The sequence below is a fragment of the Mycobacterium sp. genome, assembly GCF_032159565.1.
Taxonomy (GTDB): domain Bacteria; phylum Actinomycetota; class Actinomycetes; order Mycobacteriales; family Mycobacteriaceae; genus Mycobacterium.
In genome coordinates this window covers 1-55,395 of the sequence record NZ_JAVHWR010000080.1, presented here as the reverse complement: position 1 = coordinate 55,395, position 55,395 = coordinate 1, and the positions used below count along the sequence as shown (strand labels likewise).

The following is a 55,395-nucleotide window of genomic DNA, read 5'->3' as shown; positions in this document are numbered from 1 at the left end:
GCTGGCGCAGCCGCTGGCCGCGCTGAGCTCACGTGCCGACGAGGTCGACCGCTGCAGAACCGCCGCCCGTCGTGACGTCAGGCGCCTGGTCACCGCCGAATCGGAGCGGGTCGGCCACCTGGCGGCCCGGCTGACGACACTCGGGCCCGCCGCGACCCTGGCCCGCGGCTATGCGGTGGTACAGGCAGTGACGGCCGCGGGCGAGTCGGCTGTCCTGCATACCGTGGGCGATGCGCCTGCGGGAACGCAGCTGCGGGTGCGGGTGTCCGACGGGGCGGTAATGGCCGTCAGCGAGGGAAGTCAATGAAGCCTATTAGTGAATTGGGTTACGAAGAAGCCCGTGACGAGCTGGTCGAAGTCGTCCGCAGGCTGGAGCAGGGCGGAGTCGATCTTGATGCCTCCCTCAAGCTCTGGGAAAGAGGCGAAGAGCTGGCCAAACGATGCGATGAACACCTCGCGGGCGCCCGCAGGCGCATCGAGGACGCGTTGGCCGCCGGCGATGACGACAAAAGTTGATAAATCAAACAAATTCGCCAAAGGTGCTCGAAACTGGAACACGTTTCAGTTAGGCTCGCCCGCATGGGTGATGCAACGCTTACGACTGATCTTGGCCGTGTCCTGGTCACCGGCGGCTCCGGCTTCGTAGGGGCGAACCTGGTGGCAGAGCTGCTCGAGCGCGGCCATCAGGTGCGCTCGTTCGACCGCGCGCCCTCTCCGCTGCCGGCTCACCCTCGGCTTCAGGTCGTCCAGGGCGACATCTGCGTCAAGGACACCGTTGCAGCGGCCGTCGACGGCATCGACACCGTGTTCCATACCGCAGCGATCATCGACCTGAGGGGCGGCTCGTCGGTCACCGACGAGTACCGCCAGCGCAGCTTCGCGGTCAACGTCGGCGGCACCGAGACCCTGGTGATGGCAGGTCAGGAGGCCGGGGTGAAGCGGTTCGTCTACACCGCCTCCAACAGCGTGGTGATGGGCGGTAAGCGGATCTCCGGCGGAGACGAAACGCTGCCCTACACCGAACGATTCAACGACCTCTACACCGAGACCAAGGTGGTCGCCGAGCGACTTGTATTGTCGCAGAACGGTGTTCGTGGAATGTCGACCTGCTCGATCCGGCCCAGCGGTATCTGGGGCCGTGGCGACCAGACCATGTTCCGCAGGTTGTTCGAGAGCGTGCTCGCCGGCCACGTCAAGGTGCTGGTCGGCGGCAAGCACGCCAAGCTGGACAACTCCTACGTGCACAACCTGATACACGGTTTCATCCTGGCCGCAGAGCACCTGGTGCCCGGCGGGACGGCTCCTGGGCAGGCGTACTTCATCAACGACGGTGAGCCGATCAACATGTTCGAGTTCTCCCGCCCCGTCGTCGAGGCGTGCGGACAACGCTGGCCTAGGCTCCGCATCTCGGGCGCGTTCGTGCGCTGGGTCATGATGATCTGGCAGTGGCTGCACTTCCGCGTGGGGCTGCCCAAGCCACCGTTCGAGCCGCTCGCTGTCGAGCGCCTGTACCTCGACAACTACTTCTCGATCGCCAAGGCGAAGCGCGATCTCGGCTATCGGCCGCTGTACACCACTGACGAGGCGATGCGCGACTGCCTGCCCTATTACCTCGGACTCTTCGAGCAGATGAAGGCCGAGGCGCGGGAAGCGCCGGTCAAGGTGGTACCGGCGGGCCCTCCGACGGGCTGACGATCCGGAAAGCGTCAACCCACCAAGTGGACCGGATGGCGCGTCACCGCTTCGATCCTTGCGCCGGCGCGGTGGAGCAGATCCGTGCCCAGCGAGATCAGCGCCCTGGCGGCCGCGATCTCCTCGCCGATCATCGGCTGACTGACGTCCCTGGGGTTGCGGAACGCATCACCGATCGCGGTCAAGACCTCACCGTCACCGAGATGAGCGCGGATCGTCGCATGCGTATGCGTCTCGTCCTCGTTGAACTCGATGTCGAGGCGCCAAACGTCGTCCAGAGACTTGTCGTACATATACGCCACCTTCCCGCCTATAGAGTGCTCCGCTGCTCGGCTGCGCACCGGGAAATGGCGCGTTTGCTGCAATCCGGCCCTAGAACGTGGTCGACGGGGCGGTCTCCGCGGCGAACCGGTCGACCAGGTGTCGCAGCACGGCCACACTGACTGACCCGGTCGCGTCGGTGACGGCACGCAGAACGCAACGGACAGCAGCGACGGGGATTGCGGGCGGCACGACGAAGAGCACCGCAGACCGGGCATGCGTGCCCATCAGGTAGATCGTGTCACTGGCAACCATCGTGTACGGATCGACTCTGGTCAGTACGGTGCCGCGAATGATTCGCGACGGCGCATTCGGCCACACGCTCGGGTCGTAGACCACCCGACGAACCGGACCGATTGACATCCCCAGAACGGCGACGAGGTCAGGCAGCTCGGTGCGTAGATCGGAAGTCTGCGGCCACCAAGCGCCATCGATCGCGCCCGGCAATGTCGAACGGCTGCACAACGCCAACCGGAGCGCACTCGCATTCTCGGAAGCGATCTGCACCATCGGGCGCTGCTCCAGTCAGGTAGTCGAGCAATCGCAGACGGCAGCCGAGATGTCGGACACGCGACGAACCTACGACTCACTGACCATAACCCACGCCCGAATTTCGACGTCTCCGAAAATTTTCCTGGGAGCCTGCTGAAGCGGCCCAATGCTGACCGGAACCCGAATAAGGTCAAGTCGCACATCGGATTCGGTCGGGGCGTAGGCAAAGGGGCGTCGCATGCCTGAAGGCAGGCCGAACATCCTGGTCATCTGGGGCGACGACATCGGGATCAGCAATCTGAGTTGTTATAGCGACGGCTTGATGAGCTACCCCACCCCGAACATCGACCGCATTGCCAACGAAGGTATGCGATTCACCGACTCCTATGGTGAGCAAAGCTGCACAGCCGGCCGCGCGGCGTTCATCAGTGGGCAAAGCGTCTACCGCACCGGCATGAGCAAGGTCGGCGTGCCCGGCGCTGACATCGGATGGTCGGCCGACGATCCCACCATCGCCGAGCTGCTCAAGCCGCTTGGCTATGCGACCGGGCAGTTCGGCAAGAACCACTTCGGCGACAAGAACAAACATCTGCCGACGGTGCACGGGTTCGACGAGTTCTTCGGCAACCTTTACCACCTCAACGCCGAGGAAGAGCCCGAGCAATTCGACTACCCGCACGCCGACCAGTTCCCGAAGCTCCACGACTTCGCGTTACCGCGCGGCGTGCTGAAGTGCCGGGCCACCGACGAGGACTCGACCGAGCCGGACGACCCGAAGTACGGCCCGGTCGGCAAGCAGGTCATCGAGGACACCGGGCCCGCTGGACACCAAGCGGATGGACACCATCGACGACGACATCGCCGACGCGACCGTGGACTACATCAAGCGTCAGCACGCCGAGGGCAACCCGTTCTTCGTTTGGTGCAACTTCACCCATTTGCACGCGTTCACTCACACCAAGCCCGAAAGCCTCGGGCACGCGGGGCTGTGGCAGTCCGGCTACCACGACACGATGATCGACCACGACAAGAATGCCGGCACCGTTCTTGGCGACCAGGCCGTCGAAAAGCTCCATAAGTTCCTAGCGAAGGATTAGCCATGCCCGAAACGAAGCCGAACATTCTCGTCATCTGGGGCGACGACATCGGTATCTCGAATCTGAGCTGTTACAGCCGCGGAATGATGGGCTACTTCACGCCCAACATCGACCGGATCGCCGAGGAAGGACTGCTTTTCACCGACTCCTACGGCGAGCAGAGCTGCACCGCCGGTCGTTCATCGTTCATCACCGGCCAGAGCGTGTACCGAACCGGCATGAGCAAGGTCGGGATGCCCGGCATGGACATCGGGTTGCAGAAAGAAGACCCGACGATCGCCGAGTTGCTCAAACCTCTCGGCTATGCGACCGGCCAGTTCGGCAAGAACCACCTCGGTGACCTGAACAAGTACCTGCCGACGGCGCACGGCTTCGACGAGTTCTTCGGCAACCTGTACCACCTCAACGCTGAGGAAGAGCCGGAGAACCCCGACTACCCCACCGAGGAAGAGGCGCCGATACTGCGCAAGGCGTTGTTGCCGCGTGGTGTCATCCATTCCTGGGCCACCGATAAGGATTCCGGCGAGGTGGACGAGCGGTACGGCCCGGTCGGCAAACAACGCATCGAGGACACCGGACCGCTGACCAAGAAGCGGATGGAGACCATCGACGACGAAACCACCGGCGCGTGCATCGATTTCATCCGCCGCCAGCATCAGGACGGCACACCGTTCTTCGTCTGGATGAACATGACGCACATGCACTTCCGGACACACACCAAGCCGGAGAGCCTCGGCCAGGCCGGCCGCTGGCAATCGCCCTACCACGACACGATGATCGATCACGACCGCAATGTCGGCCAGTTGCTCGATCTGGTAGACGAACTGGGAATCGCCGAGGACACCGTCGTCGTCTATTCGACGGATAACGGGCCGCATGCCAACAGTTGGCCGGACGGGGCGACCACACCGTTCCGCAGTGAGAAGGCCACCAACTGGGAAGGCGCCTTCCGGATTCCGGAGATGATTCGGTGGACCGGGAAGATCAAGCCACGCGGTGTTTCCAACGAGATTGTCCAGCATCATGATTGGTTGCCGACGTTCCTGGCCGCCGCCGGCGAACCCGACATCGTCGAAAAGCTCAAGAAGGGACACAAGGCCGGCGATATGAGCTACAAGGTCCATATCGACGGATTCAACCTGTTGCCGTACCTGACGGGTGAGGTGGAGAAGAGCCCACGGCGAGGGATGATCTACTTCTCCGACGACTGTGATGTGCTGGGCATCCGCGCCGAGAACTGGAAGGTGGTGTTCCAAGAGCAGCGCTGCCGAGGCACCCTGCAGATCTGGTTCGAACCATTCACCCCGTTGCGTGCCCCGAAGTTGTTCAACCTGCGAACCGACCCGTTCGAGCGTGCGGATATCACGTCGAACACATACTGGGACTGGCTGATCGACCGCATCTACCTGGTGCTCTATGGGTCGGCCATCGCGACGCAATTCCTCGAAACGTTCAAGGAATTCCCGCCACGGCAGGAGCCCGCGACCTTCACCATCAACCATGCGGTCGAAGAACTCAACAAGTTCCTGGCATCCCGGGGCGGCTGAGCGTGGGCGAACTCACTTCGTGGAACGACGGAGCCACGAAGTCGGCGATCGTCGACTTCGTGCACCGTATCACCGCCGAGGGCGCCCCGGATTTCGTCGCCCCCGACGCCCGTGTCGCAGTCTTCGACAACGACGGCACGCTGTGGTGCGAGAAGCCGATGTACATCCAACTCGACTTCATCGTCCGCAGGCTCAGTGAGAAGGCCGGCGCCGATCCGTCGCTGGCCGGGCAGCAGCCGTATCTGGCCGCCGGCACCGGCGACCTGAACTGGTTCGGCGGCGCCATCACCAAGCACTACCAGGGTGACGACGCTGACCTGAAAGTACTTGCAGGCGCGGTGATGTCCCTGCATGAGTCGATGACTGTCGAGGATCACGCCGCCCTGGTCGCCACGTTCTACTCGCAGGCCAAGCACCCGACGCTGGGGCGTCCGTACCAGGACTGTACGTATGCGCCGATGGTGGAACTGCTGCGCTATCTCGAGCAGAATGGCTTCACCTGCTACATCGTGTCCGGCGGCGGCCGCGATTTCATGCGTCCGATCACCAGCGCCATCTACGGGGTCCCGCCCGAACGGGTCGTCGGCAGCTCGCAGGGGCTGAAGTTCGACGGCGCAGAAGGCCACGGTGACCTGTTGATCCAACCCGCGCTCGACGTCTTCGACGACGGGCCGGAGAAGCCGGTGCGCATTTGGAACCGCGTCGGCCGCCGTCCGATTCTTGCCGCGGGCAACTCCAACGGCGACGACGAGATGTTGATGTATTCGGGTAGGCCCGGAGCAGCGTCACTGCGTCTGGTGGTGCTGCACGACGACGGGGAGCGGGAGTTCGATTACACCGCAGGCGCAGAGCGCGCGCTCGAGCACGCCAAGCAGTTCGGCTGGACAGTGATCAGCATGAAGAACGACTGGGCGACCGTCTTCAGTGACTGACAAGGATCCGCCCAAACCAACGTATGGGCGAGAAAGTGCGAGTAAAAGTCGCCAAATCGTCGATCTCGGTGAGGATATGGCGCGGATTCCGGCGCAGACTGCAGTGGTCGGATCCGACCACCACGATGCCGAGGAAGGGCCTGCGCGAACGGTCAGCGTCGACGAGTTCTGGATTCAGGCGCGCCAGGTAACCAACGCCGAATATGCCGAATTCATCGATGCCACAGGCTATGTCACCGTTGCCGAACGACCGCTCGATCCCGCCGACTACCCCGACGCACCAGCCGAGAACCTGCAGGCTGGGTCGATGGTCTTCCACCGCACCTCGGGTCCCGTCGACCTGCGGCATATCAGCCATTGGTGGACGTGGACACCCGGCGCGTCATGGCGGCACCCCGTCGGACCGCATTCATCGATCGACAAGCGCATGGACCATCCGGTGGTGCACGTCGCCTACGAGGACGCCGAAGCCTATGCCCAGTGGGCGGGTCTCGCGCTGCCGACCGAGGCGGAGTGGGAGATCGCCGCGCGCGGCGGCCTCGACGCGGCGGTGTACACCTGGGGCGATGAGCCCGAGCAGGCCGGCCAGCGGCTGGCCAACTACTGGCACGGGGACTTCCCGTGGCGCCCCGCTCCGGGATACGGCCGCACCGCCCCTGTCGCCAGCTTTCCCGCCAACGGGTACGGCCTGTTCGACATGGCCGGCAACGTCTGGGAGTGGACCACCGACTGGTACACCGACTCCCGCGAAGGCGACCCGTGCTGCGAGGCGGGCAGCTACGACGCGCGACAGCCGCAGTTCCGCGTGCCGCGCCGGGTGATCAAGGGCGGCTCGTTCCTGTGCGCCGACACCTACTGCCTGCGGTATCGGCCCGCCGCTCGCAGGCCCCAAATGGTCGACACCGGCATGAGCCACATCGGCTTTCGTTGTGTAATGCGCGGATAAACCGGCTCGCTGCTGTGAGTATGTGAGGGTGAAGGACGGCGGAGTCCACTACGCGCGCAACGGCTCGGTCCGGCTGGCCTATCGCGTGCTCGGCGAGGGCGACACGACCGTGGTGTGGAACCCCGGGTGGTTCAGCCACGTCGACGAGTGGGTCGACCCCGCAATGCCGTTTGTGGCGTTCATCGAGGCACTGACCCGCGGCGTCCGGCTGGTCCTGTGGGACAAGCGCGGGACCGGGCTGTCGGATCCGGTCACCGATGTACCGGCCCTCGACGAGCGGATGGATGATCTGCATGCGGTGATTGATGCCGTCGGAGTCGAAACCGCCGCCTTTTTCGGTATGTCCGAAGGGGGCCCTCTGAGCATTCTGTTCGCTGCGACGTATCCGGAGCGCGTCCAGTCGCTGGCGCTCTACGGCACGATGATGCGGTTCAGCCCCGAGTTGCCGGATCACCCGTGGGGTTGGACCGCCGAGCAGAGCCAAGCGATGGCCGAGGAGATCGAATCCAGTTGGGGCGAAGGCGCTCTCGTGGACATGTTCTTCGGGCCGATCGCGGACATACCGGGCTTCAGAGAGTTCTACGGACGGGCGCAGCGGTCGGGTGCCAGCCCGACGATGACCCTCATGCTGCTACAAGCGCTGATCGCGTGCGATGTGGGCGGTGTGGTGGGCTCAGTTCACACCCCGACCCTTGTCATGGCCAGACCTGGCGACGTGGTCGCTCCCATTGATGGAGCGAGGGCATTGGCGGCGGCCATGCCGAACGCCCGGTTTCAACAACTGTCGCCGGGTCCGCATTCGTTGTTGGACGACCAACTCGCGGCGGTCATTGTGAACTTCGCGCGCGGTAGGCCCGCCGAGGACCCTGGAGAGCGCATTCTGTCGACGGTGTTGTTCACGGACATAGTCAGCTCCACCGAACAGCTCGTCGCACAGGGCGACACGCAGTGGCGTCATCAACTCGACGCGCACGACAAGCTCGTGGACTGGCTGCTGGAGAAGTACGGCGGCCGCCGCGTCAAGCACACGGGCGACGGCATGTTCGCGCTCTTCGACGGTCCTACCAAGGCGGCCCGCTGCGGCCTCGACATGGTTCCTGCTTTGGCCGCCAGAGGAATTCGTATCAGGGTCGGCGTGCACACCGGCGAATGCGAGCGGCGCGGCGAGGAGTGGAGCGGGGTGGCCGTCCATGTCGGCGCCCGGATCGGAGCGATGGCTGGTACTGATCAGGTGCTCGCCAGCCGAACCGTCCGCGACCTCTCGGCCGGATCCGGGCTGCGCTTCGACAGCTTGGGCGCGCAGCAGCTCAAGGGTCTCGGCGAGGATGTCGAGGTGTTCCGGGTGACCGCGCCCTCCCGCGTTTAGCCCTCAGCCTTCGGCCGCCTTCTTGATCGCGGCGAGCGTCTCGGGAATGCCGCTTCTGGCCGCGTCGCGGCGCTTTTCGATCTCCCGGTCGGCGTCCTCGCCATAGCGCTCGCGGAAACCGGCGATGCCGGCAGGCAGGAACTCCCACTTCTCGGTCAGCCGTGTGCCGTCACCGTCCGGCTCGAACGTGTACGCCCAATGCACCCAGCCGTGGTTGACCTGCCAGGCGAACCTGCGACCGGGTTCGGCGGCCACCACCTGGCTACGGGTCTCCCACGTCCGCTCCGCGGACTCGTTGCGGCCGGTGAACCAGGAGCCCACCGTGGGCCCGCCGCCCTCGTCCCACCAGCACGCCCGGCACACCGGACTCCACTCGCCCATCCTGGTCACGTCGGACACCAACGCGTACAACTCGTCGGGTGTCGCCGCGACGGAAATCGACTCGGACATCTTCAGATCGGTCACGGATCGAGTGTGTCAAAGCGCTAAGTTGGAACGCGTTCCACCGCCGTCGAAAGGCAAACTGGATGAGCGACAGTAGTGAGCGGATCGCCGTCGTCGTCGGCGCGGCGTCCGGCATCGGCTGGGCTACCGCACGCGCCCTGGCCGCCGACGGCTGCCGCGTGACCCTCGCCGACCGCAACGGCGACGGCGCTCGAACCCGGGCGAGTGAACTCGGCGAGCCGCACACCGCAGCGGAAGTCGACGTCACCGACGAGGCCTCTGTGCAACGACTCTTCGAGCAGATCGGCCCGCTCGACGTCGTGGTGAACTGCGCGGGCTTCGGCAGCCTCGGGCTGATCACCGAGCTGGCCGTCGACGAGTTCCGCTCGGTCGTCGACGTCTGCCTCAACGGCGGGTTCATCGTGGCCAAGTACGCCGGCCAGAAGTTGCGCGAGGGCGGCTCGCTGGTGACGATCAGCTCACTCAACGGACGCCAAGCCGCCGTCGGGATGAGCGCGTACTGCTCGGCCAAGGCGGGCGTGTCGATGCTGACCCAGGTCGCCGCACTGGAGATGGGACCGCGGGGCATCCGTGTCAACGCGATCTCCCCCGGCTTCGTCGACACCCCGCTGACCGAAGGCTCCTACCTGGTACCGGGTCTCGTCGAGGACTACATCGACAACACCGCCCTTGGCCGCGCAGGCAAGCCGGAGGAGATCGCCGACGCGGTCGTCTTCCTGTGCTCGCCGAAGTCCGCGTGGCTCACCGGCGAGGTGCTCGACCTCAACGGCGGAGCGCACCTCAAGCGCTACCCCGACGTGCTGGGCCACGTCATGAAACTCGCAGAGACGCAGTGATGAGGCGCTCGGCCGAAGAACCGGCAAGCATTGCTCTCACCGGTAAGCAAGCGATCGTCACCGGCGCCGGGTCCGGCATCGGCGCGGCGTTGTGCCGGGCGCTTGTCGCCGCGGGCGCCGACGTGGTGTGCACGGACGTCGATGGCGACGCCGCCGAGCGCACCGCTTCGTCGCTTGGTGCTCGCGCGCGTCCCGATCGCCTCGACGTCACGGACGCGGCGGCGGTGCAGGCAACGGTGAACGACGTGGTGAACCGCACCGGCCGGCTGGATCTGATGTTCAACAACGCAGGCATCGTGTGGGGCGGCGACTCCGAACTGCTCACCCTCGACCAGTGGAACGCGATCATCGACGTGAACATCCGCGGCGTCGTGCACGGCGTCGCCGCGGCGTACCCGCAGATGGTCCGGCAGGGCCGGGGCCACGTCGTGAACACGGCTTCGATGGCAGGGCTGACCGCGGCGGGTCAAATCACCAGCTATGTGATGACGAAACACGCCATCGTCGGGCTGTCGCTCGCGCTGCGATCAGAGGCGGCCGCGCACGGGATCGGCGTGCTGGCCGTGTGTCCATCGGCCATCGAAACACCCCTTCTCGACAAGGGCGCCATCGGCGGGTTCGACGGCCGTAACTACTTCCTCCAAGGCCAGGGAGCGAAGTCCGCCTACCCCGCCGACCGCCTCGCACGGGACGTGCTGAAGGCCGTCGAACGCAACAAGGCGCTGCTGGTGAAACCGCGCAGCGCCCACGCCCAGTGGTTGTTCGCGCGGCTGGCGCCGGGGCTGATGCAGCGCGCGTCGATTCGCTTCATCGCCGGCCAGCGAGCCCACCAGACGGCAGCCAAGTCGGGCTCTCACTGAGCAAACCGGACGGCCGGACCGCGCCCATGGTTACGGTATGCGGGTGCCCGCGATGGAGACCGAGTTCACGCTGACACAGCGGCGTGCGTTGGCGGTCGCGACGGTCATCGCAATCCTGTTCGGTGCCTACTTCCTGCGCACGTACTTCATCCTCATCGTGGTCGCCGCAGTGGTCGCCTATCTCTTCAGCCCGCTGTACGACCGGCTCAACAAGCGGTTGGGGACGGGACTGTCGGCGACGGTCACCCTGCTGGCTGCCTTTGCGAGCGTGATCGTGCCGGTCGGCCTGATCGGGCTGATCGCCGTCGTCCAGATCAGCGAGATGGTCAAGAGCGTCGCCGAGTGGGTCGAGCGCACCGACATGTCCACGCTCGGCGACAAGACGTTGAAACTCGTCAACGAACTGCTCTCGCGGGTGCCGTTCGCCGACATCACGGTGACTCCGGAGATGATCCGCAAGGCGATCACGGCCGTCGGCCAAAACGGTGGGCAGTGGCTGCTGCACACGCTTCAGGGCGCCGCCGGAGGCCTCATCGGGGGGATCACCGCGGCGATCCTGTTCCTCTACGTCTTCATCTCGCTGCTGACCAACAAAGATGCCGTGCAGCGGTTGATCCGCCAGCTCAACCCGCTCGGCGAGGAGGTCACCGACCTCTACCTCGCCAAGATGGGCGCGATGGTGAACGGCACCGTCAGAGGACAATTCATCATCGCCGTCTGCCAGGGTGTCGCGGGCGCTATCTCGATCTACATCGGCGGCTTCCACGACGGGTTCTTCATCTTCGCCATAATTCTGAGCGCGCTGTCGGTCATCCCGCTCGGCAGCGGTGTCATCACGATTCCCTTCGGCATCGGAATGATGCTGTTCGGCAATGTGTTCGGCGGTATCTTCGTGATCCTGTTCCACCTCATCGTGGTGACCAACATCGACAACTTCCTCCGGCCGATCCTGGTACCGCGGGAGGCCCGCCTCGACTCTGCGCTGATGCTGCTGTCGGTGTTCGCCGGCATCGGAATGTTCGGCGCGTTCGGCATCGTCATCGGACCTGTCCTGATGATCGTGATCGTCACAACGATCAGCGTCTATCTGGCGGTGTACAAGGGCGTTCCACTCGAACAGCACGATGACGACGACACCGAGAAGTCCAAGCGGAAGAAGCGCTCATTGCGGCGCTTGACGCGCAGGGCCAGACGAGCAGAACCCGAGGCCCCCGATCCCGACGATGCGAAATCCCAGCCGGACGCGAAAGACGCCGCTAAACCAGACGCTCCGTGAGGAATTCGACGACGCGTTTGCGCGCCTCGTAGGCGGGATGGCCGTGCTGCTCGCGCACCTCGAGCGTGAGCACCGAGTGAGCCATCTTGCCGAAGTCGTGCCCGTTGCCCTTCTTCGAGCTGATCTCGATGACTTCGAACGCGTCGCCAAGCCGGGCCTTCAGAGTCTTGAACCGCTCGCTGGGCGACAGCCGGTCCTCACTGAAACGCAGACCCAGCGCACACAGCCCCTCATCGGCGGCACGCCGCTCGACGACTTTCAGTTCCTCCTCGGAGAGCCCGGGATCGCGACGATGCTTCGCCGTCAACCCGATCGGCAACGACGGCTGGCTCAGCACCGGCGCGATCACGCTGTCGTCCACGGCAGCCGCCAGCGCGAACCCGCCGCTCCAGCACTCGCCGATCACCCCGACGCCTTTACCCGGCGTCTTCTCGTTGAGATCGCGGGCCAGCGCCCGCAGATAGTGCGCCACCGGCCGGTCCGCGTTCGTCGCGAACGCCGCGAATTCCTTTGCCACGCAACCGCGCAGCATCACCGGCACGGCACCGGGCCGAAGTGCCGCAGCACCCGGCGTGCCGTACAGCGATGGAGATGCGACAGTAAAACCGTTGTCCACCAAGTGATTGCCCAACGCCAGCACGTTCGGAGTCAGGCCTGGCATTTCCGGGATCAGCACCACGCCGGGCCCGTCGCCCTTGCGGTACACGTCGTGCGTGTAGCCGGCGGCGGTGAACGGCGCGGCCGTCCATCCGGTCAGATCGGCTTCCGGAGCCGCCAGGCCGGCGACGTTGGGGTCCTGCGCGGTCATGGCGGCTCCTATTTCGCGGGCAGTGGCGGCTGCTTTTGGACCGCCGCCGCCAGCGTACGGTACTCATCGGTACCACCGGCACCCTTGATCGCGATCTGCGCCACTCCGGTCGGGCCGTTCAACCGCGCCGTCCACAGCGGTTCGGCGGTGCCGCCGCCTTCGTATGACACCCATCGCACGCCGTCGACGTTCTGCGTTCCGGTCGGCACCATGTCGGGGTCGATAGAGCCGACCAGCTTCTCCTCGTCGGCGTTGCTCTGGGTCAAGGACATGTACATCCCGGTCGGCGTCAGATAGCCGACGGTCGAAGACACCGCGCGGGCAGGCTGCCCGGACGGATCGGTGCGGCCCGCATCGATGCCTGTGCGACTACCGGAGTTGGAATGCCAGCCCTCGGGCAGCACAGGCACCCGGATGGGCATGCGGAGCGCGTCGGCGTCGGCCTGCAATGCCGCCGGTGCGTCGTAGTCGGGCGCCGGTCTCGGACCTGGGCCGCCCGGCGCGAAAGAGCACATCCCCAGCACGGCCGCGAGCACGATGCATGCCGCGACCAGCGGCGCGAGAGACCAGAACATGTCGCGGCCGTCCTGCAGCAACCGAGGCTTCGCGGGTCTGGGAGCGGGTTCCGGCTCTGGGGTCACAAGAGCCAGTATCCCAGCTCCCACAGGCGGACCGATGAATGGAAGAATCGCTGCCATGAGCACCCGAAGGCGAGCGCGAGCGGGGATCGCAGCGAAGCGAGGATCGAAACGAGCGGGAGCCGAGGCATGAGTCCAGCCCGGGGAGAAGCCCCCGACCGCAACCTCGCCCTCGAGCTCGTTCGGGTCACCGAGGCGGGCGCGATGGCAGCAGGCCGCTGGGTCGGCCGCGGCGATAAAGAGGGTGGTGACGGCGCCGCCGTCGACGCGATGCGCGAGCTGGTCAACACGGTGTCGATGCGCGGCGTCGTGGTGATCGGCGAGGGCGAGAAGGACAATGCGCCGATGCTCTACAACGGCGAGGAGGTCGGCAACGGCGACGGGCCGGATTGCGATTTCGCTGTCGACCCGATCGACGGCACCACGCTGATGAGCAAGGGCCTGCCCAATGCCATCTCCGTGCTGGCCGTCGCGGAACGCGGCGCGATGTTCGATCCGTCGGCGGTCTTCTACATGAACAAGATCGCGGTCGGACCCGAGGCCGTTGACGCCATCGACATCACCGCGCCCATCGGAGAGAACATCCGCCAGGTCGCCAAAGCCAAGCATCTGTCGGTGTCGGACATGACCGTGTGCATCCTCGACCGGCCGCGGCACGAGCAGTTGATGGCTGAAGTCCGAGAGGCCGGCGCCAGGATTCGGCTCATCACCGACGGCGACGTTGCGGGTGCGATCTCCGCCTGCCGGCCGAACTCGGGCACGGACCTGCTCGCCGGTATCGGCGGCACACCGGAAGGCATCATCACCGCGGCCGCGATTCGGTGCATGGGCGGCGCCATCCAGGGTCAGCTGGCCCCGAAGGACGACGAAGAGCGAGAGAAGGCCATCGACGCCGGATATGACCTCGCGCAGATTCTTTCCACCGAGGACCTGGTCTCCGGCGAGAACGTCTTCTTCTGCGCGACCGGCGTCACCGACGGCGACCTGCTCAAGGGTGTCCAGTATTACGGCGGCGGCTGCACCACCCAGTCGATCGTCATGCGCAGCAAGTCGGGCACGGTGCGGATGATCGAGGCGTACCACCGGCTGTCGAAGCTCAACGAGTACTCCGCTATCGATTTCACCGGCGACAGCAACGCTTTCCAGCCACTGCCGTAAATCACCACACCAAGAAGGGCACACATGAGCGCCGACAGCGCCGTCGACACTGAGTACCGCATCGAACACGACACCATGGGCGAGGTCCGGGTGCCGATCAACGCGCTGTGGCGCGCGCAGACGCAACGAGCGGTGGAGAACTTCCCGATTTCGGGACGGGGCCTGGAGCGCACGCAGATCCGCGCGCTCGGTCTACTCAAAGGCGCCTGCGCACAGGTCAACAAGGATCTCGGGCTGCTCGCACCGGACAGGGCGGATGCGATCATCGCCGCCGCCGCGGAGATCGCCGACGGTCGCCACGACGACCAGTTCCCGATCGACGTGTTCCAAACCGGCTCTGGCACAAGCTCGAACATGAACACCAACGAGGTGATCGCAGGCATCGCTGCGCAGGACGGCGTTTCGGTGCACCCCAACGACGACGTGAACATGTCGCAGTCGTCCAACGACACGTTCCCGACGGCGACGCACATCGCGGCGACGGAAGCCGCTGTGCGGCATCTGATTCCGGCGCTCGAGGTGCTGCATGAGTCGCTGGCGGGTAAGGCCCGGCAGTGGCGCGACGTGGTGAAGTCGGGTCGCACGCATTTGATGGATGCGGTGCCGGTGACGTTGGGCCAGGAGTTCAGCGGCTACGCGCGCCAGGTCGAGGCGGGCATCGAACGCGTCAAGGCCACGCTGCCGCGCCTGGGCGAGTTGGCCATCGGCGGTACCGCCGTCGGCACCGGCCTCAACGCGCCCGACGACTTCGACGAGCGAGTGGTCGCCGTACTGAAGGAGCAAACCGGTCTGGCCGAGTTGCGCGTCGCGACAAACCATTTCGAGGCTCAGGCGGCGCGTGACGGACTGGTCGAAGCGTCCGGCGCACTGCGCACCATCGCTGTATCGCTGACCAAGATCGCCAACGACATCCGGTGGATGGGGTCGGGCCCGCTGACCGGTCTCGGCGAGATCCAGCTGCCGGACCTGCAGCCGGGCAGCTCGATCATGCCCGGCAAGGTCAATCCCGTGCTCCCCGAGGCCGTCACCCAAGTGGCCGCGCAGGTGATCGGCAACGACGCCGCGATCGTATGGGGCGGCGGCAGCGGCGCATTCGAGCTCAACGTGTACATCCCGATGATGGCCCGCAATGTGCTGGAGTCGTTCAAGATCCTGACGAACGTCTCGAGGCTGTTCGCCGACCGCTGCGTCGACGGCCTGGTGGCCAACGAGGAGCGGCTGCGCGAGCTCGCCGAGTCCTCGCCGTCGATCGTGACCCCGCTGAACTCCGCGATCGGATACGAGGAAGCGGCGGCGGTGGCCAAGCAGGCGCTCAAGGAAAAGAAGACGATCCGCCAGACGGTCATCGATCGCGGGCTCATCGGCGACAAGCTGTCCGAGGACGAGCTGGACAAACGGCTCGACGTGCTGGCGATGGCGAAGGTGAAACCCGGCGACGCTTAGGTGCCGTTGTTCGGTCCGCCGGAGTTGGCGCCGGGGATGTCGGTGATCGGGAAGTTCGGCATCGGCGCCGGCGACGGCGTGTTGGGCAGCGACGGGATCTCTTCGACCGCGATGTCGTGCAGGTCGTTGGCGGGCGGGCCGTTGTCGCGGGCCCCGTAGCTACTGCCGGGTTCACGCGTACCGAGCATCTGACTGACCGTCACCAGGTGGTAGCCGTTGGCCTTCAGCACGGGAATGAACTGGTACACCAAATCGACTGTGCTGGAGTAGGTGTCGTGGAACAACACCACCGATCCCGGCTTGATCTGAGTCATCAGCATGTAGCGGGTCGCCGCGATGTTGGCGTCGTTGATCCAGTCGAAGGGGATGACGTCCCAGTTGATGTCGGCCAAGCCCTGCTTCCTGGCCTCCGCGAGCACCTGGTCGTTGACCAGTCCGCCTGCGGTGCGCACCAGTTTCGGTCGCTGGCCGGTCGCCGCCTCGATGGCGTCGCCGGCCCTGCTGAACTGAGCTGGGACGTCCTGCGCCGGGATCGCGGTCATGTTGGGGTGTTCCCAGGTATGGTTGCCGATCTCCATGCCGGCCTCGGCGATGCGCTTGGCACCATCGGGATTCGCGGCGACCTTGTTGCCGATCAGGAAGAACGTCGCCTTCGCGTTGTCGTCCTCGAGGATCTGCAGCAGTCGGTCGGTGTAGGGCCCCGGCCCGTCGTCGAACGTCAATGCCACGCATTTCACCGCAGCGCAGTCGACGTCATCGGGGGTTTCACGCTTGGCGTGGCCGGTGAGCAACGCGAACACGACCACGGCGACGGCGGCGACCACGCCGACGACCATCAGGCCGTACTGCCAGGCCCGGTTATCGCGTCGCTTCTGCACGGCCGCAGCTTACCGGCGGTGGCTGAGTGATTTCGGCGCGGTCCCGTGCGCTGAGCATCGATGAGCGCGCCGAAATCGCCCGATCAGGGCAGTGCGTCGGGGCTGATTTCCTCGAGCATGTCGGTCACCAGCGCGGCGATCGGCGAGCGCTCGCTGCGCAGCAGCGTGATGTGGGCAAAAAGCGGGTGGCCCTTGAGTTTCTCGATCACCGCCGCGACACCGTCATGCCTGCCCACACGCAGGTTGTCGCGCTGCGCGACGTCGTGGGTGAGCACCACCCGCGAGCCCGCACCGAGCCGGGACAACACCGTCAACAGCACGTTGCGCTCCAGCGATTGCGCCTCGTCGACGATCACGAACGAGTCATGCAGTGAGCGTCCGCGAATGTGCGTCAGCGGCAGCACCTCGAGCATGCCGCGGGCGAGCACCTCTTCGAGCACCGCGGGGCTCGCCAGTCCCTCGAGGGTATCGAACACGGCCTGCGCCCACGGGCCCATCTTCTCGCTCTCGCTACCGGGCAGGTAACCGAGATCCTGGCCACCGACCGCATACAACGGGCGGAAGACGACGACCTTGCGCTGGGTGCGCCGTTCGAGCACCGCTTCCAGACCCGCACACAGTGCCAGCGCAGACTTGCCGGTGCCCGCCTTGCCGCCGAGGGAGACGATGCCGACGGACTCGTCGAGCAGCAGATCCAGCGCGACCCGCTGTTCGGCGGAGCGGCCGCGCAATCCGAACGTTTCACGATCGCCGCGCACCAGCTGCACCCGCTTGTCGGGGTTGACCCGGCCGAGCGCGTGCGAGTTCGCACCGAGCAACCGGATTCCGGTGTGGCACGGCAGATCTCGTGCATCCTCCAGATCGATCTCACCGTCTGCGAAGAGTTGGTCGATCACCTCTGACGACACGTCGATCTCGTCCATTCCCGTCCAGCCCGACGTGACGACGTCCTGAGCGTGGTATTCGTCGGCGGACAGGCCGACCGCACCGGCTTTGACGCGCAGCGGAATGTCCTTGCTCACCAGCGTGACCAGCTTGCCCTCGGCGGCCAGATTCGCCGCGCAGGTCAGGATCCGCGAGTCGTTGCTGTCGGTCCGGAAGCCCGCGGGCAGGACGGACGGGTCACTGTGGTTCAGCTCGACGTGCAGCGTCCCGCCCTGCGTACCGACGGGAATCGGTTGATCGAGCCGACCGTGCTCTAGCCTGAGGTCGTCGAACAGGCGCAGCGCCTGCCGGGCGAACCAACCTAGCTCATGATGATGGCGTTTAGCCTCCAGCTCGCTGATGACTACCAGCGGGACGACCACTTCGTGCTCGGCGAATCGCGTACAGGCCCAGGGGTCGGACAGCAGCACCGATGTGTCGAGAACGTAGGTCCGGATGGAGGAATCGGTCACGTAGCGCTCCTTGAGCAATCGGCCGACTCCTCAACGGCACAGGGCCGCATCGTCGTCGACCGGAGCCCGCGCGGCCCCGCACGAACCTCTCGGCGGACACTGCGGAACCAGGGCCGGGGCCGGCCCTTTCGAGTCGAGTCGATCGGTACCGCCCGGACAGCAGAGCATGTCGCTAGCCATCGCAAACGACGCTACTCCCGAGACGGCAAGCGTGACGCGCAGGCGCGCCGGATTAACCGGCCAGCAACTTAGGCGTTGACCAACCGACGCAATTGCGGTTCGTCGACCAGACCCCACGCGGTGATCCGGTCGGAGATCACCTGGCGCAGCGTGGCTTCGTCGAAAATGCCCGCGTCCGCGACGACCTTCACCTTGTCCTGGTAGGCGTCGATGTCGGCGCCGATAACCTCGAGGTCGGCGGCGAGGCGCGCGATCGCCTCGATGGTCTCCTCGCGCCTGGATCCCAGGAGATGCGCGACAAGGTTTCCGAAGAACTCCTCGTGGCGCTCCTCGTCCTTGGCGATCCGGCCCATCAGGCTCTCGAGCACGGGCTCGGCGATCTGCGCTTCGAGGTTGCGGCAGTAGACCGCATAGGCGCGCTCGTAGAACGCCATGAACACCAGGCGCTCGACCTGGCTGTAGGTGTCCGCACGGTAGCCCTTCATCACGTGCTCGACGCGGACGTCCTCGTTGGCGGCCGGATCGATCTCGCGGGTCACCACGAGGTAGTTGCGCAACGCGATCGCGTGCAGATGCTCCTCGGCGGTCCACCGGCCGAGCCAGCGACCCCACTTGTCCTCCAGCAGGAAGCTGAAGACGAACTCGCGGTGGTAGCCGGCGAGGTTGTCCTTCTGGATGAGCAGGATTTCGAGCGCATCGGTGACGTGCTTGGGCAGCGTGACCTGCGACGGCTCCCAGTCGCGTCCGCCCAGGAACGCGAAGTTCTCGCCCTGCTCGAAGGGCACGTAGTCGTGCGCGAACCAGATGTCCTCGCTGTCGAGATGCCGGTTCAGATTTTGTTCGACGACCGGCTCCAACTCGAGGATCAGCGCATTAGCTACAGGTTTCTGTGCCATAAAAGTAACCGTAACCCACATTCACACCTTCCCCGAAATCGGGTGAGCGTGTGTCGGACTACAGCGTCAGGCCCGGGTACAGCGGGTTGGCGGCCAGCAGCTCTGCGGCCGCCGCGTGCACGCGTTCGGCGGTGCCGTCGGCCAGTTTGTACTTGGCCTTGGAGACCCCAGTCGGGCCCGTCGAACTCGGCTCGGTGTTGGTCAGCACGTCGACGATCAGCTCGGCCACCCGGTCGAACTCGGCGGCCCCGAAACCACGCGTGGTCAGCGCCGGTGTGCCGAGCCGGATACCGCTGGTGTACCAGGCGCCGTTCGGGTCGTGCGGTATCGAGTTGCGGTTGGTGACGACACCGGAGTCCAGCAGCGCAGACTCGGCCTGTCGTCCCGTCACCCCGAAGGACTGCACGTCGAGCAGCACGAGGTGGTTGTCGGTGCCACCGGTGACCAGCGTCGCACCGCGCTTGAGGAGGCTTTCGGCGAGCGCCTTGGCGTTGTCGGCGACCCGTTGTGCGTAGCTCTGGAACGACGGCTGACGAGCCTCGGCGAGCGCGACGGCCTTGGCGGCCATGATGTGCGACAGCGGTCCGCCGAGGACCATCGGGCAACCCTTGTCGACGGCGTCGGCGTACTCCGGCGTGGCGAGTACGAGGCCGCCGCGCGGGCCTCGCAGCGACTTGTGTGTGGTGGTCGTCGTCACGTGGGCGTGCGGCACCGGATCCTCGTCGCCGGTGAACACCTTGCCTGCGACCAAGCCCGCAAAGTGCGCCATGTCCACCATCAGCGTCGCGCCGACCTCGTCGGCGATCTCGCGCAGCTTGGCGAAGTCGACCCGCCGCGGGTATGCCGAGTAACCGCCGACCAGGATCAGGGGCTTGAACTCGCGGGCGGCCTTGGCCAGGGAGTCGTAGTCCAGCAGGCCGGTCTGCGGGTCGGTGCCGTAGCTGCGCTGGTGGAACATCTTGCCGCTGATGTTGGGCCGGAAGCCGTGGGTGAGGTGCCCGCCGGCATCCAGGGACATGCCCATCAGCCGCTGATTTCCGAGCTTTACGCGCAGCTTCTCCCAGTCAGCCTCGGAGAGGTCGTTGACGTTCTTGACGCCGGCTTCGGCCAGGCCGGGCGTTTCCACCCTGGTGGCCAGGATCGCCCAGTACGCGACGAGGTTGGCGTCGATGCCGGAGTGTGGCTGGACGTAGGCGTGTGGCGATCCGAACAACTGCTCGGCGTGCTCGGCGGCGACCGTCTCGACGGTGTCGACGTTCTGGCAGCCGGCGTAGAAGCGGTGCCCGATGGTGCCCTCGGCGTACTTGTCCGAGAGCCAGGTGCCCATGGTCAGCAGCACGGCGGGCGAGGCATAGTTCTCGCTGGCGATCAGCTTGAGCGAATCCCTTTGATCGGCAAGCTCTTTGCGCGTCGCTGCGGCGATGCGCGGCTCGACCGATTCGATGATCTGCAGGATGTCGCGGTATGCGGCGCTGGCCGTCTCGGCATATTCGGCGCCAGGAGCGGGGGCGGTGGTGGTGACGGGGTCGGCAGCCATGCCTGTCAGCCTACGTCCCCCGAGAAACGCGTCGACCGGGCGGTTTCGGACGCCTGACCGGCGTGTCGCAGACGAATCAGCACATCCAGTCAGGCGGCGCGCAGGGCCGACGGGATCAGCGGCTCGTCCAGCAGCCTGCCGAACCGCTCGGTGAGGCTGACACCGGCCGGCCGGTCGTCCAGCCACGCCCGCAGCAGCCGGTAGCCCTCGACGTAGGTGCTGGTGTAGGCCCGCCACAGCGGCGACGACAGGAACCGCAGCGACTGCCTGGCTCGCTCGTCGTTGACCAGCAGCCAGCGCCGCAGGAACGCCACCACGTCGTCGACGTCGCGGTGTTCGTCGTGCAGCATCAGTGCGGCGTCCTGCCTGACATCGGCCAGCGCCGCCGTCGCCTCGGACACCGCCTCCGCCCGTTCCCCGTCGAAGCGAAGGCCCAGATCCGCGTAGATCTCGCCGGCCCACGCTCCCCACTTCGGACCGATCGCGACATCGAGCGCCAGGTCGGCGAGCCCCTCGGCCATCAGACACTGCGGAGTGTTGACCAGGAACAGCGTCTGTTCGGCGTGCCCTCGCTTGGCCACCAACCCGGCCTCCTTGCGGCAGTGCTCGGTGTGATGGCCCGGATACGACTCATGGGCCACCAAGCGCGGGAGGTTGGACATCTGCTGGCGCAGATCGGCGTTCACCGCGACCGTCGAGCGGTAGTCGCCGAGGTAGTAGTTGAATCCCGACCACGGCTTGTCGGTCACCACCTCGTAATCGATGGTCTCGCGCTCAGGCAGCGGGAACTCGGCGCGAACCCGGTCGCGCAGCGCGCTCGAGAACGCATGGATGCATTCTTCGAGCCGTTCCGGCGGGATCTCCTCGGCGCTGCGGTAGGCAGCCATCCGCTCGTCCAGTGGACCCGTGCCGCCGAGCGCCTCGTCCAGGCGGGCGTGCGCCTCGCGGTAGCGGTCGGGATCGCCCTTGCTGATCTGCACGTCGAAATAGGCGTCGACCTCGTCGACGAAACCGACGGACTGCCCGGCGAATTTCTTTCCGGCACAGGCCAGCGCGCGCAGATGGGCGCCGATGTAGTCGGCGCGTGCGTCATCGAATGCCGACGAGCCGTTCGTGCGCGGCACGCCTGCCAGCTCGGCGAACAGCCGGTCCGCCTGCCGGGCCAGGTCAGCGGGGTCGGGCGCAGGCTCCGACGCGACGGCCTCGCGCAGCGCGGGGTCGCCGGTGAAGGAGTCGACGTAGCCTTCTTCGATCCGGTCGAACCGCAGGCCGAGCAGCAGATATTCGCGGATCAGGGTGCCGGGGTCCATAACGACCACGCTAACTGCAAGACTGACGACATGCCGCGGCTGAGCGAGCCGAGCCCCTACGTGGAGTTCGACCGGAGTCAATGGCGTGCGCTGCGCATGTCGACGCCGCTGAAGCTGGCCGAGGAAGAGCTGATCAAGCTGCGTGGTCTCGGTGAGAAGGTCGACCTGCTCGAGGTCGAAGAGGTCTACCTGCCGCTCGCCCGGTTGATCCATCTGCAGGTTGCGGCACGCCAGCGGCTGTTCTCCGCCACCTCGGAGTTCCTCGGTGAACCTCACCAGAACCCGGACCGGCCCGTGCCATTCATCATCGGGGTCGCGGGCAGCGTTGCGGTCGGTAAGTCGACCACCGCGCGTGTGCTGCAGGCGCTGTTGGCCCGATGGGAGCACCATCCTCGGGTCGACCTCGTCACCACCGACGGCTTCCTGTACCCGAACGGGGAACTCACCCGTCGGAACCTGATGCACCGTAAGGGTTTTCCGGAGAGCTACGACCGCAGGGCGCTGATGCGGTTCGTCACCGCGGTGAAGTCGGGCTCCGAATACGCCTGTGCGCCGGTGTATTCGCACCTGCTCTACGACATCGTCCCCCACGAGAAGCAGGTGATTCGACATCCTGACATTCTCATCTTGGAGGGACTCAACGTGCTGCAAACCGGTCCGGCGCTGATGGTTTCGGACCTGTTCGACTTCTCGGTCTACGTCGACGCGCGTATCGAGGACATCGAGGGTTGGTACATCTCCCGGTTCCTGTCGATGCGCGCCGGCGCGTTCGCCGACCCCGCCTCGCATTTTCACCACTACTCCACCCTGACCGACGATCAGGCGGTCTTCGCGGCGAGCGACATCTGGAATTCCATCAACCGGCCGAACCTGATCGACAACATCCTGCCGACGCGTCCGCGCGCGACGCTCGTGCTGCGCAAGGATGCCGACCACTCCATCAACCGGTTGCGTCTGCGCAAGCTCTAGAGACGCGAGCAGACACAAACTCGCATCAAATCTCGGCGATTTGTGCGAGTTTGCGTCTGCTCGGCAGTGAACGTCAGCGCTTGATGCGTCGCACGCCTTGGTACTGCAGTTCGGCGAACACCAGCGTGTAGACACCGGTGGCGAGCGTCAGCACCACACCGGTGGTGGTCAGGGGGAACACATCCGCAAGCACAAGGGCCACACTGGCGACCGTGTACAACAGGTTGCCGACTGCCAGCACCATGCCCGTGCGGCGGACCGAAGGCCTGGCGGCGAGCGCAAGGACCACCAGTCCGTAGGCGATGAAGAATGCGCTCATCGAATACTCGAACGCCTTGGTGGTGCCCGACGTCTCGGCCAGCCAGCCCGCGAGCGGTATGCCTGCGATACCGGCGAGGCCGGACAGGATCGCGTCGGCGCGTATCGCGAAGCGAAGCAGTGAGTCGTTCGACTCCTTCAGCCGGGGGGTGCTGATCGCGGTCATGATTTTCCTTTCTTGGTGGGTTTCCTTGGACCGGAGCCGGAGTCGACGCCGCAACCTCTAACGGATCGACTCCGGCCCAGCCATGAGGGAGTCACGCCAGACGGCGCACTCCGAGGTATTGGGCGTAGGCGAAGGCCAACGTGACGACGGTGAAGGCGATCGTCGAGGCCACGCCGAGCGCCGTGAGCGGCAACCAGCCCGCGGTCAGCACCACGACGACCAGGACGGCGAACGCGACGTTGCCGGCGAACACACCGACGCCGACGCGTCGCACATGCCGGATGCCGGCCGCGACATACAGCGCGGCGCCGTAGCCGACGAGCGCCGCACCCGCGATCCATTCCGATGTGGCGGACAGACCCGAGAGCCGCGACAACGGGTCGGCGGCCATGGCGACGAACAATCCGAGCGCCCCGCACAGAGTGGCGTCGGCGCGCAGTGCGAAACGCAACAGTGAGTCACCTGTTGCCGCACCGGCGGCGACATCGGATCGAGCGTCCCGGGCGGGCCGGGTGGTGATGGCGGTCATGGCACCGATGTTGCCCGCCAACGCACTGCCAGATCGACGCCAGACGCTGCCAGCTACTGCCAACCGCAGGTAGAAGCGGTGTTATGCGTCTTGTGCGATGACGACGTTGCCGCGCAGATCGGCGGCGATGAGCCGGGCGGCGGCGTTCTGCCAGTTGTGCAGCGACCGCTGCGGCACCTCGGTGACGAACCACTGCCAGGCCTGCCGGGCAACGGGATCGAGGCCGGCGGCGGTGGCGTTCTGCGCGTAGGCCCGCACGCCGACGACATACGGGAAATACAGCGCGTTGTAATGCCGCCACTGCTCGGTGGTGCCGAAGTCGCCGCCGTCGCGAGGCTTGAGCCGGGCGATGCGGTCGGCCAGCAGGGCCCTGAGTTCGTTGGCCCGTTCCAATGGCTGGTCGGGTGCGCCGCGGGCGGCCATCCGCTCGTCGATGATCGGCAATGCGGTCAGCGGGCTGGCGACGAGCTTGGACAGGTCACCATAGTGGCCGAGCGCGCGGCGGGTGAGCCGGACGAAGCTCTCGTCGCCGATGTCGGAGAGCGGATTCGCCGACCGCAGCGGCAATGCGGCCTCGGTGCGGCGCAGCGTCGCGCGGTCGGCGCGCAGGCCCGGCGAGCGGGAGAACGCCAGCCGGTCGAGCAGGCCGGCCAGCGGATCGGCCAGCACGTTGATCGAGACCGCGATCGCGATGCTGGTGAACAGCAGGACGGTCAGCGCCGTCTGCTCACCCGTCAACGCCATACCGACCAGCGCCTGCCCACCGAACAGCACGACCACGACGCCGGTGGCGACGAACGAACGCAGCATGTCGCCGCGCAGCGCCTGGCCTTCGTCGAACGCGTCCCACATCGCGACGGCGACGCCGAGCAGGACGACGTCGCACCCGGTGGACGCGAGTGCGAGCCAGCTGGGCACGAGGCCGAGCGGGATGACGAGTATCGCGTTTCCGAGCGCGAAGAAAAGCGTGGCGACGACGATGTAGCCGACGACCGGTCTCGGCTGCCACGGCCCGAACACCGCTCGCAGCATCGCGCCGAGCGACGACAGCGAGATGACGGCGAACATCACCCAGTGGCCCATCCGCAGCGGACCGTCGACGGTGCCCGCCATCGCGGCGCCGAAGAACACCAGTGCGGCCACACCCGCGATGAGCGCGATCTCACCCGCCCTGCTGCGCGCGGTGTCGTGCGGCCGGGACAACTCGAGCAGCACCGCGAACCAGGCGATGCCGGGCACCGCGACCAGATAGATCTCGATGCTGCTGAGCGCATGAAGACCGCTGACGACCCGCACGGCGTCGAGAGCGACCACCGCCGCGAAGCTCGTCAGACCAGCGGCGGCCAGCACGAGCACCGGTTTGCGCGGATCACGGGCCAGCAGATACAGGCCCAACCACCAGCTGAGCGAGAAGACCAACGCCGACAGCGCCGCCATGGCTCAAGTGTGGCATGCCGCTGGGGAACCTTCAGCGGCCGTACCGGCGGTGCCGTGCGGTGTAATCGCGAAGCGCACGCAGGAAATCCACCCGCCGGAATTCCGGCCAGTAGGCCTCCGTGAACCACATCTCCGAATACGCGCTCTGCCACAGCAGGAATCCGGACAGCCGCTGCTCCCCCGACGTGCGGATCACCAGATCCGGATCGGGCTGACCCGAGGTGTACAGGTTCTCCGAGATCGCGTCGGCGGTGACCGCCTCGATCAACTGCTCGCCGCTCGCGCCGTTGGCGACCTCCTTGCCGAGCAGCGCCCGCACCGCGCCGACGATCTCCTGCCGCCCGCCGTAGCCGACGGCGACGTTCACATGAAAGCCGCCGTGGCCGTTGGTCGATTCCACGGCGTCGCGCAGCCGCCGCGCCGGCTCCTCGCCGAGCAGTTCGAGGTCGCCGACGGTTCGCACACTCCACCTGTTGGCGGGCGCACAGATCTCCTCCACCACGTCGGTGATGATGTCGATCAGCGACGACAGTTCCTCGGGTTCGCGCTGAAGGTTCTCCGTCGAAAGCAGATAGACGGTGGCCATCTCGATGCCGGCCTCCTGGCACCAGCGCATCATTTCTGCGATCTTCGTCGCACCCGCCCGATAGCCGTAACTCACGTCATCGTGACCAGCATCACGGGCCCATCGCCGGTTGCCGTCGCATAGCACCGCGATATGGCGGGGCAGTTCGGATTTCGACGCCGTGAGACCCTGCCGCAGCCGCATCTCGTAGAGCCGGTACATCGGCTCCTTGAGACGAGCGGGAATGATCTCCACGAAAATCCAGACTACTGTGGCGGTCGAGAATCACCGAGAGGCAATGGGGGTGACATGAGCGCCTCGATCGATACCGAAGAACCCGATCGCACACAGCGGGCAGGTGACGGCGCCGAGGACTTTCCCGAGGCCGTCGTCGACCGGGTTGCCCATGCCATCGGCAAGCCGAGGGCGCGGGGCTGGATCCATGTCTACGCGGCCGTCGTCGCACTCATCGCGGGCGCGGCGCTGGTGTCGGTGTCCTGGGCGATGGTCGGAACACGGGCCGGGCTCGCGACGCTCATCTACACGCTGACGATCGTGGCCATGTTCGCCGTCAGCGGCGCCTATCACCGGATCAACTGGAAGTCGGAGACGCTGCGCAAGTGGATGAAGCGCGCCGACCACTCGATGATCTTCATCTTCATCGCGGGCAGCTACACGCCGTTCGCCCTGTTGGCGTTGCCGTCCGAGAGCGGCATGGTGCTGCTCTGGATCGTCTGGAGCGGGGCGCTCGCCGGTGTTCTGCTCAAGATGTTCTGGCCGTCGGCGCCTCGCTGGGTGGGCGTGCCGCTCTACCTGCTGCTGGGGTGGGTGGCGGCGTGGTTCGTCGGCCCGATCCTCGATGGCGCCGGCGTGGCGGCGCTTGTCCTGCTGATCGTCGGCGGCGCGCTCTACAGCGTCGGGGGCGTCCTGTACGGCCTCAAGTGGCCCAACCCGTGGCCGGCGACGTTCGGCCATCACGAGTTCTTCCACGCCTGCACGGCGGTGGCGGCGATCTGCCACTACGTCGCGATGTGGTTCGCCGTTTTCAGCGGCTGACTGACTGTGATTTCGGCGCGCTCGCGTGCGCTCAGCGTCGATTAACGCGCCGAAATCGCTATGCGGGCTTGATGTTCTCCGGGCTCCAGTAGGCCTTCATCGAAGCGATCTTGCCGTCCTCGTTGAAGGTCATGGTGCTGATGATCTCGATGCGCACTCCGCCTTCGCCCAGATCGATGATGAGCACCCATGAGAACGCCGCCTCGTTGCCGAGGGTGCGCAGCGAGTCGAGTTCGGTCGACTTGTCCGTGTCGGGGATCTGCGAGTAGAAGCCGCGGATCGCCTGCCGCCCGATGTGCACCTCGCTGCCGACAGGATCCTCGACGGTTCCGTCATCGGCGTAGAGCTCGACGATGGCCTCGACATTGCCCTGCGCGGCGAGCTCGAGGTAGCGCTTGACGGTCTTGGCGTTGTCTTCGGGCGTCGACATGCGGCGAACGCTACACGGCCGCACCCAAAGCAGCTGCGAGATCCCCGGCGGTGGTGACCGGAAGGTCGCACACCCGTCCGCGGCACACGTAGGCGGCATCGGCGCCGTCGATGCGGTCGCGATCGATCAGCAGCTCCGAGGAGTTGGCGGCGCCGCCGACGACCACCGCACCGCCGGGCGCCAGCTCACGGGCGGCACGCAGCAGTGCCGAGTCGGAATCGTGTGTCGCGACGGCGATTTGGATGGGACCGCGTACCGCGGCCTCGGCGACGGCCAGCCAGTGGCCGCCCGATCGCGGCAACTTGGCCAGCACGGGTGTCGCCGTCGCCAACGACTCCGCCGCGGCCGTCGCGTACCGGTCTGCTCGGGGCGCGGGCACCAGATGGGCGGCCGTGAGCAACGCCTCGGCGATCGACGAGGCGCCCGACGGTGTCGCTCCGTCCAGCGGGTCGGCAGGCCGGACCAAGAGCCGCTCCGCGTCGTCTGCGGTGTCAAACCAACGGCCGGGGCGCTCGGGGTCGGCGAAGTGCTCAAGCGCGGTGTCGAGCAGTCCGGTGGCGGCGTCCAGCCACGCTGATTCGCCGGTGATCTGGTGCAATGTGAGAAGTCCGGTGGCCAGCGTCGCATGATCCTCCAGGATCGCGGCGCTGTCGCCGACGCGGCCGCCGAGGCTGGCGCGGCGCAGCCGACCGTCTGCGATGTGCAGACCGAGCAGCACCCGCGCGCATCGCATTGCGGCGTCGAGGAATTCGGGCTCGTCGAGTGCAACGCTCGCCTCGGCCAGCGCGGTGATGCCCCATCCGTTCCATGCCGTGACGACCTTGTCGTCGCGGCCTGGCTGCGGGCGGATCGACCGGGCGGCCAGTAGGGCGGTCCTCACCCGATCGAATCGCCCGGGGTCGTCGGGGTCCGCGGGCAGCTGCAGCACGGAGCTGCCGTGCTCGAAGGTGCCCGCTTCTGTCACGCCGAAAAGGGATGCGGCCCAAGGCCCATCGTCTCCACCGAGCACCTCGGTGAGCTGACCGGGCGTCCATGCGTAGGTCAGGCCTTCCACACCTGCCGCGTCCGCGTCGAGCGACGAGACGAACATTCCGTCGGCGCCAAGTTCGTCGATCATGAAGCGAGCGGTCTCGCGGGTTACTCTGCGCGCCAACTGGTTTCCGGTGCGCCGCGCCAAGTGCGCGTAGGCCCGCAGCAGCAGCGCATTGTCGTAGAGCATCTTCTCGAAGTGCGGCACCACCCAGGAGTCGTCGACGCTGTACCGGGCGAAGCCGCCTGCGATCTGGTCGTAGATGCCACCGCGGGCCATCGCGGCGGCGGTGCGTTCGACGGCCGTCAACGGCGCGGGCTCGCCCTTGCGTTCGTGGCTGCGCAGCAGCGCCTCCAGCAGCGCCGAGGGTGGAAACTTGGGCGCACCTCGAGAACCGGTTGAGAAGCCGCCTCGTTCAACATCCTCGTCGCCCAGCACGCCGGCGACGGCCTGGTCGCACAATGCGGGCTGCACCTCGGGTCCGCCGCCGGGTAGCCCGGACGCCATCGACCGCAGCTCACCGATGATCTGGTCGGAGGCCCGCTCGACCTCACCACGGCGGTTGCGCCAGGTGTCGCTGACGGCGGCGAGCAACTGCAGGAAGTTCGGTTTCGGGTAGTACGTGCCGCAGAAGAACGGCCTGCCGTCGGGGGTGAGGAAGCAGGTCATGGGCCAACCGCCCTGCCCGGTCAGCGCGACGGTGGCGTTCATGTAGACCGAGTCGATGTCGGGACGCTCTTCGCGGTCCACCTTGATGCACACGAAGTCCGCGTTCATAACGTCGGCCACCTCGTCGTCCTCGAACGACTCGTGGGCCATCACATGGCACCAGTGGCAGGCGGCGTAGCCGATCGACAGCAGGATCGGCACGTCCCGCTGCGCCGCCTCGGCCAGCGCGTCGGGCGCCCACTGACGCCAATGCACCGGGTTGTCGGCGTGCTGGCGCAGATAGGGGCTGGTGGCCTCGACGAGCCGATTGCCCGGAATCGCCATTACGGCGCTTTGCCGTCGGTATCCGATTCGACGGTTTCGCCGTCGGTGTCCGATTCGACGGCTTTGCCGTCGGTGTCCGATTCGACGGTTTCACCGTCGGCCACCCGATCAGGTGCCGGATTCCTGCCGTCGAAGGACTTCGGCAGCTGCTTGAGGTGCCGGTTCATCGAGCGCACCAGCAGGAAGGTACCGATCAGCAGCAGCACGACGATCAGCAGACCGAACGGGCTGGCCTTGCCGAAGTCCGGCCCGGTGTCCTTGGGCGCCTCGTCGGCCAGCAGGCCGGCGATTGTCACCAGGGTGTCAGTCATCGTCGGGCTCGATACCTGCGAATAGGTCGGTCTCCGGCAGGCTGACCGGAATCCGCGAACGTGCCAGCTCGAATTCCTCTGTGGGCCATAGTCGTTTCTGCCACTCCATTGGCGTGGTGAAGAAGAAACTCTTGGGATCGATTTGGGTGGCGTGCGCGAGCAAGGCTTCATCGCGCGTGGCGAAGTAATCCGAGCAATCGATCCGGGTGGTGACCCGTTTCATCAACAGATCGTCGTCGGAATCCCACTTCTCGAGCCACTTGGCAAAGGGCCCCTCTTGGCCGTGCTTGACGAATTCGTCTTGAAGCACCTGCATCCGCTGCCGCAGGAAGCCGTGGTTGTAGTACAGCTTGGAGACATTCCACGGTTCACCGGCGTCGGGAAATCGGCAGTAGTCGGCGGCGGCCTCATAGGCCGCGACAGATACCTGATGGCAGCGGACGTGGTCGGGGTGCGGATAGCCGCCGTGCTCGTCGTAGGTGGTCATCACATGCGGCTTGAACTCGCGAATCACCTTCACCAACGCTTCGGTCGGAAGCTCGAGCGGTTCGAGCGCGAAGCACCCGTCGGGCAGCGGCGGCATCGGGTCGCCTTCGGGCAGCCCCGAGTCGACGAAGCCGAGCCAGTGGTGCTCGACCCCGAGGATCTCGGCGGCCATGCGCATCTCGTCGCGACGGATCTCGGCCATCCGGCCGTGCACGTCGGGGAGGTCCATCGCAGGGTTGAGGATGTCACCGCGCTCGCCACCGGTAAGGGTCACCACCATCACCCGCGCGCCCTCGGCGGCGTAACGGGCCATGGTGGCTGCACCCTTGCTGGACTCGTCGTCCGGGTGGGCGTGCACCGCCATCAACCGCAGCTGCTTCAACTGGTTCCTCATCATGTCGACACGTTTCAACCATTTCGGTAGTCCTATAGTTCCAGTCCTAGTAGATGTAGCCGACCGATGGGGCACCGAAAACCCGACATGATTGATCGTCCAGCAGCCCGTTACGGGCGGCAGCGCATGTCGCGCCGGTCACGCCGCTGGTGGGCGATAGGCCTGACCGCGGTCGTGCTGGTGGCCGGGGTGGTCATCGCGATCGTGGCGTCGCAGCGGCTGGGCAGCGGCGATGTGCAGGGCGAACTGGGCGGATACCAGCTGGTCGATGGCGAGACGTTATCGGTGACGATCAAGGTCACCCGGGAAGACCCGTCGCGTCCAGTGGTCTGCATTGTCCGGGCCCGGTCCGTCGACGGCAGCGAGACCGGACGGCGGGAAGTGCTGGTGCCGCCGTCGTCGCAGGACACGGTCAATATCACCACCACCGTCAAGTCCACCCGGCCCCCGGCGGTCGGGGATGTCTACGGCTGCGGAACCGACGTGCCGGCCTATCTGATGGCGTCCTGATACCGGTGCCGGGCTGGTCAGGCAACCAACGGCGAACAGCGAATTCAAGAAAAGGTACTGACGTAGCGGTGGTAACATAGGGCGATACACGGTTCCTGCTGGGACCGTGTATTGCTGCTTTTGCGCGCTGATTAGGTGCTGGCCGATGTGGCAATACATACCTGGCTCCCAGCAGAAGAAATACATGGACTTCTCAGGCGAACAGCGCGAAGACGAAGACAGGAGCGCGACGATATGACCGACACTCAAGTCACCTGGCTGACCCAGGAGGCACATGACCGGCTGAAGGCAGAGCTCGACCAGCTCATCTCCAATCGGCCGATCATCGCCGCGGAGATCAACGACCGTCGCGAAGAGGGCGACCTGCGGGAGAACGGTGGCTATCACGCCGCGCGCGACGAGCAGGGCCAGCAGGAGGCCAGGATCCGCCAGTTACAGGAGCTGCTGAACAACGCGAAGGTCGGCGAGGCGCCCAAGCAGTCCGGTGTGGCGCTGCCCGGCTCGGTGGTGACCGTCTTCTACGGTGACGACAAGTCGGACAAGGAAACCTTCCTGATCGCCACCCGCCAGGAGGGTGTCAGCGACGGCAAGCTCGAGGTGTACTCGCCCGCTTCTCCGCTGGGCAGTGCCCTCATCGACGCCAAGGAAGGCGAGAGCCGCACCTACACGGTGCCCAACGGCAACACCGTCAAGGTGACGCTGGTCAAGGCCGAGCCGTACCACTCCTGACGGCACCGGGGCTGAGCCAGCACGTTAAAGTCCGTCCGTGGCGCAGATCGCCGAGGATTTGTTTTTACTGCTGTTGGACAACGCCGACTCGCAGCCCGGTCTCGACCGGTCCCGACGCAGTCGCGTGCTGTCGGGCGCTGTATTGCTGGACTTGGCCTTGTTGTGCCGCGTCAGGCCCACGGTGAACGGCGAACCCGTCCCGCCGGGCAAGTTGGTGGCGCTGGCGGGGCCGATGCCGCTGGATCCGGTCATGAACCCGGCGTTCGAATTGCTGGCGCGGCGGCCGCTGACTCCCGCGGCCGCGGTGTCCAAACTCAGCCGTCGAGTCCAGGACAACATCGCAGGCCACCTCGAGCACACCGGACAGATCCGGCGTGTTCAAGTGCAGAGCAAGCGATTCGGCCGTCCTGCGTCGTGGCCGGTGATCAACCGTGAACGGCTGGGACAGGCTCGCGCAGCGCTGTTGGCGGCCCTGTTCGACAGGGAACCACCGACACCGCCGACAGCGGCGATCGTGTCGCTGCTGCATGCCGTCGACGGCCTCGGCGCGCTGCTCAGCCTGAACGACCGCGGCTGGCGGTGGGTGCACATGCGCGCCAGCGAGATCGCCAGCGGTAGTTGGATCGACGAGTACGAGACGGGGCTGCCCGAAATGAACCTCGCAGTCACCGCATCGGCGATGCGCAGCGCGTTAACTTAGTGCGTGCTCCAGGTCGGCAAGCAGGTCAGCGGCGTCCTCGATGCCGACAGAAAGCCGAACCAGATCGGCCGGCACTTCCAGCTGCGAACCTGCCGTCGACGCGTGCGTCATCGCGCCAGGATGCTCGATCAGCGACTCCACCCCGCCGAGCGATTCTGCAAGGATGAAAACCTCTGTCCGCGAACAGAAGTCACGCGCAGCGTCGACTCCACCGCGCAGCCGTACCGACACCATGCCGCCGAAGCCCGTCATCTGCTTGGCGGCGATGACATGGCCGGGATGGCTCGGCAGGCCGGGATAGAGCACGGTCTCGATCGCGGGATGGTTCTCCAGGAACTCGGCGACCACTGCGGCGTTGTCGCTGTGCCGCTGCATGCGCAGTACCAGCGTCTTGAGCCCGCGCATGGTCAGATAAGCATCGAACGGGCCCGGCACCGCACCCGCGCCGTTCTGCAGGAATCCGAAAGCCTCGTCGAGTTGAGCGTCGCTGGTCAGCAGAGCCCCGCCGACGACGTCGGAATGCCCCCCGATGTACTTGGTCGTCGAGTGCAACACGATGTCTGCGCCCAGCAACAGAGGCTGCTGCAGCGCAGGCGAGGCAAACGTGTTGTCGACCAACACCTTTACGTTCGACGGGGCAGCGATACGGGCGATGGCGCCGATGTCGGCGATGGACAACAGCGGATTCGTCGGCGTCTCGACCACGATCAGTTTGGTCGCAGGTGTGATGGCGTCCCGAACGGCGTCGAGGTCGGACAGCGCCGCCGCCGTGTAGTCGATACCCCACTGCGTGAAGACCTTGTCGATGAGCCTGAAGGTGCCGCCATAGGCGTCGTCGGGCATCACGACGTGATCGCCGGGACGCAGCACCGCCCGCAACGCGCAGTCGGTTGCGGCCATCCCCGAGCTGAACGCGCGCCCGAAGGTCGCCTCCTCCACCGCGGCGAGCGATGCCTCCAGCGCTGCGCGGGTCGGATTGCCGGTGCGGGCGTACTCGAACCCGCCCCGCAGCCCGCCCACGCCGTCCTGGGCGAATGTCGAGCTGGCGTAGATCGGGGCGTTGACGGCGCCGGTCTGCGGGTCAGGCCGGAAACCCGCGTGGATGGCCTTGGTGGCCAGACCCTGCCACCTGCTGTTCTCACTCATCACCGCCCAGCGTAACGAGGCGTGCCCGGCGGGTTACCGTCAGCCGATGGAACAGTTCCGCCGCGGCGACCTCGTCTTCGAGCTAATCGATACCGGACCCGCCGACGGGCCGGTGGTCGTTCTCCTGCATGGCTTCCCCGAGACCAACGCGATGTACCAGCCGGTCATCGACCGTCTGACCGCCAAGGGCTACCGCTGTCTGGCGCCGCTGCAGCGCGGCTACTCCCCCGGCGCGCGGCCGAAGCGGAGACGCGACTACCGCGCCGACGATCTGGTAGACGATGTACTGACGCTGCTCGATGCCAGCGGTGCGGAACGCGTGCATGTCGTCGGCCATGACTGGGGCGCAGCCGTCGCCTGGTATGTCGCACAAGGTTTTCCCGAGCGCCTGCTCACGCTGACGGCGCTCTCGGTTCCGCACCCGGCCGCGTTTCTGAAGGCCGTCAGGACCAGTCGCCAGGCGCTGGCGTCGTGGTACATGCTTTTCTTCCAGCTACCGTGGCTCCCGGAACGGCTGCTGCTGAGCAGACGCGCCATGGCCGGCTTCGTCGAATCGAAGCCTGCGGGTTCGACGGAGTTGGCCGAAGCCGAAGTCACGGCGATGCGGGAGCCCGGTGCGTTGACCGCCCGCCTGAACTGGTACCGCGCGATGGGGCGCAGTGACCCGCGAAAGTTAGCCAGAAGGGTCACCGTGCCGACGATGTACGTCTGGAGCGACGATGACATCGCTCTGAAGGAGAAGGGTGCGCGGCTCTGCGCCGACTACGTGAACGCCGAGTACCGCTTCGAGACCTTCGAGGGCGTTTCGCACTGGATCGTCGACGAACGGCCCGACGAGGTGTCGGATCTTCTACTGGAGTGGTTGGCTGCGCACCCGACTGCCTAGGTCCAGCGGGCCGCACCGCACATCGAACCGCTCGCGCACGACGTTGAGCGTGCGCCGGTACCGCTCGCGTTCACGACGGTGCGTGAGCATGAACCGCGCCGTACCCAGCGTGCGCCGGGGCAACGGATGCCAGTTGTTGAAGTCGATCCCGCATTGCGAGAACACCTTATTGGGCGCTGCCTCGAAGATAAGGCTCGAGTTGTGAAGGTTGAGTGCGAAAAGTGCCAGCGGGAACGCCGAATTCGCCTTCTTTCGCAGCTCCATCGCATCGAGCTCATACAACGGGACGTCCCTGATCTTGCCGAGCATCATCAGATGCGTCATGAAATAGGCCATGAACGTGGTCAATTGGAGCGTGACGGAACGCGGATTGATCGAGAGCACCGCACCGCTGCGAGAGACATAGGGTTCATAGGGGCGGTCGTCGTAGTTGAGGTATCCCGTGCAGTTCACGACCCAGCTGCCCGGCTGGATCGATTTGGTGGATCCGCTGCGCAACACCAGGTCGGTGCTGTCATTGCGGTCGACGACGTCCTCGAGATGGTCCATGACCACATCGTTCAAGCCGGCGGCGATGGTCTTGCTCTCCGAGTCCGACATCAGCCCGAGCAGGAAGTTACCGGTCTGCGGTGTCAGGTGAAGACCATATGTATCGCGGAACCAGGTGTTCACAGCCGACTCGTTGGTACCGTCGAAACGATGCGCCACGTCCATCGCGAGGCTGTTGAATGACTTGCCGCGCCACCATCTTGCGAGACCGGTCGGAAGAATCTGGTCGCGGCGCAGGAAGTACGTGCCTGAACCCGCGACGAGGTTCACCTCGCGGCCGGGGTACGAGGTGATCAACGCGTGCGCGGTGTCCATCGCCGTCTTTCCGCCGCCGATGATCCAGACCGGGTCGTCGCTCGCGCCGATGTCGTCAGTCCGCATATCGCAGAAGTTGGGTGACACCGACTGAACGCGTTCGCTCGACAGCTCGAGTGGGTCGTTCGGCTTGCACTGAAAGCCATAGGCTTTGATCAACTGCTTCGTCTCGATGACCAGGCGCCGACCGTCAGAAGATCTGCAGGTGACCCGCACGATCCCGGCGGTCTCGTCCTGGGACTCGACTTCCCAGCCGAAGAATTCGTCGACCCGCACGCGCGCCTTGATGACGTTGAGGCAGTGCGCGAAGTGGTCGAGCACCTCACCCTGGGTCGCCAGATATGAGCGACTCCGGCCGAGTGTCCAAGTGATGTCGCCTGCGGTGAACATGGGATGCGGCTGGTGCAGTCGCACGTACGGATAGGTATCGACCCACATGCCACCGACGCGTGCCCGCCGATCCACCAGGATGAGCTTCTGGTCCCGCGACAGATACTGGCTGGCGACGAACAACGCGTTGAGCCCTGCGACGCCTGCGCCCACGACACAGACGTCGCAGCTCTCCACGGCTACGCCGGGAGTCGCATCGGATTGTTGAACGGTCGTCATCGGTGACACCGTTCCTTGCAGCGCGGTGAGCCGCCCGCGTCCGCGGTTCGTGACCTGCCGACTGCCCGCACAGCTGGGCGGCATTGCGTAATCGACTACGCCACTCGCCCGTGTCGCCGCTCTACTTCGGGGTGTAGGAATGGACCATGAGCACTGCCGCCCGGATCGATGACCTTCTCGACCTCGACTCGATGCTGACGCCCGAGGACAGGGAGTTGCGAGAGACCATCCGCCGGTTCGGCGAGCAGCGGCTGCGGCCGTACATCGCCGACTGGTTCGAGGCGGGCGAGGTGCCGGTCCGTGAGCTGGCCGCCGACCTGGGCAAGCTCGGCGTGCTGGGGATGCATCTCGAGGGCTACGGCTGCGGCGGCTCGACGGCGACCGCGTACGGGCTGGTCTGTCAGGAACTCGAAGCGGTGGACAGCGGTCTGCGTAGCCTGGTGTCGGTGCAGGGCTCGCTGGCGATGTTCGCCATTCATCGGCACGGCAGCGAGGAGCAGCGAGAACATTGGCTGCCCGCGATGGCCACCGGCGACGCCATCGGCTGTTTCGGGTTGACCGAGCCCGACTTCGGCTCCAATCCCGGCGGCATGCGCACCACCGCACGCCGCGACGGCTCCGACTGGGTCCTCAACGGATCGAAGATGTGGATCACCAACGGCTCGGTCGCCGATGTCGCGGTGGTGTGGGCCCGCGCCGAGGAGGGTGTGCTCGGCTTCCTCGTGCCCGCCGGGACAACGGGTTTCACCGCCACCGACATGAAGCGCAAACTGTCGCTGCGCGCGTCGGTCACTTCCGAACTGCACCTCGACGACGTGCGGCTGCCCGCAGACGCGCAACTACCCGAGGCGCGGGGTTTGTCGGGTCCGCTCGCCTGCCTCGCCGAGGCCAGGTTCGGCATCGTGTTCGGCAGCGTCGGCGCCGCTCGGGACTGCCTGGAAACCGCACTGGAATACGTGGGCACCCGGGAGGTGTTCGACAAGCCGCTGGCGGGATATCAACTGACACAGGCCAAGATCGCGGACATGGCCGTCGAGTTGGGCAAGGCGCAACTGCTCGCACTGCATCTCGGCCGGCTGAAGGACGACGGACGCATCCGGCCCGAGCAGGTCAGCTTCGGCAAGCTGAACAACTGCCGGGAAGCGATCAAGATTGCGCGGCAATGCCGAACCCTGCTGGGCGCCAACGGAATCACGCTGGAGTACCCGGTGATCCGGCACGCCAACAACCTGGAATCGGTGTTGACCTACGAGGGCACATCCGAGGTGCACCAGTTGGTGATCGGAGAGGCGCTGACGGGTGTCAGCGCCTTCCGATGAACCGAACTAGGGCGTCAGCGGTGCGACCTGACCGCCGCTGATCCTGCGCCACGCGAATACCAGGAACAACGCGGCGACGGGAACGGCGACCAGCAGGCCGACGCCGCACAGGATCGCGCCGACAAACACGATCGCGATCCCGACCAGCCATGTCAGGAACGCGTTGCCGAAGTTGGCTTTGCTGGTGTCGAAGCTCGTCTTCACCGCGTCGACCGCTGAAAGGTTGCGGTCGAGGAGGGCGACGACGGTGAACAGCAGCATGATGCTGGCGAGCAGGCCCGGGATGACGCAGAGGAACAACCCGATTGTCGTGATGACGCCGACGATCAACCCGGCGATGATGACCTGGCCGATGTTGCGCGGCCGGAAGAACGAGCCGACCGATACCTGCTGCCCGTTGGCGATGTCCAGCACACCGCTGATGTAGCCGGATTGGATTGCGGCACCGACGATCAGCGAGACAAACCATCCGACGATCGAGATGAGGATGCCGGTGAGACCCATGGAAGAACTGCTCCACGAGTACGAGAAACCGCTTCCGCTCGAGCTGTAGTCACTCACCCCGGGGCTCACCGCCGCCTGCAACAGGTTGACGATCACCTGCAGCACGATGACGATGAGGCCATATACGAGCGTCGCGATGATGAGCGGGCCCGCGTTCTTGCTGAACTTGTTCCACGCCCACGAGAACGCCTCGCCGACGTTGAACCCTTGTGCCGCACCGTAACCCGGCGTACCGGCGGGCGGATAACCGGACTGGGCGGGCTGATAGCTCTGTGCACCCGGCGGCGGAGGCGGATAGCCACCCTGGTGGGGAGGCGGCGGATAACCACCCTGGTGGGGAGGCGGCGGATAACCACCCGGCGGGGGCGGAGGCGGATAGCCGCCCTGCTGCGGTGGTGGGTAGCCGCCCTGTCCCGGCGGCGGGTAACCGCCCTGTCCCGGCGGTGGGTAACCGCCCTGTCCCGGCGGTGGGTAGCCGCCGCCGGGCGGAGGGGGAGGTGGTGGATTGGTCATCGAACCTTCCGAGGGTAAGCGCGCGTTCTCACAGGGGAACGGCGATGGTGGAGACGATCTTGTCCACGAGCGTCTGCCGCTTCACGTCCCACAACGGGAACAGGACTGCAATGAGCCAGATGATGCCGCAGAGGCCTGCAAATACCAGGTAGATCAGTTCACGGACGACCGACATGCCGAAACCTATTGGCTGTCCGGTCTTTTCGCTCACGATCTTGAACTTCATAATGCTCTTGCCGATACTCGAGCCCGTTGTGCCCTGGCGGTAACCCAGGTTCCAGATCACGTAGGCGAGAGCGATTAGGCCGGTGAGCGCGATCGACACCTGGCCGACCGTCGACGCGCCGTTGGCGCAGAACTCACCCAGGTCGTATTCCGATGTGTCGGTGACGCAGGCGGTTTCGCGGGTACCCATCAACAACAGCCAGCCGATGCCCTCGATGATGGCGACCGGAATGTAGTCGATGATGTACGCCAACACACGCGTCGCCCACGGCGTATAAGCCTCTTTCGGCAACGCGCCGCCCGGTGCGGCCGGCGGCGGGAATCCTCCACCCTGCTGCGGCGGGAAGCCCCCACCCTGCGGTGGTGGCGGCGGCGGGTAGTTCCCGGGCGGAGGAGGCGGAGGCGGAGGCGGGTAATTACCAGGAGGAGGTGGCGGTTGGTCGGTCATAGGCGCCTTCCAGATCATCAGCTGGGATGAAGCGTGCTTAATGTACCTGAGAAGTTGCTCACAACAGGGGGTTCGGCAAAACCGTGCCGCGAGTTGTCGGGCAGCGTTCAGCCGTAGTTCCGATTAGCCGAGGGCTAGCGCCGGGCGCTCCCGTCGGAGAGGAATCCGAGGAGGTCGTGCCGGGTCAGAACCCCGACCGGCTTGCCTTCCTCCACCACCATCACGGCATCGCAGTCGCGAAGCGCTTTCGCCGCGTGGCTCACCATTTCGCCTGCGCCGATCAACGGCAGCGGCGGCAACATGTGCTGGGACACAGCGTCGGCCAGTTTGGCCCTGCCCTCGAATACAGCGGACAGCAGTTCACGCTCGGATACGCTGCCAGCAACCTCGCCCGCCATCACCGGCGGTTCGGCGCCGACGACCGGCATCTGGGAAACCCCGTATTCGCGGAGGATGCCGATCGCGTCGCGGACGGTTTCCGACGGATGCGTGTGCACCAGATCGGGCAGCGCACCGGACTTGCCCCGCAACACATCGCCGACCGTGGCCTGCTCAAGTGACCCGTCGAGCCTGCTCCGCAAGAATCCGTACGACGACATCCACGCATCGTTGAAAACCTTTGACAGGTAACCGCGTCCGCCGTCTGGCAGAAGTACCACGACCAGCGAGTCCGGTCCCGCCTTCTGGGCCACCTCGATAGCGGCCACCACCGCCATCCCGCAGGATCCGCCGACGAGCAGGGCTTCTTCGCGGGCGAGCCTGCGCGTCATGTCGAATGAGTCCGCGTCGGAGACGGCGATGATCTCGTCGGGCACGCTCGGGTCGTACGCCGACGGCCAAAAGTCTTCGCCGACACCTTCAACGAGGTACGGCCGACCCGAACCACCGGAGTACACCGAACCCTCCGGATCCGCGCCGATGATGCGAACCTTGCCGCCCGACACCTCCTTGAGATACCGGCCTGCGCCGGTGATGGTGCCGCCGGTGCCGACCCCCGCCACGAAATGGGTCACCTCGCCGTCGGTGTCGTTCCAGATCTCGGGTCCCGTCGTCTCGTAGTGGCTTTCGGGGCCCATCGGGTTCGAGTACTGGTCGGGTTTCCACGCACCGTCGATCTCCTCGACCAGACGGTCGGACACGCTGTAGTAGCTGTCCGGATGGTCGGGCGGCACCGCCGTCGGGCATACCACGACGTCCGCGCCGTACGCGCGCAACACATTTCGCTTGTCCTCGCTGACCTTGTCCGGGCAGACGAAGACACACTTGTAACCGCGCTGCTGGGCGACGAGCGCCAGGCCGACACCGGTGTTGCCGGACGTCGGCTCGACGATGGTGCCCCCGGGTTTGAGTTCGCCGCTGGCCTCCGCGGCGTCGATCATCTTCACCGCGATACGGTCCTTGGCGCTGCCGCCCGGGTTGAGGTACTCGATCTTCGCGACGACCCTGCCCCCGCCCGCGGGGGCGACCGAGTTCAGCTGAACCAGAGGGGTGTTGCCGATGAGTTCACTGACGTGCCGGGCGATCCGCATACGCCCATCGTGTCAGGCCGCGCGAACGGTTACCAGGTCGCCTCTCGGATGTAGTCGCCTGCCTGTCGCAGTGACCGGGTGGCCTCCTTCAGCGCAGGTGCGGCGATCTGGAATACATGCATCTGACCCGGCCAGACCCGGACCTCCACCGGCACGCCTGCGGCGGCCAGCATGCGGGCGGCCTTACGCGCGTCGCTGAGCAGAACCTCTGAGCCGGAAACATGAATCAGGGTGCGCGGAAGGCCGGGCTCGATGTGGTCGAGGGGCTCGAACACCTCCTCGGGCTTGCCGTCGACGACATTGCGCGCCGCGGCAGCCTCGACCAGCTCCACCAACGCGTGGAACGCCTTCGGCGGGAACATCGCGTCGGAATGGATGTTCGGATGGTTGGCCCGTGACTCGTTGTCGATCTCGAACAACGGCGACAGGGTGACAATGGCCGCCGGCGTTTCGCCCGCCAGACCCTCCTGCTGCAACCGCTCGGCCAGCGCGAGGGACAGGTAGCCGCCCGCGGAGTCGCCGGCCAACACGATCTGTTCGGGGTTGTAGCCCTTCAGACGCAGCCACTTGTAGGCGTCGTAGCAGTCGTCGAGCGCCTGGCCCACGGAGTGCTTGGGGATCATCCGATAGTTGACGACGAGCACGGGGCTGTCGGCGAACTTGGACAACGTCTCGGTCAGCCGTCCGTGGCTGTGCACGCCACAGGTGAGGAACGCGCCACCATGCAGGTACAGCACGACGCGGCGCTTACCGTCGGCAGGCAGCACGCCCGCTGCGCGGACGAGCTGGGCGTTGCAGTTGGGCAGCCCGATCGTTGCCCTGACGGTGCCCGGTGCGGGCCTGAGCACGCGACACGCGACATCTACGACCCCGAACGGCCACGGCAGCCGCGGAGCGTAGCTGCCGATAGCCAGAGACGGCCTGATCGTCATCATCGCGGCCAGTGCGAGCAACCGTCCGCCCAGGCTGGGACCGTCTTCGACGATCTCTACCGGCGCTCCGTCACTGACGGGAAATTTGCGCGGCTTGAACCCTCTAGCTGCGTTGATAGCAGCACGAGGCGTGCTGGGAACCTTACTTGGTGCCGTCATCGCCACCACTTCCTACGACGCTTTAGTGCCCTGGGTGGCGCTGTTCTCGGCCAACCCCGGTAACTTAGCCTGACATCGTTAGACAGTTCAACAATCAACGAAACTGATTCGATACCGGACTTGATACCGCACCGTGACCGCCGAACGGGACTCGCCACGCGGATAACCCCAAACTTCGCTAATAAACTGGGCTCGTGAGGATCCGCGCACCGCGCCGGTCGACAGCCGCCTTGGCGGCCGCTGCCGCGCTCGCATCGACAGGCTCCGCCTACGTCGGAGCTCGCACCTACCTGAGCAGCCAGGCTGACCAGGCCCGACGCGTCATTCCCAAGTCGTGGGACGTACCGCCACGCGCCGATGGCGTATATCCGCCCGACGGAGGTCCGGTCGAGCGCTGGCATCGCGGAGTGCCCTTTGACCTGCACCTCATGGTGTTCGGCGACTCCACCGCGACCGGCTACGGCGCCCGCACCGCCGAGGAGGTACCGGGCGTGATGATCGCACGCAATCTGGCCGAGGCCTCGGGCAAGCGGATCCGGTTGAGCACCAAGGCCATCGTCGGCGCGACGTCGAAGGGGCTGGCGGGCCAGATCGACGCCATGTTCGTAGCGGGCCCGCCGCCGGACGCGGCGATGATCATGGTCGGCGCGAACGACGTCACCAAGCTGCACGGAATCGGACCGTCGGCGCGGCGACTGGGCGCGGCGGTCCGCCGGTTGCGGGCCAGCGGTGCCGTCGTCGTGGTCGGCACATGCCCGGATTTCGGAGTCATCACCGCCATTCCGCAGCCACTGCGTTCTATTGCCCGCACCATCGGGCTGCGACTGGCCCGCGCCCAGGCCTCGGCGGTGCGCTCATCTGGTGGCGTCCCGGTGCCGCTGGCCGACCTGCTTACTCCCGAGTTCCGGCAGGCGCCCGATGTGCTGTTCTCCGACGATATGTTTCATCCGTCGGGCGCCGGCTATGCGCTGGCCGCCAAGCAACTGCTGCCCGCGCTCTGTAATGCTCTGGGAGAGTTGACCATCGCGGCCGAGCAGGAGTCGCCGCTGGTGACGCGCACGGCCGACGTTGACACGCTGCTGTCGCGGCTCGGCGGGGTCAGCCGGTTGTGGCGGCGGTCGACTGGGGTCCCCGCACCCGTGCTGGTGGCCGCCCGCTAGGTTTCCAGTAAGCCACTACTGAGGAGCTGTCATGGCAGAAGCCGTCATTGTCGCGACCGCACGTTCACCGATCGGCCGCGCGGGCAAGGGATCGCTGATCGATATGCGGCCCGACGACCTGGCTGCGCAAATGGTGCGCGCCGCGTTGGACAAGGTGCCTTCGCTGGACCCGAAGGACATCGACGACCTGATCATGGGCTGCGGGCAGCCCGGCGGCGAGGCCGGCTTCAACGTCGGCCGTGCGGTCGCCGTCGAGCTCGGATACGACTTCCTGCCCGGTACGACGGTGAACCGGTACTGCTCCTCGTCGCTGCAGACCACGCGGATGGCGTTCCACGCGATCAAGGCGGGCGAGGGCAGCGCGTTCGTCTCCGCAGGGGTGGAAACCGTGTCGCGGTTCCCCAAGGGCACCTCCGACGGCTGGCCCGACTCGCACAACCCGCTGTTCGGTGATGCCGAAGAGCGGTCGGTCGCCGCATCCGCGGGCGGTGAGGACTGGCATGACCCGCGCGAAGACGGCGCGCTTCCCGACGTCTACATCGCGATGGGCCAGACCGCCGAGAACGTCGCGCTCTACACCGGCATCAGCCGCGAAGAGCAGGACCACTGGGCCGTGCGCAGCCAGAACCGTGCCGAGGAAGCGATCAACAGCGGCTTCTTCGCGCGCGAGATATCGCCGGTGACGCTGCCGGACGGGTCGCAGGTCAGCACCGACGACGGACCACGGGCGGGCACCACCTACGAGAAGATCAGCCAGCTGAAGCCGGTGTTCCGGCCGAACGGCACGGTCACCGCGGGCAATGCCTGTCCGCTGAATGACGGTGCGGCAGCGGTGATCGTGACGAGCGACGAGAAGGCCAAGGAGCTCGGGCTGACGCCACTGGCGCGGATCGTCGCGACGGGCGTGAGTGGCCTGTCGCCGGAGATCATGGGCCTCGGACCGATCGAGGCGACGCGCAAGGCACTCGCCAACGCGGGCATGACGATCGACGACATCGACCTCTACGAGATCAACGAGGCGTTCGCGGTGCAGGTGCTGGGTTCGGCACGTGAATTGGGCATGGACCACGACAAGCTCAACATCTCCGGCGGCGCGATCGCGCTGGGGCACCCGTTCGGCATGACGGGCGCGCGCATCACGGCCACGCTGTTGAACAACCTGACCACGCAGGATAAGACGTTCGGCCTGGAGACGATGTGCGTCGGCGGAGGCCAGGGCATGGCGATGATCATCGAGCGCCTTTCCTGATCTTTCCAAGCGCCGAAACTGCGGTGAGATCGCAATCTCACTGGAATTCGCGATCCTCCCGCAGTTTCGAGCGCCATGCGCGGTCGAGTCGGCGTACGACATCCGCGGCGGTATTCGTTTTTACGACCCTCAGCCGCGTCCATCCCAGTTCGCTGAGGTCCTCCGAGCGCCGTATGTCGTAGGCGTATTGAACGGAGTCGATACGGTGTTGCTCGCCGTCGTATTCGATGGCCAGCATCAAGTGCTCCCAACCCATGTCGAGGTAGTACCGTCGACCGCCGTCCGCGCTCAACACCGGTATCTGCGTCCGCGGCCGCGGGAAGTCTGCCCGAATGACCAAGAGCCGCAACCACGTCTCCTTCGGTGATGCCGCCCCCGGGTCATACAGATCCAGTACGTCTGCGAGCTGACGAAGCCCCCGCGATCCGCGATGACGTCTTGCGACGCGGAAAATTTCCGCGGCCGTCAACCCTGTGGCGTTGCCGAGTGCATCGACGTTGGCGATCGCCGTATCCAGCGGTCTACGCCGGCCGACGTCGAAACCTGTACGCGCAGGAGTCGTCACACGCATTCCGTCGCGCACACGGGATTCATCTGTCCGGAGCCGATAGTCGTAGGTGCGCAATCCGCGGGCGGGTCGGGCATTGGGCCATATCAACTCAACGGGCGCGTCATCGTCGACCCATTTCGCTCCATGTAGGGCTGACGCGGTCAGCCCGGCGATGATGCCCTGCCTGTGAGACCACAGCCAACCTGCCTTGGCTCGCTGATCCAGCGTCAGCGCGGCATCCTTTGACACGTAGACATCGGGAAAGACATTGCGATAGCGGGACCGCAGCTCGTGCTTTCGAACGAGCCTGCGCTCTATTGCTTCACTGCCGAGAAACGGCCCGTCGAGCATGGACATGACTCGACTCTCGCGGGTCGACGTCGCCGAGCCTGCGGGCAGATCGCGATCTGTGGACGAAATGCGATCTGTGAGCAGTTTCGGCGGGAGGGCGCAAAAAGAAAGCCCCCGGCATGCCGGGGGCTTTCGTGTAGTGGATCGTCAATCGCTTTGCAAGATGCTGAGCAGACGCAGAATCTCGATGTAGAGCCAGACCAGTGTGACGGTCAGGCCAAGCGCGACACCCCATGCGGCCTTCTCCGGCGCGCCTGCGCGGATCATCTGATCGGCGGCGTCGAAGTCGAGCAGGAAGCTGAACGCCGCCAGGCCGATGCACACCAGCGAGAAGATGATCGCGATCGGGCCGTTGCCGCGAAGGCCGAGGCCTTCACCGCCGCCGACACCGAACATCGCCAGCACGAAGTTGCCCAGCGCCAGAACGAGCACGCCGAAAATGCCGGCAACGATCATGCGGGTGAATTTCGGCGTCACGCGGATCGCGCCGGTCTTGTAGACGACGAGCATGCCGACGAACACGCCGATGGTGGCGAGGATCGCCTGCCCGATGAGGGCACCGGCGCTGGCGCCGGACACATAGAAGTTTGCGAGCACGAACGAGATCGCACCGAGGAACAATCCCTCGAGCGCGGCGTAGCTCAGCACGATCACCGGGTTGTCCTGCTTGCGGCCGAACGTGGCGATGAGCACAAGCGCCAGGCCGCCGAGCCCGCCGACCAAGACGAACGGCATCGCCAGCGCGGTGTTGCCCGCGACCAGGAAGTACGAGACGACCGCGACGGCCGACAACACCGCGAGCGTGACACCGGTCTTGGTGACGACGTCGTCGATGGTCATCGGACGCGAAACCCCGGCCTGCTGCCGGTCGGGATACTGCGTCACATACGGATCGGCATGGACTGCGGCCGTACCGGCGCCCGCGGCTCCGGTACCGAACTGCGCATAACCACCCTGCGTCTTAGGCAGGGATCGAAATACCGGGTTGCTGCTCTCGCGCACCGTCGGTTCCTCTCCTGTGCTGTCGTTCGCCTGCTGACGAACACCTATTCAACGATCGGTCACTGGTACCAGTTCCCGAGAAACGCTCCCAGCTCCTTCACAGGAAAGACTACCCGGGGCCGGCTATCTGAGGGCAACGTTCTACATTGCATAACTGTGGGCGAAAACGAGGATGTCCTAGTAACCGTGGACCGCGGAACCGGCCTGATCAGCCTGAACCGACCCAAGGCGATCAACTCATTGACCCATCCGATGGTCTCAGCGGTCTCTGAGGCGCTGACCGAATGGCGGGACGACGACGCCGTTCGCGTCGTGGTGCTCTCCGGTGAGGGCGAGCGCGGCCTGTGCGCGGGCGGCGATATCGTGGAGGTCTACAACAGCGCCCGCGGTGATCACAGCGTCGCCAGCTCGTTCTGGTGGGACGAATACCGGATGAACGCCCAGATCGCGCGCTACCCCAAGCCCTTCGTCTCGTTGATGGACGGCATCGTGATGGGCGGCGGCGTCGGCGTTAGCGCACACGGCAGCGTCCGCGTCGTCACCGACACCACGAAGATGGCGATGCCCGAAGTGGGTATCGGGTTCATCCCCGATGTCGGCGGCACCTACATCCTTTCCCGTACAGCGGGTCTGCTCGGCCATCACGCCGCGCTGACGGGTGCACCGTTCGGCGCGGGTGACGCGATCGCCATGGGCTTCGCCGACCACTTCGTCGAGCACGAAACGCTGGCCCAGTTCAAGAACGCGATCATCGCCGACGGCATCGACGCGGCGCTGGCCGCGCACGCGACCGAGCCTCCGGCGAGCGAACTGCTGACACAACGGGAATGGATCGACGAGTGCTACGCCGGCGAGACCATCGCCGACATCGTCGCCGCACTGCGCGGGCACGACGCGGGCCCGGCCAACGACGCGGCCAACCTGATCATGACGCGCTCCCCGGTTTCGTTGTCTGTCGCGCTGGAAGCCGTGCGCCGCGCCGCCAAGCTCGACACTCTGGAAGACGTGCTGCGCCAGGAGTACCGGACGTCGTGTGGGTCGCTGAATAGCCACGATCTCGTCGAAGGCATCCGGGCACAGGTCATCGACAAAGACCGCAACCCGAAATGGTCGCCGCCGTCGCCTGCGGCGGTCAGCCAGGCCGATGTCGAGGCGTACTTCGCACCGCAGAACCCCGACCTGACCTTCCCAGAGGAGAAGCCATGACCGACAAGAGCTACGAAACCATTCTCGTCGACCGCGAAGAGCGCGTCGGTACCATCACACTGAACCGGCCGAAGGCGCTCAACGCCCTCAACAGCCAGGTGATGCATGAAGTCACCACCGCCGCAGCCGAATTCGACAACGACCCCGGAATCGGCGCCATCATCATCACCGGTAACGACAAGGCGTTCGCGGCAGGCGCCGACATCAAGGAGATGTCCGAGCTGTCCTTCGGCGACGTGTTCGGCCAGGACTTCTTCGCAACCTGGACGAAGCTGGCCGCGGTGCGCACGCCGCTGATCGCCGCGGTCGCGGGTTACGCACTCGGCGGCGGCTGTGAGCTGGCGATGATGTGCGACGTGCTGATCGCCGCGGACACCGCCAAGTTCGGCCAGCCCGAGATCAAGCTCGGCGTGCTTCCGGGCATGGGCGGCTCGCAACGGCTGACCCGTGCCGTCGGCAAGGCCAAGGCGATGGATCTCATCTTGACCGGTCGCACCATCGATGCCGAGGAAGCCGACCGCAGCGGCCTGGTGTCGCGCGTCGTGCCCGCCGACGAGCTGATCCGCGAGGCAAAGGCCGTTGCCACCACCATTTCTCAGATGTCGCTGTCGGCAACGCGGATGGCCAAGGAGGCCGTCAACCGCGCCTTCGAGTCGTCGTTGGCTGAGGGCCTGCTGTACGAGCGCAGGCTGTTCCACTCGGCGTTCGCCACGGCCGACCAGACCGAGGGCATGAACGCCTTCAGCGAGAAACGCCCGCCGAACTTCACCCACAGCTAATCTGCCTTCGTGATAGACAGCGCGGAGGCGACGGAAGAAGCACCACCGCAACACGAACCACCGGAAAAGAAGACGACCTGGTGGCAACGGCACTACACGTTCACCGGGACCGTCCTGGCTGTGGTGTTCCTTTGGTTGTCGTTGACGCCTTCCCTGCTGCCCCGCGGTCCACTGTTCCAGGGACTGGTCAGCGGCGCGGCGGGCGCGATCGGCTACGGGATCGGCGTCTTCCTCGTCTGGCTGGTGCAGTACATGCTCTCGAAGGACGCCAGCCCGCACGCGCCGGGCTGGGCGTGGCTGGCTGTGGTCGTCGTCGGCATCATCGGCCAGATCCTGATGATCATCTACTTCCACGTCTGGCAGGACGAGGTGCGCGACCTCAACGGTGTGCCGCGAATGACGTTTTGGGACCACCCGCTGACCGGAGTGCTCGCCATTCTCGTGCTGTTCATCTTCGTCGAGATCGGTCAGCTCATCGGCAAGCTTGTGCGCTTCCTTGTTCGGCAACTGAATCGCTTTGCCCCACCGCGCGTTTCGGCGGTCATCGTTTTGGTCTTGCTGCTTGCGCTGAGCATCGCGCTGCTCAACGGTGTCGTCGTCCGCGTCGGGATGAACTACCTGAACAAGACCTTCGCCGCGGTAAACGACGAAACGGATCCGGATTTCCCGGCGCCGATGTCGCCGCTGCGCTCCGGCGGGCCGCAGTCGCTGGCAAGCTGGGAGTCGCTGGGACACCAGGGCAGGGTGTTCGTGTCGGCGGGACCGACGGTCCAGGAGCTGACGACGTTCAACGGCAGGCCCGCGACCGAGCCGATCCGCGCGTATGCGGGCTTGCATTCCGCCGACGGCATCAAAGCGACCGCGGCGCTTGCCGCAGAAGAGCTTCGGCGCGAGGGCGGCCTGAACCGCGACGTGGTCGCGGTGGCAACCACGACCGGCACCGGCTGGATCAACGAGGCCGAGGCAGCAGCGCTGGAGTACATGTACAACGGCAACACCGCGATCGTGTCCATGCAGTATTCGTTCCTGCCGAGCTGGCTGTCGTTCCTCGTCGACAAGGAGAACGCCCGACAGGCCGGTCAGGCGTTATTCGAGGCCGTGGATGCGTTGATCCGCAAGATGCCGGAGGGGCAGCGGCCCAAGCTCGTCGTGTTCGGCGAGAGCCTTGGCTCGTTCGGCGGCGAGGCGCCGTTCCTGTCGCTGAACAATCTCGTCGCCCGCACCGACGGCGCCCTCTACTCCGGTCCGACGTTCAACAACACGATCTGGGCCGATCTCACCCATAACCGTGACAAGGGATCGCCGGAGTGGCTGCCGATCTTCGACAAGGGCGAGAACGTCCGCTTCGTCGCGCGACCGGACAATCTCGGCCGCCCTGCCGACCCGTGGGGCAAGCCGCGTGCGGTCTACCTTCAGCACGCGTCGGATCCGATCGCGTGGTGGAACCCCGACCTGCTCTTCCAAGAACCGGACTGGCTACGCGAGCCGCGCGGCTACGACCTGTCCGGGCGCATGCAGTGGATTCCGATCGTCACGTTCCTGCAGGTGTCCGCCGACATGGCGGTGGCGGTCGACGTCCCCGACGGGCACGGCCACGTCTATGTCAAGGACGTCGCCAACGGCTGGGCCGCCGTGCTGCAGCCGCCGGGATGGACGCCGGAGAAGACCGAGCGCCTGCGCCCGCTGCTGTCCAACGACGAGAACGCTTAACTGGTCTCGCTCCTCGCGTGCGCTGAACCTGTCCCGCTCCTCGCGTCCTCGCGTGCGCTAAACCAGAACGCCTTCGGCCTTCAAAGCGTGATACCCGCCGACCACATCGGTCGACCTGTGCAACCCGAGATCGATCAGCGACGCCGCGGCCAGACTGGAGGTATAGCCCTCCGAGCACAGCACCACCCATTCCACGTCGTCGCCGACGGCCTCCGGCAGCTTGGCGTCACTGGTCGGATCGCAGCGCCACTCCAGCACATTGCGTTCGATGACGAGTGCCGCGGGGACGTGTCCCTCGCGGTCGCGCTGCGCCTGCGGACGGATGTCGACGAGCACCGCGCCGCGCTCCAGTGCACCGGGCACGGCCTCGGCGGCCATCCTATCGAGCCGGGCGCGGGCGGCGTCGAGCACCTTGTCGATACGGCTGGCCATCAGTTCTTCATCCCTCCGGGCCGTCGGTCAGTTCGGTTCGGTTGCGACGCAGGGTGTTCCGGTCGGTCACCTCGTAGTACGACATCGCCGTCAACGGCGGTGAGTAGGCGTGCACGCTCAGCGTAGGCGTAACGGGAGCGGCAGGCGCAGGCGCCGGTCCTGGCGCCCATACGACGTCGTGCACCCAGCCAAGCGGGAAGGCCGCCTGGTCGCCTGCATTGAGCCGTCGGCGCCGCAACGCCTCACCGTCCCAACGGAATTCGTCCAGTGCGCCGGACACCAGCGTCAGCGCACCGAGTGAGCCGCTGTGGTCGTGCAGCTCGGTGGCGTGGTGGGGGACCCAGCTGATGAGCCAGACGTCCAGTTCGCCGTCGCCGTGGATGCGGGTGTACCAGCGGTCGTCGACGGGCAGCCCGTCCGCGGGCAGCAGATGGTCGTAGCGGCCGCTGAGCATGCCGTCGGCCGCTTGGTCGACGGCCTGCAGCAGGTCAGGGACGCGCAGGCGGGTGGGGGCGGAGCGGGCGGGCGCAGCAGCAGGGGAGGGTACAGAAAGAGCGGAGACCATGAACACTCCAGAAGTGACAGACGGGTCGGGGGGCGGCGGCTACGCCGGACAACACCACCGAGACCAGATCCCCTCCATCACGTCCGCGAGTGTTGCATAGATTGGCAGCATGCGCTTCTACCTCCTTTGTGCCGCGGCCACGGTGACGGCTCTCGCGGTCGCAGGATGTTCGTCGGGCGGCGAGGGCGGTCACACGTCGGCGGCGCCCACCACAACGACCGCGACCAGCTCGGAAACCCACACCCCGGCACCCGGCGCCGTCGAGGTTGCGCCGGGCGGCGCGACCACAGCCGTCGGGGCGGACGCCGAGTCGACCGAAGAGGAGTACTCGCAGGCCTGCCAGGCCGCGAAGGTCTGGATCGACCAGCAAGGCGGCGACCGGAAGTCGCAGGTGGAGCCGTTGCTGAAGATGTTGCAGGACCCCAACACACCGCCCGGTCCGGCCACCTACAACACCCCGTGGGCGCAGCTCTCCCCCGCCCGCCAAGCGGCCGTCATCGTCGCGGTCCAGGCGGGCGCGGACTCGCTCTGCTGACAATTCGAATCACGGTTGCGAGAAAGTCGGCTATCAGCGGCTCGCGATCCAGTCCCGGCCCCGGGCGACCGCCTCGTCGAGCGCACCGAACACCCGATCCGTGGCGGGCACGATGCCGTCGGAGCCGAGCACATCCACCAGCCCGCCCCGCTCGAGGATCTTGTGTGCGGCCGGGGTGACACCGGCGACGATCAAGCGGCCCCCGCGCGCCTGCAGCTCACCCGCCCACCGGCGTAGCGCCTTGATCGCGACCGAGGACGGCACGTCGGGCAGCATGCGCATGCTCAGCACGACGACGGCATTGGTGGAGTCCTCCGCCTTCGGCCACTCCTCGTCGATGCGAGCCACCTCCGCGAACAGCCCGACGCCCGCGTAATGCAGGACGGTGACATCGTTGCTTCGGCAGTGTGCGGGAACCGGGACGACCTCAAAGTGCTCGCCGTCGGTCTGCTGCAGACCGACCAGCTGAGCGGACTGCGCGGCCTTGACGCCGTACAGGACGAGCGACGTGATGACGCCGATCAGGATCGCCGTGTGCAGTGGCAGCTGGGTGGTGGCGGCGAAGGTGATCAGCATCGCGATCGCAGATATCGGCGCGACGCGCAACACCAGCTTGATGTCGGGCAGCCTGCCTGCGACGAGCTCGAGACCTATGACGAAAATGAGTCCCCCGATGACCGGCATCGGAATGATCTCGGCGGTCGACCCTGCGATCAAGACCAGCAGCGCGAGCCAGATGCCTGCGAAGATTCCGGCCCATCGGGTCTGCGCGCCAGCCGATGTCGCGATCCCGGTACGCGACAGCGAGCCGCCGGCAGGCAGGGCGCCGAAGAAGCCGCCTGCGAGGTTGCCGACACCCTGGGCGGTGAAGTCGCCGGACATTTTGCTGCGGCTGCCGTCCGGGTTCGGAACGGTCGCGGAGATTCCTGCGGCCTGCGCCAGCGCGACGAGCGCAACGGCGACCCCGCCGACCAGCAGCTGAGGCAATACCGCAAAATTCGGAACGGTCAGCGGGGGAAGTGAATTCGAGATCGTCGCGATGTCGCCAACGGTTTCGACGTCGATGTGCGCAATAGCGACCACCGCGGAGACGACGACCAGCGCCAGCAAGACGGCGAACGATTTCAGCGGCTTGATGAAGTGGAAAACCGCCCATACCGCGACGGCCCCCGCCGCAACGGCGACGGCGGCCGGATGCCATAGGCTGATATGGGCGAGCGCATCCACGAACTTGCCGATCGTGTTGCCGCTCTGCGGTTTATAGCCCGTTGCGTCGTTCAGCACGCCCGCGATGATCTGCAGTGCGATGCCGGTGCTGAATCCAGTCATGACGGCATTGCTGACGAAGTTCATGATCGACCCGAAGCGCAGCAGCCCGAATACGAACATGACGGCACCGACGACGACGGCGAGCGCGGCGACGTTCGCCGGGTCGGCCGGGTCAAGGCCCTTTTCTGCGAGCACGCTGCGCGAGGACAGCGCGATCGCGCTGGTAAGCGTCGTGACCATCAACGCCGTGCGGGCGAAGACCGATGCGAGGATGCCGGGCACAACACCCGAGTAGAGGCCGGCGGCGGGGTTGAACCCGCCGATGCTCGCGTAGGCGATCCCCTCCGGTATGGAGAAGAGTCCGGTCACGAGGCCGGCAAGCACGTCGCGCGGCGTGGGCCTGCCGAGACGGCGCATGGGCCAATTGTCCACATCCCTGCTCGGCGGAGTGGCCGGCCGGCGCAAAATGGACGCATGGCTGGCAATCGCGTGGCGCTGGCTCTCGGCAGCGGGGGTGCACGGGGCTACGCCCACATCGGCGTGATCACCGAGCTGCACGCCCGCGGCTATGAGATCGTCGGGATCGCCGGGTCGTCGATGGGTGCGCTTGTCGGTGGTTTGGAGGCGGCGGGCAAGCTCGACGAATTCGCCGACTGGGCAAAAGCGTTGACCCAGCGCGCTGTGCTCCGCCTGCTGGACCCGTCGATCGCCGCCGCCGGAGTGCTGCGCGCGGCGAAGATTCTCGACGCGGTCCACGACATCCTTGGCGATGTCACCATCGAAGACCTGCCGATCCCGTACACGGCCGTGTCGACGGACCTGATCGCCGGCAAGTCGGTCTGGCTGCAGCGCGGTCCCGTCGATGCGGCGATCCGGGCATCCATCGCCATTCCGGGCGTCATCACACCGCACATCCTCGATGGCCGTCTGCTCGCCGACGGCGGGATCCTCGATCCCCTGCCGATGGCGCCGATCGCGGCCGTCAACGCCGACCTCACCATCGCGGTCAGCCTCAGCGGCAGCGAGGCCGACGGGCGCTATGAACCATCGGAAGCCGAACCGCGCGCGACGACGGAATGGTGGAACAGGATGTGGCGCAGCACCTCATCGCTGTTCGAGTCCAGCACCATGCTGAACAGGTTCGGCGTTGCCTCCGACGACGCCGACGATGACGCCGAACCGGTCTCCGAATCCGACAGCGACGACGAACTCGTCGACAGCGGGAGAGAGGCGGCCGTGCCGAAGATGGGCAGCTTCGAGGTGATGAACCGCACCATCGATATCGCACAGGCCGCCCTGGCCCGTCATACCCTCGCGGCGTACCCGCCGGACCTGCTCATCGAAGTGCCCCGAAGCGCGTGCCGCAGCCTGGAATTCCATCGCGCTGCCGAGGTCATCGACATCGGCCACGAGTTGGCTGCGCAGGCGATCAAGGCTCTGGCGGGCTGATCAGCCGGCGAGAAACGCGGCGACCTCGGCGGCGACGCGGCGGCCCTGCGCACGCCCGGCGCGAGCCGACGGCTCCCGGCAGGCGGGGTCGAGCGGGTTGGGGCCGAACGCCGCCAACGAGTCGTCATCGGCGAACACTCCCAGCGCGCGGCCGGGAAAGCCGTCGACCTCCAAGGCCGGGTCACGGCCGAACGGTGATGGCGCTCCCTTCCCTGACGGCACCAGCACGACGACCGCGTCGCAGTCCGTCGCCAGCTTGATGTTCATCGTGCTGCCGACGCCGCCGTCCATGTATCGCCGTTCGCCGATTGTCACCGGGGGCCATGCGCCCGGCACTGCGCAGCTCGCGGCGACGGCGTCGACCAGCTCGACACCCGAGCTCCGGTCGAAGGCGACCAGCTCACCGGTCCCGATGTCGATCGCGGTGATATGCAGTTCGCGGTCCGGCCAGTCGTGGTTCGGCAGTCGCTGCGCGATCACTTCGCGGCGGACCGCCTCGGACACCGTGGCCGTCGACCGGGCCACCTCACCGATGCGCTGCAGCTTCTGCGCCGTCGTCGCGTCGGGATCTGAAAGCGCCACCAGGAACAGCTGCGTGATGTCGTCGATGTCGACGTCGGGGTCGAGCTCCTTGGAGGCACCCTTGACCTGGCGGTCGTAGAGCTCGTCGAGCCGCAGTCCGCTGCCGAGCTGGGCGGCGACGGCCGAACCGGCCGACGTGCCGATCGTGACGTCGGACTCCAGCAGTGCGCGCGCCGTATCCGTCGACTCGTCCTCGATGCCCCGCAGGATGCCGATCTCCCAGGCAATACCCGCCAGTCCCCCACCTGCCAGCACCAGACCGCGTTTGGATGTCACAGACGAAAGTCTGCCAGTTGACCATAATCGGCCCTGGAGACACCGAACCTCGAGGAGCAACGTCGATGAAGACGAAGGCAGCCGTGCTGTGGGGCTTGAATCAAAAGTGGGAGGTCGAGGAGATCGACCTCGACGGCCCCAAGCACGCCGAGGTGATGGTGAAGATGACCGCGAGCGGCATGTGCCACTCCGACGAGCACCTGGTCACCGGCGACCTGCACATGACGATGCCGGTGGTCGGCGGACACGAGGGTGCCGGTGTCGTGGTCGAGGTCGGCGAGGGTGTCACCGACGTCGCCGAGGGGGATTCGGTGGTGCTGAGCTTCATTCCCGCGTGTGGTCGGTGCGGGCCGTGTGCACGCGGCATGAGCAACCTGTGCGAGCTCGGAATGCATCTGCTCCGGGGACCCCAGCTCGACGGCACCCACCGGTTCCATGCCCGCGGCCA

57 protein-coding genes and 1 pseudogene (1 of these 58 only partly in view) are annotated in these 55,395 nt (G+C 66.1%); 28 read left to right on the top strand and 30 right to left on the bottom strand.

What is annotated here, in order from left to right:
- The 3 genes from xseA to QOC76_RS10110 form a co-directional block, all read left to right on the top strand.
- Nucleotides 1-307: the end of an exodeoxyribonuclease VII large subunit gene (gene xseA, locus QOC76_RS10120; protein WP_526356694.1), read on the top strand. Its footprint begins 929 nt before the window's first position; 307 of the gene's 1,236 nt are visible here — the last part of the coding sequence; its start codon lies beyond the left edge, outside the window; it ends in the stop codon at nt 305-307.
- Nucleotides 304-516, top strand: a complete 213-nt coding sequence (locus tag QOC76_RS10115) for an exodeoxyribonuclease VII small subunit (RefSeq protein WP_526356693.1) — start codon at nt 304-306, stop codon at nt 514-516. The genes xseA and QOC76_RS10115 overlap by 4 nt, the downstream gene beginning before the upstream one ends.
- 63 nt (nt 517-579) lie before the next feature.
- A complete protein-coding gene (locus QOC76_RS10110; RefSeq protein WP_526356692.1) occupies nt 580-1,692 on the top strand; it encodes a 3-beta-hydroxysteroid dehydrogenase in 1,113 nt (370 codons plus the stop codon).
- A gap of 14 nt (nt 1,693-1,706) precedes the next feature.
- On the opposite strand, the gene QOC76_RS10105 is transcribed toward QOC76_RS10110, so the two are convergent.
- Together QOC76_RS10105 and QOC76_RS10100 are read right to left on the bottom strand one after the other, a co-directional pair.
- A complete protein-coding gene (locus tag QOC76_RS10105; protein ID WP_526356691.1) occupies nt 1,707-1,985 on the bottom strand; it encodes a dsRBD fold-containing protein in 279 nt (92 codons plus the stop codon).
- A gap of 79 nt (nt 1,986-2,064) precedes the next feature.
- Nucleotides 2,065-2,523 (bottom strand): DUF5994 family protein, encoded by a 459-nt coding sequence (locus QOC76_RS10100; RefSeq protein WP_526356690.1) that lies wholly within the window; start codon nt 2,521-2,523, stop codon nt 2,065-2,067.
- 220 nt (nt 2,524-2,743) lie between these two features.
- Between QOC76_RS10100 and QOC76_RS10095 the strand changes: the two are divergent.
- The 5 genes and pseudogenes from QOC76_RS10095 to QOC76_RS10075 form a co-directional block, all read left to right on the top strand.
- Nucleotides 2,744-3,554: pseudogene (locus QOC76_RS10095) on the top strand (sulfatase-like hydrolase/transferase); the annotation flags it as partial.
- 50 nt (nt 3,555-3,604) lie between these two features.
- Entirely contained in the window at nt 3,605-5,149 is a 1,545-nt protein-coding gene (locus tag QOC76_RS10090) for an arylsulfatase (protein ID WP_526356689.1), read from the top strand.
- Entirely contained in the window at nt 5,146-6,081 is a 936-nt protein-coding gene (locus QOC76_RS10085) for an HAD family hydrolase (RefSeq protein ID WP_526356705.1), read from the top strand. The genes QOC76_RS10090 and QOC76_RS10085 overlap by 4 nt, the downstream gene beginning before the upstream one ends.
- Nucleotides 6,082-6,157: 76 nt before the next feature.
- A complete protein-coding gene (locus QOC76_RS10080) occupies nt 6,158-7,027 on the top strand; it encodes a formylglycine-generating enzyme family protein (protein WP_526356688.1) in 870 nt (289 codons plus the stop codon).
- Nucleotides 7,028-7,049: 22 nt separating this feature from the next.
- Nucleotides 7,050-8,393, top strand: coding sequence for an adenylate/guanylate cyclase domain-containing protein (locus QOC76_RS10075; RefSeq protein WP_526356687.1), 1,344 nt, complete (start codon nt 7,050-7,052; stop codon nt 8,391-8,393).
- 3 nt (nt 8,394-8,396) lie between these two features.
- Here QOC76_RS10075 and QOC76_RS10070 read toward each other — a convergent pair whose 3' ends face one another.
- A complete protein-coding gene (locus QOC76_RS10070) occupies nt 8,397-8,843 on the bottom strand; it encodes an SRPBCC family protein (RefSeq protein ID WP_526356704.1) in 447 nt (148 codons plus the stop codon).
- A 77-nt stretch (nt 8,844-8,920) separates the two neighbouring features.
- On the opposite strand from QOC76_RS10070, the gene QOC76_RS10065 reads away from it, so the two are divergent.
- From QOC76_RS10065 to QOC76_RS10055, 3 genes are read left to right on the top strand one after another with little or no spacing between them, the layout of a single operon-like run.
- A complete protein-coding gene (locus tag QOC76_RS10065) occupies nt 8,921-9,694 on the top strand; it encodes an SDR family NAD(P)-dependent oxidoreductase (RefSeq protein WP_526356686.1) in 774 nt (257 codons plus the stop codon).
- Nucleotides 9,694-10,554: an SDR family oxidoreductase gene (locus tag QOC76_RS10060; protein WP_526356685.1), complete on the top strand. Its 861-nt coding sequence runs from the start codon at nt 9,694-9,696 to the stop codon at nt 10,552-10,554. The genes QOC76_RS10065 and QOC76_RS10060 overlap by 1 nt, the downstream gene beginning before the upstream one ends.
- A 52-nt stretch (nt 10,555-10,606) precedes the next feature.
- Nucleotides 10,607-11,830 carry an AI-2E family transporter gene (locus QOC76_RS10055; protein WP_526356703.1) on the top strand — a complete coding sequence of 408 codons (1,224 nt, stop codon included), beginning with the start codon at nt 10,607-10,609 and terminating at the stop codon, nt 11,828-11,830.
- On the opposite strand, the gene QOC76_RS10050 is transcribed toward QOC76_RS10055, so the two are convergent.
- Nucleotides 11,811-12,638, bottom strand: a complete 828-nt coding sequence (locus QOC76_RS10050) for a dienelactone hydrolase family protein (protein ID WP_526356684.1) — start codon at nt 12,636-12,638, stop codon at nt 11,811-11,813. The genes QOC76_RS10055 and QOC76_RS10050 overlap by 20 nt on opposite strands.
- A gap of 8 nt (nt 12,639-12,646) precedes the next feature.
- A complete protein-coding gene (locus QOC76_RS10045) occupies nt 12,647-13,279 on the bottom strand; it encodes a DUF4245 family protein (protein WP_526356683.1) in 633 nt (210 codons plus the stop codon).
- Nucleotides 13,280-13,405: 126 nt separating this feature from the next.
- Between QOC76_RS10045 and glpX the strand changes: the two genes are divergently transcribed.
- Both glpX and QOC76_RS10035 read left to right on the top strand, forming a co-directional pair.
- Nucleotides 13,406-14,434 carry a class II fructose-bisphosphatase gene (glpX, locus tag QOC76_RS10040; RefSeq protein ID WP_526356682.1) on the top strand — a complete coding sequence of 343 codons (1,029 nt, stop codon included), beginning with the start codon at nt 13,406-13,408 and terminating at the stop codon, nt 14,432-14,434.
- A 24-nt stretch (nt 14,435-14,458) separates the two neighbouring features.
- Nucleotides 14,459-15,877, top strand: coding sequence for a class II fumarate hydratase (locus QOC76_RS10035; RefSeq protein WP_526356681.1), 1,419 nt, complete (start codon nt 14,459-14,461; stop codon nt 15,875-15,877).
- Here the strand turns inward: QOC76_RS10035 and QOC76_RS10030 are convergent.
- The 5 genes from QOC76_RS10030 to QOC76_RS10010 form a co-directional block, all read right to left on the bottom strand.
- A complete protein-coding gene (locus QOC76_RS10030) occupies nt 15,874-16,755 on the bottom strand; it encodes a polysaccharide deacetylase family protein (protein WP_526356680.1) in 882 nt (293 codons plus the stop codon). The genes QOC76_RS10035 and QOC76_RS10030 overlap by 4 nt on opposite strands.
- 83 nt (nt 16,756-16,838) lie before the next feature.
- Entirely contained in the window at nt 16,839-18,152 is a 1,314-nt protein-coding gene (phoH2, locus tag QOC76_RS10025; RefSeq protein ID WP_526356679.1) for an RNA 5'-3' helicase PhoH2, read from the bottom strand.
- A gap of 248 nt (nt 18,153-18,400) precedes the next feature.
- The gene (locus QOC76_RS10020) at nt 18,401-19,228 is read right to left on the bottom strand and encodes an acyl-ACP desaturase (protein WP_526356678.1); all 828 of its coding nucleotides are present in this window, start codon (nt 19,226-19,228) and stop codon (nt 18,401-18,403) included.
- Between the two features lie 58 nt (nt 19,229-19,286).
- Entirely contained in the window at nt 19,287-20,765 is a 1,479-nt protein-coding gene (locus QOC76_RS10015; RefSeq protein ID WP_526356677.1) for a glycine hydroxymethyltransferase, read from the bottom strand.
- Between the two features lie 89 nt (nt 20,766-20,854).
- Nucleotides 20,855-22,075: a DUF885 domain-containing protein gene (locus QOC76_RS10010; protein ID WP_526356676.1), complete on the bottom strand. Its 1,221-nt coding sequence runs from the start codon at nt 22,073-22,075 to the stop codon at nt 20,855-20,857.
- 30 nt (nt 22,076-22,105) lie between these two features.
- On the opposite strand from QOC76_RS10010, the gene coaA reads away from it, so the two are divergent.
- Nucleotides 22,106-23,044, top strand: coding sequence for a type I pantothenate kinase (gene coaA, locus QOC76_RS10005; protein ID WP_526356675.1), 939 nt, complete (start codon nt 22,106-22,108; stop codon nt 23,042-23,044).
- 73 nt (nt 23,045-23,117) lie between these two features.
- Here coaA and QOC76_RS10000 read toward each other — a convergent pair whose 3' ends face one another.
- The 4 genes from QOC76_RS10000 to QOC76_RS09985 all read right to left on the bottom strand — a co-directional run bounded on the left by QOC76_RS10000 (nt 23,118) and on the right by QOC76_RS09985 (nt 26,314).
- A complete protein-coding gene (locus tag QOC76_RS10000) occupies nt 23,118-23,528 on the bottom strand; it encodes a hypothetical protein (protein ID WP_526356674.1) in 411 nt (136 codons plus the stop codon).
- Nucleotides 23,529-23,619: 91 nt separating this feature from the next.
- Nucleotides 23,620-24,057 (bottom strand): hypothetical protein, encoded by a 438-nt coding sequence (locus QOC76_RS09995; RefSeq protein ID WP_526356673.1) that lies wholly within the window; start codon nt 24,055-24,057, stop codon nt 23,620-23,622.
- 81 nt (nt 24,058-24,138) lie between these two features.
- Entirely contained in the window at nt 24,139-25,494 is a 1,356-nt protein-coding gene (locus tag QOC76_RS09990; protein ID WP_526356672.1) for a hypothetical protein, read from the bottom strand.
- 31 nt (nt 25,495-25,525) lie between these two features.
- Complete coding sequence (locus QOC76_RS09985; RefSeq protein ID WP_526356671.1) at nt 25,526-26,314, bottom strand: (2Z,6E)-farnesyl diphosphate synthase; 789 nt, start codon at nt 26,312-26,314, stop codon at nt 25,526-25,528.
- A gap of 54 nt (nt 26,315-26,368) precedes the next feature.
- On the opposite strand from QOC76_RS09985, the gene trhA reads away from it, so the two are divergent.
- A complete protein-coding gene (gene trhA / locus QOC76_RS09980) occupies nt 26,369-27,115 on the top strand; it encodes a PAQR family membrane homeostasis protein TrhA (protein WP_526356670.1) in 747 nt (248 codons plus the stop codon).
- Between the two features lie 58 nt (nt 27,116-27,173).
- Here the strand turns inward: trhA and QOC76_RS09975 are convergent, their stop codons facing one another.
- From QOC76_RS09975 to mca, 4 genes are read right to left on the bottom strand one after another with little or no spacing between them, the layout of a single operon-like run.
- On the bottom strand, nt 27,174-27,545 hold the full coding sequence (locus QOC76_RS09975) for a nuclear transport factor 2 family protein (protein WP_526356669.1): 372 nt from the start codon (nt 27,543-27,545) through the stop codon (nt 27,174-27,176).
- A gap of 10 nt (nt 27,546-27,555) precedes the next feature.
- Complete coding sequence (locus QOC76_RS09970; protein WP_526356668.1) at nt 27,556-29,568, bottom strand: thioredoxin domain-containing protein; 2,013 nt, start codon at nt 29,566-29,568, stop codon at nt 27,556-27,558.
- Nucleotides 29,568-29,879, bottom strand: a complete 312-nt coding sequence (locus QOC76_RS09965) for a hypothetical protein (protein WP_526356667.1) — start codon at nt 29,877-29,879, stop codon at nt 29,568-29,570. Before QOC76_RS09965 ends, QOC76_RS09970 begins: the two co-directional genes overlap by 1 nt.
- A complete protein-coding gene (gene mca / locus QOC76_RS09960) occupies nt 29,872-30,747 on the bottom strand; it encodes a mycothiol conjugate amidase Mca (RefSeq protein WP_526356702.1) in 876 nt (291 codons plus the stop codon). The genes QOC76_RS09965 and mca overlap by 8 nt, the downstream gene beginning before the upstream one ends.
- Before the next feature lie 99 nt (nt 30,748-30,846).
- On the opposite strand from mca, the gene QOC76_RS09955 reads away from it, so the two are divergent.
- From QOC76_RS09955 to QOC76_RS09945, 3 genes are all read left to right on the top strand, one after another.
- A complete protein-coding gene (locus QOC76_RS09955) occupies nt 30,847-31,269 on the top strand; it encodes a DUF4307 domain-containing protein (protein ID WP_526356666.1) in 423 nt (140 codons plus the stop codon).
- Nucleotides 31,270-31,503: 234 nt separating this feature from the next.
- Nucleotides 31,504-31,998, top strand: a complete 495-nt coding sequence (greA, locus tag QOC76_RS09950; protein WP_526356665.1) for a transcription elongation factor GreA — start codon at nt 31,504-31,506, stop codon at nt 31,996-31,998.
- Between the two features lie 37 nt (nt 31,999-32,035).
- A complete protein-coding gene (locus QOC76_RS09945) occupies nt 32,036-32,698 on the top strand; it encodes a GPP34 family phosphoprotein (RefSeq protein ID WP_526356664.1) in 663 nt (220 codons plus the stop codon).
- Here the strand turns inward: QOC76_RS09945 and QOC76_RS09940 are convergent.
- Nucleotides 32,690-33,844 carry a cystathionine gamma-synthase gene (locus QOC76_RS09940; RefSeq protein WP_526356663.1) on the bottom strand — a complete coding sequence of 385 codons (1,155 nt, stop codon included), beginning with the start codon at nt 33,842-33,844 and terminating at the stop codon, nt 32,690-32,692. The genes QOC76_RS09945 and QOC76_RS09940 overlap by 9 nt on opposite strands.
- 46 nt (nt 33,845-33,890) lie before the next feature.
- On the opposite strand from QOC76_RS09940, the gene QOC76_RS09935 reads away from it, so the two are divergent.
- On the top strand, nt 33,891-34,730 hold the full coding sequence (locus QOC76_RS09935) for an alpha/beta fold hydrolase (RefSeq protein ID WP_526356662.1): 840 nt from the start codon (nt 33,891-33,893) through the stop codon (nt 34,728-34,730).
- On the opposite strand, the gene QOC76_RS09930 is transcribed toward QOC76_RS09935, so the two are convergent.
- Nucleotides 34,695-36,203: an FAD-dependent oxidoreductase gene (locus QOC76_RS09930; protein ID WP_526356661.1), complete on the bottom strand. Its 1,509-nt coding sequence runs from the start codon at nt 36,201-36,203 to the stop codon at nt 34,695-34,697. The two genes, QOC76_RS09935 and QOC76_RS09930, sit on opposite strands and share 36 nt — an antisense overlap.
- Before the next feature lie 146 nt (nt 36,204-36,349).
- On the opposite strand from QOC76_RS09930, the gene QOC76_RS09925 reads away from it, so the two are divergent.
- Nucleotides 36,350-37,522 carry an acyl-CoA dehydrogenase family protein gene (locus QOC76_RS09925; protein WP_526356660.1) on the top strand — a complete coding sequence of 391 codons (1,173 nt, stop codon included), beginning with the start codon at nt 36,350-36,352 and terminating at the stop codon, nt 37,520-37,522.
- A gap of 6 nt (nt 37,523-37,528) precedes the next feature.
- Here the strand turns inward: QOC76_RS09925 and QOC76_RS09920 are convergent, their stop codons facing one another.
- From QOC76_RS09920 to QOC76_RS09905, 4 genes are all read right to left on the bottom strand, one after another.
- The gene (locus QOC76_RS09920) at nt 37,529-38,539 is read right to left on the bottom strand and encodes a hypothetical protein (RefSeq protein WP_526356659.1); all 1,011 of its coding nucleotides are present in this window, start codon (nt 38,537-38,539) and stop codon (nt 37,529-37,531) included.
- A gap of 28 nt (nt 38,540-38,567) precedes the next feature.
- A complete protein-coding gene (locus QOC76_RS09915; protein WP_526356658.1) occupies nt 38,568-39,212 on the bottom strand; it encodes an Rv1078 family RDD domain-containing protein in 645 nt (214 codons plus the stop codon).
- A gap of 134 nt (nt 39,213-39,346) precedes the next feature.
- The gene (locus QOC76_RS09910; protein ID WP_526356657.1) at nt 39,347-40,741 is read right to left on the bottom strand and encodes a cystathionine beta-synthase; all 1,395 of its coding nucleotides are present in this window, start codon (nt 40,739-40,741) and stop codon (nt 39,347-39,349) included.
- A gap of 29 nt (nt 40,742-40,770) precedes the next feature.
- A complete protein-coding gene (locus QOC76_RS09905; RefSeq protein ID WP_526356656.1) occupies nt 40,771-41,832 on the bottom strand; it encodes an alpha/beta hydrolase in 1,062 nt (353 codons plus the stop codon).
- A gap of 194 nt (nt 41,833-42,026) precedes the next feature.
- Here QOC76_RS09905 and QOC76_RS09900 point away from each other — a divergent pair, with 194 nt between their 5' ends.
- Nucleotides 42,027-42,992 carry an SGNH/GDSL hydrolase family protein gene (locus QOC76_RS09900; RefSeq protein ID WP_526356655.1) on the top strand — a complete coding sequence of 322 codons (966 nt, stop codon included), beginning with the start codon at nt 42,027-42,029 and terminating at the stop codon, nt 42,990-42,992.
- Nucleotides 42,993-43,023: 31 nt separating this feature from the next.
- Entirely contained in the window at nt 43,024-44,241 is a 1,218-nt protein-coding gene (locus QOC76_RS09895) for an acetyl-CoA C-acetyltransferase (RefSeq protein ID WP_526356654.1), read from the top strand.
- Nucleotides 44,242-44,278: 37 nt separating this feature from the next.
- Here QOC76_RS09895 and QOC76_RS09890 read toward each other — a convergent pair whose 3' ends face one another.
- Nucleotides 44,279-45,148: a DUF559 domain-containing protein gene (locus QOC76_RS09890; RefSeq protein ID WP_526356653.1), complete on the bottom strand. Its 870-nt coding sequence runs from the start codon at nt 45,146-45,148 to the stop codon at nt 44,279-44,281.
- Between the two features lie 141 nt (nt 45,149-45,289).
- Nucleotides 45,290-46,144 carry a Bax inhibitor-1/YccA family protein gene (locus QOC76_RS09885; RefSeq protein WP_526356652.1) on the bottom strand — a complete coding sequence of 285 codons (855 nt, stop codon included), beginning with the start codon at nt 46,142-46,144 and terminating at the stop codon, nt 45,290-45,292.
- A gap of 156 nt (nt 46,145-46,300) precedes the next feature.
- On the opposite strand from QOC76_RS09885, the gene QOC76_RS09880 reads away from it, so the two are divergent.
- The 3 genes from QOC76_RS09880 to QOC76_RS09870 are packed head-to-tail and all read left to right on the top strand — an operon-like array spanning nt 46,301 to nt 49,839.
- Nucleotides 46,301-47,350 (top strand): 3-hydroxyisobutyryl-CoA hydrolase, encoded by a 1,050-nt coding sequence (locus QOC76_RS09880; RefSeq protein ID WP_526356651.1) that lies wholly within the window; start codon nt 46,301-46,303, stop codon nt 47,348-47,350.
- Nucleotides 47,347-48,129, top strand: a complete 783-nt coding sequence (locus tag QOC76_RS09875; protein WP_526356650.1) for an enoyl-CoA hydratase — start codon at nt 47,347-47,349, stop codon at nt 48,127-48,129. The genes QOC76_RS09880 and QOC76_RS09875 overlap by 4 nt, the downstream gene beginning before the upstream one ends.
- A gap of 9 nt (nt 48,130-48,138) precedes the next feature.
- On the top strand, nt 48,139-49,839 hold the full coding sequence (locus QOC76_RS09870; protein ID WP_526356649.1) for an alpha/beta hydrolase: 1,701 nt from the start codon (nt 48,139-48,141) through the stop codon (nt 49,837-49,839).
- 57 nt (nt 49,840-49,896) lie between these two features.
- Here the strand turns inward: QOC76_RS09870 and QOC76_RS09865 are convergent, their stop codons facing one another.
- Together QOC76_RS09865 and QOC76_RS09860 are read right to left on the bottom strand one after the other, a co-directional pair.
- The gene (locus tag QOC76_RS09865; protein WP_526356648.1) at nt 49,897-50,271 is read right to left on the bottom strand and encodes a rhodanese-like domain-containing protein; all 375 of its coding nucleotides are present in this window, start codon (nt 50,269-50,271) and stop codon (nt 49,897-49,899) included.
- Between the two features lie 7 nt (nt 50,272-50,278).
- The gene (locus QOC76_RS09860; RefSeq protein WP_526356647.1) at nt 50,279-50,836 is read right to left on the bottom strand and encodes a cupin domain-containing protein; all 558 of its coding nucleotides are present in this window, start codon (nt 50,834-50,836) and stop codon (nt 50,279-50,281) included.
- A gap of 109 nt (nt 50,837-50,945) precedes the next feature.
- Between QOC76_RS09860 and lpqV the strand changes: the two genes are divergently transcribed.
- Nucleotides 50,946-51,371: a lipoprotein LpqV gene (lpqV, locus tag QOC76_RS09855; protein ID WP_526356646.1), complete on the top strand. Its 426-nt coding sequence runs from the start codon at nt 50,946-50,948 to the stop codon at nt 51,369-51,371.
- A 33-nt stretch (nt 51,372-51,404) separates the two neighbouring features.
- Here the strand turns inward: lpqV and QOC76_RS09850 are convergent, their stop codons facing one another.
- Nucleotides 51,405-53,057, bottom strand: a complete 1,653-nt coding sequence (locus QOC76_RS09850) for a SulP family inorganic anion transporter (protein WP_526356645.1) — start codon at nt 53,055-53,057, stop codon at nt 51,405-51,407.
- 57 nt (nt 53,058-53,114) lie between these two features.
- On the opposite strand from QOC76_RS09850, the gene QOC76_RS09845 reads away from it, so the two are divergent.
- Entirely contained in the window at nt 53,115-54,089 is a 975-nt protein-coding gene (locus QOC76_RS09845) for a patatin-like phospholipase family protein (RefSeq protein WP_526356644.1), read from the top strand.
- On the opposite strand, the gene QOC76_RS09840 is transcribed toward QOC76_RS09845, so the two are convergent.
- Nucleotides 54,090-54,947 carry a patatin-like phospholipase family protein gene (locus tag QOC76_RS09840; protein WP_526356643.1) on the bottom strand — a complete coding sequence of 286 codons (858 nt, stop codon included), beginning with the start codon at nt 54,945-54,947 and terminating at the stop codon, nt 54,090-54,092. It abuts the gene before it with no gap.
- Nucleotides 54,948-55,012: 65 nt separating this feature from the next.
- Between QOC76_RS09840 and QOC76_RS09835 the strand changes: the two genes are divergently transcribed.
- Nucleotides 55,013-55,395, top strand: a 383-nt coding sequence (locus QOC76_RS09835) for an alcohol dehydrogenase catalytic domain-containing protein (protein WP_526356642.1), incomplete at its 3' end; no start/stop codon positions are given.

What these genes read in the sequence shown, in the direction of transcription:
- QOC76_RS09995 (WP_526356673.1), bottom strand. Translation starts at nt 24,057, where the DNA reads ATGACCGCCATCACCACCCGGCCCGCCCGGGACGCTCGATCCGATGTC.
- QOC76_RS09975 (WP_526356669.1), bottom strand. Translation starts at nt 27,545, where the DNA reads ATGTCGACGCCCGAAGACAACGCCAAGACCGTCAAGCGCTACCTCGAG.
- QOC76_RS10010 (WP_526356676.1), bottom strand. Translation starts at nt 22,075, where the DNA reads ATGGACCCCGGCACCCTGATCCGCGAATATCTGCTGCTCGGCCTGCGG.
- QOC76_RS09940 (WP_526356663.1), bottom strand. Translation starts at nt 33,844, where the DNA reads ATGAGTGAGAACAGCAGGTGGCAGGGTCTGGCCACCAAGGCCATCCAC.
- QOC76_RS10115 (WP_526356693.1), top strand. Translation starts at nt 304, where the DNA reads ATGAAGCCTATTAGTGAATTGGGTTACGAAGAAGCCCGTGACGAGCTG.
- QOC76_RS09850 (WP_526356645.1), bottom strand. Translation starts at nt 53,057, where the DNA reads ATGCGCCGTCTCGGCAGGCCCACGCCGCGCGACGTGCTTGCCGGCCTC.
- QOC76_RS10060 (WP_526356685.1), top strand. Translation starts at nt 9,694, where the DNA reads ATGAGGCGCTCGGCCGAAGAACCGGCAAGCATTGCTCTCACCGGTAAG.
- QOC76_RS09865 (WP_526356648.1), bottom strand. Translation starts at nt 50,271, where the DNA reads ATGGCCAGCCGTATCGACAAGGTGCTCGACGCCGCCCGCGCCCGGCTC.
- QOC76_RS09845 (WP_526356644.1), top strand. Translation starts at nt 53,115, where the DNA reads ATGGCTGGCAATCGCGTGGCGCTGGCTCTCGGCAGCGGGGGTGCACGG.
- QOC76_RS10055 (WP_526356703.1), top strand. Translation starts at nt 10,607, where the DNA reads ATGGAGACCGAGTTCACGCTGACACAGCGGCGTGCGTTGGCGGTCGCG.
- QOC76_RS09925 (WP_526356660.1), top strand. Translation starts at nt 36,350, where the DNA reads ATGAGCACTGCCGCCCGGATCGATGACCTTCTCGACCTCGACTCGATG.
- QOC76_RS09930 (WP_526356661.1), bottom strand. Translation starts at nt 36,203, where the DNA reads ATGACGACCGTTCAACAATCCGATGCGACTCCCGGCGTAGCCGTGGAG.
- QOC76_RS10070 (WP_526356704.1), bottom strand. Translation starts at nt 8,843, where the DNA reads ATGTCCGAGTCGATTTCCGTCGCGGCGACACCCGACGAGTTGTACGCG.
- glpX (WP_526356682.1), top strand. Translation starts at nt 13,406, where the DNA reads ATGAGTCCAGCCCGGGGAGAAGCCCCCGACCGCAACCTCGCCCTCGAG.
- QOC76_RS09895 (WP_526356654.1), top strand. Translation starts at nt 43,024, where the DNA reads ATGGCAGAAGCCGTCATTGTCGCGACCGCACGTTCACCGATCGGCCGC.
- QOC76_RS10015 (WP_526356677.1), bottom strand. Translation starts at nt 20,765, where the DNA reads ATGGCTGCCGACCCCGTCACCACCACCGCCCCCGCTCCTGGCGCCGAA.
- trhA (WP_526356670.1), top strand. Translation starts at nt 26,369, where the DNA reads ATGAGCGCCTCGATCGATACCGAAGAACCCGATCGCACACAGCGGGCA.
- QOC76_RS09890 (WP_526356653.1), bottom strand. Translation starts at nt 45,148, where the DNA reads ATGTCCATGCTCGACGGGCCGTTTCTCGGCAGTGAAGCAATAGAGCGC.
- QOC76_RS09910 (WP_526356657.1), bottom strand. Translation starts at nt 40,741, where the DNA reads ATGCGGATCGCCCGGCACGTCAGTGAACTCATCGGCAACACCCCTCTG.
- QOC76_RS10020 (WP_526356678.1), bottom strand. Translation starts at nt 19,228, where the DNA reads ATGGCACAGAAACCTGTAGCTAATGCGCTGATCCTCGAGTTGGAGCCG.
- QOC76_RS10110 (WP_526356692.1), top strand. Translation starts at nt 580, where the DNA reads ATGGGTGATGCAACGCTTACGACTGATCTTGGCCGTGTCCTGGTCACC.
- QOC76_RS09955 (WP_526356666.1), top strand. Translation starts at nt 30,847, where the DNA reads ATGATTGATCGTCCAGCAGCCCGTTACGGGCGGCAGCGCATGTCGCGC.
- QOC76_RS09860 (WP_526356647.1), bottom strand. Translation starts at nt 50,836, where the DNA reads ATGGTCTCCGCTCTTTCTGTACCCTCCCCTGCTGCTGCGCCCGCCCGC.
- coaA (WP_526356675.1), top strand. Translation starts at nt 22,106, where the DNA reads ATGCCGCGGCTGAGCGAGCCGAGCCCCTACGTGGAGTTCGACCGGAGT.
- QOC76_RS09875 (WP_526356650.1), top strand. Translation starts at nt 47,347, where the DNA reads ATGACCGACAAGAGCTACGAAACCATTCTCGTCGACCGCGAAGAGCGC.
- QOC76_RS10100 (WP_526356690.1), bottom strand. Translation starts at nt 2,523, where the DNA reads ATGGTGCAGATCGCTTCCGAGAATGCGAGTGCGCTCCGGTTGGCGTTG.
- QOC76_RS09965 (WP_526356667.1), bottom strand. Translation starts at nt 29,879, where the DNA reads ATGACTGACACCCTGGTGACAATCGCCGGCCTGCTGGCCGACGAGGCG.
- QOC76_RS10105 (WP_526356691.1), bottom strand. Translation starts at nt 1,985, where the DNA reads ATGTACGACAAGTCTCTGGACGACGTTTGGCGCCTCGACATCGAGTTC.
- QOC76_RS09920 (WP_526356659.1), bottom strand. Translation starts at nt 38,539, where the DNA reads ATGACCAATCCACCACCTCCCCCTCCGCCCGGCGGCGGCTACCCACCG.
- QOC76_RS09970 (WP_526356668.1), bottom strand. Translation starts at nt 29,568, where the DNA reads ATGGCGATTCCGGGCAATCGGCTCGTCGAGGCCACCAGCCCCTATCTG.
- QOC76_RS10050 (WP_526356684.1), bottom strand. Translation starts at nt 12,638, where the DNA reads ATGACCGCGCAGGACCCCAACGTCGCCGGCCTGGCGGCTCCGGAAGCC.
- QOC76_RS09915 (WP_526356658.1), bottom strand. Translation starts at nt 39,212, where the DNA reads ATGACCGACCAACCGCCACCTCCTCCTGGTAATTACCCGCCTCCGCCT.
- QOC76_RS09935 (WP_526356662.1), top strand. Translation starts at nt 33,891, where the DNA reads ATGGAACAGTTCCGCCGCGGCGACCTCGTCTTCGAGCTAATCGATACC.
- QOC76_RS10090 (WP_526356689.1), top strand. Translation starts at nt 3,605, where the DNA reads ATGCCCGAAACGAAGCCGAACATTCTCGTCATCTGGGGCGACGACATC.
- QOC76_RS10035 (WP_526356681.1), top strand. Translation starts at nt 14,459, where the DNA reads ATGAGCGCCGACAGCGCCGTCGACACTGAGTACCGCATCGAACACGAC.
- QOC76_RS09905 (WP_526356656.1), bottom strand. Translation starts at nt 41,832, where the DNA reads ATGACGGCACCAAGTAAGGTTCCCAGCACGCCTCGTGCTGCTATCAAC.
- lpqV (WP_526356646.1), top strand. Translation starts at nt 50,946, where the DNA reads ATGCGCTTCTACCTCCTTTGTGCCGCGGCCACGGTGACGGCTCTCGCG.
- greA (WP_526356665.1), top strand. Translation starts at nt 31,504, where the DNA reads ATGACCGACACTCAAGTCACCTGGCTGACCCAGGAGGCACATGACCGG.
- QOC76_RS10000 (WP_526356674.1), bottom strand. Translation starts at nt 23,528, where the DNA reads ATGACCGCGATCAGCACCCCCCGGCTGAAGGAGTCGAACGACTCACTG.
- QOC76_RS10080 (WP_526356688.1), top strand. Translation starts at nt 6,158, where the DNA reads ATGGCGCGGATTCCGGCGCAGACTGCAGTGGTCGGATCCGACCACCAC.
- QOC76_RS09990 (WP_526356672.1), bottom strand. Translation starts at nt 25,494, where the DNA reads ATGGCGGCGCTGTCGGCGTTGGTCTTCTCGCTCAGCTGGTGGTTGGGC.
- QOC76_RS10065 (WP_526356686.1), top strand. Translation starts at nt 8,921, where the DNA reads ATGAGCGACAGTAGTGAGCGGATCGCCGTCGTCGTCGGCGCGGCGTCC.